This is a genomic window from Agrobacterium salinitolerans (genome assembly GCF_002008225.1).
In the GTDB taxonomy this organism is placed as follows: domain Bacteria; phylum Pseudomonadota; class Alphaproteobacteria; order Rhizobiales; family Rhizobiaceae; genus Agrobacterium; species Agrobacterium salinitolerans.
This window is the reverse complement of record NZ_MRDH01000021.1, coordinates 57672-115342: the sequence shown is the minus strand read 5'-3', so window position 1 is coordinate 115342 and position 57671 is coordinate 57672. Positions and strand designations below refer to the sequence as shown.

General features: G+C 59.3%; 51 protein-coding genes (2 of these 51 cut by a window edge). 42 read left to right on the top strand and 9 right to left on the bottom strand.

The features are described 5' to 3' along the window. The 10 genes from BS627_RS14730 to BS627_RS14685 all read left to right on the top strand — a co-directional run. Positions 1-82: the end of an ABC transporter substrate-binding protein gene (locus BS627_RS14730; RefSeq protein WP_077983928.1), read on the top strand. The gene continues 2006 nt to the left of window position 1, outside the view; the window shows 82 of its 2088 coding nt (coding positions 2007-2088); its start codon lies off the left edge, out of view; it ends in the stop codon at positions 80-82. A 145-nt stretch (positions 83-227) separates the two neighbouring features. Further along, positions 228-1235 (top strand): ABC transporter permease, encoded by a 1008-nt coding sequence (locus BS627_RS14725; RefSeq protein WP_077983927.1) that lies wholly within the window; start codon positions 228-230, stop codon positions 1233-1235. Position 1236: 1 nt separating this feature from the next. Continuing rightward, on the top strand, positions 1237-2373 hold the full coding sequence (locus tag BS627_RS14720) for an ABC transporter permease (protein ID WP_077983926.1): 1137 nt from the start codon (positions 1237-1239) through the stop codon (positions 2371-2373). A 12-nt stretch (positions 2374-2385) separates the two neighbouring features. Beyond that, positions 2386-4053, top strand: a complete 1668-nt coding sequence (locus tag BS627_RS14715; RefSeq protein ID WP_077983925.1) for an ABC transporter ATP-binding protein — start codon at positions 2386-2388, stop codon at positions 4051-4053. Between the two features lie 22 nt (positions 4054-4075). Next, the gene (melA, locus tag BS627_RS14710; RefSeq protein ID WP_077983924.1) at positions 4076-5449 is read left to right on the top strand and encodes an alpha-glucosidase/alpha-galactosidase; all 1374 of its coding nucleotides are present in this window, start codon (positions 4076-4078) and stop codon (positions 5447-5449) included. Between the two features lie 311 nt (positions 5450-5760). Then, the gene (locus BS627_RS14705) at positions 5761-6825 is read left to right on the top strand and encodes an HlyD family secretion protein (protein ID WP_077983923.1); all 1065 of its coding nucleotides are present in this window, start codon (positions 5761-5763) and stop codon (positions 6823-6825) included. 10 nt (positions 6826-6835) lie between these two features. Continuing rightward, on the top strand, positions 6836-9604 hold the full coding sequence (gene rbbA, locus BS627_RS14700; RefSeq protein WP_077983922.1) for a ribosome-associated ATPase/putative transporter RbbA: 2769 nt from the start codon (positions 6836-6838) through the stop codon (positions 9602-9604). Then, on the top strand, positions 9601-10719 hold the full coding sequence (locus tag BS627_RS14695; RefSeq protein ID WP_077983921.1) for an ABC transporter permease: 1119 nt from the start codon (positions 9601-9603) through the stop codon (positions 10717-10719). Before rbbA ends, BS627_RS14695 begins: the two co-directional genes overlap by 4 nt. 137 nt (positions 10720-10856) lie before the next feature. Further along, positions 10857-11459 (top strand): hypothetical protein, encoded by a 603-nt coding sequence (locus BS627_RS14690; RefSeq protein ID WP_165691259.1) that lies wholly within the window; start codon positions 10857-10859, stop codon positions 11457-11459. Between the two features lie 215 nt (positions 11460-11674). Next, positions 11675-11821 carry a DUF1127 domain-containing protein gene (locus BS627_RS14685; RefSeq protein ID WP_077983920.1) on the top strand — a complete coding sequence of 49 codons (147 nt, stop codon included), beginning with the start codon at positions 11675-11677 and terminating at the stop codon, positions 11819-11821. A 404-nt stretch (positions 11822-12225) separates the two neighbouring features. Here the strand turns inward: BS627_RS14685 and BS627_RS14680 are convergent, their stop codons facing one another. Continuing rightward, positions 12226-12666, bottom strand: coding sequence for a response regulator (locus tag BS627_RS14680; RefSeq protein WP_077983919.1), 441 nt, complete (start codon positions 12664-12666; stop codon positions 12226-12228). A gap of 380 nt (positions 12667-13046) precedes the next feature. Here BS627_RS14680 and ftsZ point away from each other — a divergent pair, with 380 nt between their 5' ends. From ftsZ to BS627_RS14665, 3 genes are all read left to right on the top strand, one after another. Beyond that, positions 13047-14009, top strand: a complete 963-nt coding sequence (gene ftsZ / locus BS627_RS14675; RefSeq protein WP_003521714.1) for a cell division protein FtsZ — start codon at positions 13047-13049, stop codon at positions 14007-14009. 277 nt (positions 14010-14286) lie between these two features. Beyond that, positions 14287-14985: a GntR family transcriptional regulator gene (locus tag BS627_RS14670; protein WP_077983918.1), complete on the top strand. Its 699-nt coding sequence runs from the start codon at positions 14287-14289 to the stop codon at positions 14983-14985. 108 nt (positions 14986-15093) lie between these two features. Beyond that, positions 15094-16059, top strand: a complete 966-nt coding sequence (locus tag BS627_RS14665; RefSeq protein WP_077983917.1) for a dihydrodipicolinate synthase family protein — start codon at positions 15094-15096, stop codon at positions 16057-16059. A gap of 240 nt (positions 16060-16299) precedes the next feature. Here BS627_RS14665 and BS627_RS14660 read toward each other — a convergent pair whose 3' ends face one another. Then, complete coding sequence (locus tag BS627_RS14660; RefSeq protein WP_077983973.1) at positions 16300-17337, bottom strand: Ldh family oxidoreductase; 1038 nt, start codon at positions 17335-17337, stop codon at positions 16300-16302. A gap of 387 nt (positions 17338-17724) precedes the next feature. On the opposite strand from BS627_RS14660, the gene BS627_RS14655 reads away from it, so the two are divergent. The 7 genes from BS627_RS14655 (at position 17725) to BS627_RS14625 (ending at position 24752) form a co-directional block, all read left to right on the top strand. Continuing rightward, positions 17725-18531 (top strand): ABC transporter substrate-binding protein, encoded by an 807-nt coding sequence (locus BS627_RS14655; RefSeq protein ID WP_077983916.1) that lies wholly within the window; start codon positions 17725-17727, stop codon positions 18529-18531. Positions 18532-18603: 72 nt separating this feature from the next. Further along, positions 18604-19269 carry an amino acid ABC transporter permease gene (locus BS627_RS14650; RefSeq protein ID WP_077983972.1) on the top strand — a complete coding sequence of 222 codons (666 nt, stop codon included), beginning with the start codon at positions 18604-18606 and terminating at the stop codon, positions 19267-19269. A 12-nt stretch (positions 19270-19281) separates the two neighbouring features. After that, complete coding sequence (locus tag BS627_RS14645; RefSeq protein WP_077983915.1) at positions 19282-19935, top strand: amino acid ABC transporter permease; 654 nt, start codon at positions 19282-19284, stop codon at positions 19933-19935. Then, positions 19928-20650, top strand: coding sequence for an amino acid ABC transporter ATP-binding protein (locus BS627_RS14640; RefSeq protein ID WP_077983914.1), 723 nt, complete (start codon positions 19928-19930; stop codon positions 20648-20650). Before BS627_RS14645 ends, BS627_RS14640 begins: the two co-directional genes overlap by 8 nt. After that, on the top strand, positions 20650-21891 hold the full coding sequence (locus BS627_RS14635; RefSeq protein ID WP_077983913.1) for an NAD(P)/FAD-dependent oxidoreductase: 1242 nt from the start codon (positions 20650-20652) through the stop codon (positions 21889-21891). Before BS627_RS14640 ends, BS627_RS14635 begins: the two co-directional genes overlap by 1 nt. A 112-nt stretch (positions 21892-22003) precedes the next feature. Further along, complete coding sequence (lhpI, locus tag BS627_RS14630) at positions 22004-23713, top strand: cis-3-hydroxy-L-proline dehydratase (RefSeq protein WP_077983912.1); 1710 nt, start codon at positions 22004-22006, stop codon at positions 23711-23713. A gap of 10 nt (positions 23714-23723) precedes the next feature. Then, entirely contained in the window at positions 23724-24752 is a 1029-nt protein-coding gene (locus BS627_RS14625; RefSeq protein WP_077983911.1) for a trans-3-hydroxy-L-proline dehydratase, read from the top strand. Between the two features lie 204 nt (positions 24753-24956). On the opposite strand, the gene BS627_RS14620 is transcribed toward BS627_RS14625, so the two are convergent. Next, entirely contained in the window at positions 24957-25979 is a 1023-nt protein-coding gene (locus BS627_RS14620; protein ID WP_077983910.1) for a LacI family DNA-binding transcriptional regulator, read from the bottom strand. A gap of 157 nt (positions 25980-26136) precedes the next feature. Next, complete coding sequence (locus tag BS627_RS14615) at positions 26137-26457, bottom strand: hypothetical protein (RefSeq protein WP_077983909.1); 321 nt, start codon at positions 26455-26457, stop codon at positions 26137-26139. Positions 26458-26752: 295 nt separating this feature from the next. Between BS627_RS14615 and BS627_RS14610 the strand changes: the two genes are divergently transcribed. The 7 genes from BS627_RS14610 (at position 26753) to BS627_RS14580 (ending at position 34677) form a co-directional block, all read left to right on the top strand. Continuing rightward, positions 26753-27556 (top strand): transporter substrate-binding domain-containing protein, encoded by an 804-nt coding sequence (locus tag BS627_RS14610; RefSeq protein WP_077983908.1) that lies wholly within the window; start codon positions 26753-26755, stop codon positions 27554-27556. Between the two features lie 66 nt (positions 27557-27622). Continuing rightward, entirely contained in the window at positions 27623-28327 is a 705-nt protein-coding gene (locus BS627_RS14605; RefSeq protein WP_077983907.1) for an amino acid ABC transporter permease, read from the top strand. Continuing rightward, positions 28324-28983, top strand: a complete 660-nt coding sequence (locus BS627_RS14600; protein WP_003521700.1) for an amino acid ABC transporter permease — start codon at positions 28324-28326, stop codon at positions 28981-28983. The genes BS627_RS14605 and BS627_RS14600 overlap by 4 nt, the downstream gene beginning before the upstream one ends. Further along, entirely contained in the window at positions 28964-29695 is a 732-nt protein-coding gene (locus tag BS627_RS14595; protein WP_089153256.1) for an amino acid ABC transporter ATP-binding protein, read from the top strand. The genes BS627_RS14600 and BS627_RS14595 overlap by 20 nt, the downstream gene beginning before the upstream one ends. A gap of 23 nt (positions 29696-29718) precedes the next feature. Further along, positions 29719-30654 carry a 2-hydroxyacid dehydrogenase gene (locus tag BS627_RS14590; protein ID WP_077983906.1) on the top strand — a complete coding sequence of 312 codons (936 nt, stop codon included), beginning with the start codon at positions 29719-29721 and terminating at the stop codon, positions 30652-30654. A 231-nt stretch (positions 30655-30885) separates the two neighbouring features. Then, positions 30886-33060: a putative bifunctional diguanylate cyclase/phosphodiesterase gene (locus BS627_RS14585; RefSeq protein WP_077983970.1), complete on the top strand. Its 2175-nt coding sequence runs from the start codon at positions 30886-30888 to the stop codon at positions 33058-33060. Between the two features lie 468 nt (positions 33061-33528). After that, entirely contained in the window at positions 33529-34677 is a 1149-nt protein-coding gene (locus tag BS627_RS14580; protein WP_077983905.1) for a porin, read from the top strand. 190 nt (positions 34678-34867) lie between these two features. Here BS627_RS14580 and BS627_RS14575 read toward each other — a convergent pair whose 3' ends face one another. Further along, a complete protein-coding gene (locus tag BS627_RS14575; protein WP_077983904.1) occupies positions 34868-36385 on the bottom strand; it encodes an amidohydrolase family protein in 1518 nt (505 codons plus the stop codon). 162 nt (positions 36386-36547) lie between these two features. Here BS627_RS14575 and BS627_RS14570 point away from each other — a divergent pair, with 162 nt between their 5' ends. The 7 genes from BS627_RS14570 (at position 36548) to BS627_RS14540 (ending at position 44977) form a co-directional block, all read left to right on the top strand. Continuing rightward, positions 36548-38113, top strand: a complete 1566-nt coding sequence (locus tag BS627_RS14570; protein ID WP_077983903.1) for an ABC transporter substrate-binding protein — start codon at positions 36548-36550, stop codon at positions 38111-38113. A 242-nt stretch (positions 38114-38355) separates the two neighbouring features. Next, positions 38356-39324 carry an ABC transporter permease gene (locus tag BS627_RS14565; RefSeq protein WP_077983902.1) on the top strand — a complete coding sequence of 323 codons (969 nt, stop codon included), beginning with the start codon at positions 38356-38358 and terminating at the stop codon, positions 39322-39324. Positions 39325-39342: 18 nt separating this feature from the next. Then, positions 39343-40290, top strand: coding sequence for an ABC transporter permease (locus BS627_RS14560; RefSeq protein WP_077983901.1), 948 nt, complete (start codon positions 39343-39345; stop codon positions 40288-40290). A 5-nt stretch (positions 40291-40295) separates the two neighbouring features. Next, on the top strand, positions 40296-41489 hold the full coding sequence (locus tag BS627_RS14555; RefSeq protein ID WP_077983900.1) for an amidohydrolase family protein: 1194 nt from the start codon (positions 40296-40298) through the stop codon (positions 41487-41489). Next, positions 41489-42982 carry an amidohydrolase family protein gene (locus tag BS627_RS14550; protein WP_077983899.1) on the top strand — a complete coding sequence of 498 codons (1494 nt, stop codon included), beginning with the start codon at positions 41489-41491 and terminating at the stop codon, positions 42980-42982. Before BS627_RS14555 ends, BS627_RS14550 begins: the two co-directional genes overlap by 1 nt. Next, entirely contained in the window at positions 42975-43958 is a 984-nt protein-coding gene (locus BS627_RS14545; RefSeq protein WP_089153255.1) for an ABC transporter ATP-binding protein, read from the top strand. The genes BS627_RS14550 and BS627_RS14545 overlap by 8 nt, the downstream gene beginning before the upstream one ends. Further along, positions 43955-44977, top strand: coding sequence for an ABC transporter ATP-binding protein (locus BS627_RS14540; protein ID WP_077983898.1), 1023 nt, complete (start codon positions 43955-43957; stop codon positions 44975-44977). The genes BS627_RS14545 and BS627_RS14540 overlap by 4 nt, the downstream gene beginning before the upstream one ends. Before the next feature lie 8 nt (positions 44978-44985). Here the strand turns inward: BS627_RS14540 and BS627_RS14535 are convergent, their stop codons facing one another. Beyond that, positions 44986-45663 carry a GntR family transcriptional regulator gene (locus BS627_RS14535; RefSeq protein ID WP_044458905.1) on the bottom strand — a complete coding sequence of 226 codons (678 nt, stop codon included), beginning with the start codon at positions 45661-45663 and terminating at the stop codon, positions 44986-44988. Between the two features lie 129 nt (positions 45664-45792). Between BS627_RS14535 and BS627_RS14530 the strand changes: the two genes are divergently transcribed. The 8 genes from BS627_RS14530 to BS627_RS14495 all read left to right on the top strand — a co-directional run bounded on the left by BS627_RS14530 (position 45793) and on the right by BS627_RS14495 (position 55410). After that, positions 45793-46422: a flavin reductase family protein gene (locus BS627_RS14530; protein WP_077983968.1), complete on the top strand. Its 630-nt coding sequence runs from the start codon at positions 45793-45795 to the stop codon at positions 46420-46422. A 21-nt stretch (positions 46423-46443) separates the two neighbouring features. Then, positions 46444-47166, top strand: coding sequence for an aspartate/glutamate racemase family protein (locus BS627_RS14525; RefSeq protein WP_077983967.1), 723 nt, complete (start codon positions 46444-46446; stop codon positions 47164-47166). Between the two features lie 100 nt (positions 47167-47266). Beyond that, positions 47267-48202: a LysR family transcriptional regulator gene (locus tag BS627_RS14520; RefSeq protein ID WP_077983897.1), complete on the top strand. Its 936-nt coding sequence runs from the start codon at positions 47267-47269 to the stop codon at positions 48200-48202. Between the two features lie 104 nt (positions 48203-48306). Beyond that, positions 48307-48786, top strand: a complete 480-nt coding sequence (locus BS627_RS14515) for a formate dehydrogenase subunit gamma (protein ID WP_077983896.1) — start codon at positions 48307-48309, stop codon at positions 48784-48786. Next, positions 48783-50339: a formate dehydrogenase beta subunit gene (locus BS627_RS14510; protein WP_077983895.1), complete on the top strand. Its 1557-nt coding sequence runs from the start codon at positions 48783-48785 to the stop codon at positions 50337-50339. The genes BS627_RS14515 and BS627_RS14510 overlap by 4 nt, the downstream gene beginning before the upstream one ends. A 4-nt stretch (positions 50340-50343) precedes the next feature. Further along, positions 50344-53226, top strand: coding sequence for a formate dehydrogenase subunit alpha (gene fdhF / locus BS627_RS14505; protein WP_077983894.1), 2883 nt, complete (start codon positions 50344-50346; stop codon positions 53224-53226). Between the two features lie 71 nt (positions 53227-53297). Further along, positions 53298-53642 (top strand): formate dehydrogenase subunit delta, encoded by a 345-nt coding sequence (locus BS627_RS14500; protein WP_077983893.1) that lies wholly within the window; start codon positions 53298-53300, stop codon positions 53640-53642. Between the two features lie 115 nt (positions 53643-53757). Next, the gene (locus BS627_RS14495) at positions 53758-55410 is read left to right on the top strand and encodes an OFA family MFS transporter (RefSeq protein ID WP_077983892.1); all 1653 of its coding nucleotides are present in this window, start codon (positions 53758-53760) and stop codon (positions 55408-55410) included. Between the two features lie 116 nt (positions 55411-55526). Here BS627_RS14495 and BS627_RS14490 read toward each other — a convergent pair whose 3' ends face one another. The 3 genes in view from BS627_RS14490 to BS627_RS14480 are tightly spaced (at most 58 nt apart) and all read right to left on the bottom strand, a layout consistent with a single transcriptional unit that may run on beyond the window. After that, positions 55527-56423 carry a dihydrodipicolinate synthase family protein gene (locus tag BS627_RS14490; RefSeq protein WP_077983891.1) on the bottom strand — a complete coding sequence of 299 codons (897 nt, stop codon included), beginning with the start codon at positions 56421-56423 and terminating at the stop codon, positions 55527-55529. Positions 56424-56454: 31 nt separating this feature from the next. Next, positions 56455-57336 carry an SMP-30/gluconolactonase/LRE family protein gene (locus tag BS627_RS14485; protein ID WP_077983890.1) on the bottom strand — a complete coding sequence of 294 codons (882 nt, stop codon included), beginning with the start codon at positions 57334-57336 and terminating at the stop codon, positions 56455-56457. Positions 57337-57394: 58 nt separating this feature from the next. Beyond that, positions 57395-57671, bottom strand: partial view of a FadR/GntR family transcriptional regulator gene (locus BS627_RS14480; RefSeq protein ID WP_077983889.1) — the end only. It continues 443 nt past the right edge of the window; the window shows 277 of its 720 coding nt (coding positions 444-720); the start codon falls outside the window, past its right edge — the gene reads right to left on this strand; it ends in the stop codon at positions 57395-57397.

The window sequence follows — 57671 nt, the reverse complement described above, 5'->3', positions numbered from 1 at the left end:
CGCAGCCGACAAGCAGGGCAAATACGAACTTTTCCCGCAGCAGCTTCCCGGCAAGCCGGGAGAGGGCGGGCCGATCAACTAAAGCATTTCCAGGAAGAGCGGACACTGCTTTTTCGTCTGAAAATGCCAAGACCCTGAAGAACTCCTCCCGGAGCACACCCGGTACCGGTCGCGCGTAAAGCGCGGCCGGCAACACACGGCCCATCCAAACCGAGGAAGACCGTTCGATGCTGAGATTTCTAACGATACGCGTTGCATCCGCCATTCCGGTGCTGCTGATCCTGAGCGTGGTGACCTTCGCCATCATCCAGGCGCCGCCCGGCGATTATGCCGACTACATCCGCTCGCAGCTGATGAACCAGGGTGGGGCATCCTTCGAGCAGGCGGAAGCGCAGGCGCAGGCTTACCGTATAGAACATGGCCTCGATAAGCCGCTCGTCATTCAATATTTCAACTGGATCGGGGGCATCGTCACCCGCGGCGATTTCGGCTACAGCTTCTATTACAACAAGCCGGTTGCCGATGTGGTTGGCGAACGCCTGCCGCGCACCATTGCGCTGGCGCTGGTCTGCCACATCTTTGCGTCCATTCTCGGCATCGCTTTCGGCATCTGGGCGGCCACACGGCAATATTCCTGGGTCGACAACCTTCTCTCCACCATCGCCTTCCTCGGCATGACGATCCCGCGTTTCCTGATGGCGCTGATCCTTGTTTATCTCATGGTGTTTCATTTCGACGTGTCGGAGATCGGCAGTTTCTTTTCGCCGCAATATGGCGGGGCGCCCTGGTCGTGGGCAAAATTCGTCGATCTCGTCAGCCATGTCTGGCCGGTGGTCGCCATCGCCGTCTTCGGTGGCCTTGCCTACAATATGCGGGTCATGCGCGGCAATCTGCTCGATACGCTGAATGCGCAATATGTCGAGACAGCCCGCGCCAAGGGGCTTTCAGAAGGCGCCGTCATCATGCGCCATGCGGTGCCGAATGCCGTGCACCCGCTCGTCATGTATCAGGGCGTGGTGCTGCCCTATATGTTGAGCGGTGAAATCGAGACCGCGATCATCTTCGCGCTGCCGACCGTCGGCCCGGCCATTGTCGGCTCCATGGCGGTGGGCGATGTTTATGTCACCGCCACCTTCATGATGGTGCTGGCTGCAACGCTGATCGTCGGCAACATCATCGCCGACATGCTGCTCGCCATGCTCGACCCGCGCGTCCGCGAATTCGGGAGGGCCTGAGATGATGGCGTTTGACGACGTGAAAACCGAAACTGCTACCGCGGCAAAACCCGACCGCTCCACCCATGGCAACGAGACCTATCTCGCACTGGTCTGGCGGCGTCTCCGGCGCTCGTTTACCGGCATAGTCGGGCTGGTGCTGGTAGCGCTGTTGATCCTGATTGCCGTCTTTGCGGATTTCTTCGCGCCGATGAACCCGCTTGAAACCAATGCTAGCTTCTCGCCGCCGCAGGTGGTCAGTTTCTTCGACAAAGACGGGAATTTAAGCCTTGCACCGCGCGTCTATGCCATCGCCGAGACGGAAGAACTCGATCCCGTCACCTTCCAGCCCATCGTCGGGCCGGATTACGACAATCCCATCTATCTTGGCTTCTTCGTCAAAGGTGCGGAATACAGGCTGTTGGGTTTTATCCCGATGAGCCGGCATTTCTTCGGCTCGACCGATGGCCAGCCTGTCCATTTTCTCGGCACCGACAAGTTCGGGCGCGACGTGCTGTCGCGCGCCATTTACGGCTCGCGCATCTCGCTTGCCATCGCCTTAAGCGTCGTCGCCATCGTCACCGTCATCGGCACCAGTGTCGGTCTGATATCAGGATATTTCGGCGGGCCGCTGGATGCCTGGGTGCAGCGTTTTGTGGAAGTGATGCTGGCCTTTCCCCAATTGCCGCTTTATTTCGCGCTAACCTCGCTCATTCCGGTCACCGCACCGACGACCGTGTTCCTTGTCTTTGTGGTCGGCGTTATGTCGGCGCTTGGCTGGGCGCAGATGTCGCGCGAGGTGCGCGGCAAGACGCTGGCGCTCGCGCGTATCGATTATGTGCGCGCGGCGATTGCCGTTGGCGCGACCGACCGGCGCATCATCTTCCAGCACATCCTGCCGAATGTGATGAGCCATGTGATCGTTGCCGTGACCTTGCATATTCCAAGCGTCGTTCTGCTCGAATCCTTCCTGGGGTTCCTTGGCTTTGCGGTCAAACCACCGCTGATCTCCTGGGGCCTGATGCTGCAGGATACGGCGACCTATTCCGTCATCGGCTCCTATCCGTGGATCCTTGCCCCGGTCGGCTTCGTGCTGGTCACCGTCTTTGCTTTCAACGCGCTCGGCGACGGCCTGCGCGATGCCGTCGATCCCTATTGAGAGGTGCGTGAAATGGAAGCTGCCCAGAACAAGGCCTACGCCCCCGCCATCCGCTTCGATGCCGTTGACCGTCACGACGACGCCATCATCGACGCCCGCAACATTGCCGTGACCTTCAAGGTGGAGCACGGCACGGTGGAGGCGGTGAAGGACATCTCCTTTCAGCTTTACCGGGGCGAGACGATTGCCATCGTCGGCGAGTCCGGTTCGGGAAAATCCGTCACGGCCCGCACGATCATGGGGCTTCTGACGAAGCGGGCTTCGGTTTCGAAATCCGCGACCGTGCGGTTCAACGGTGACGACATATTGAAATTCTCCAGCAGCAAACGCCGGGCGCTGCGCGGAAACCGCATCTCGATGATCTTTCAGGAGCCGATGAGTTCATTGAACCCGATCTATACGATCGGCAGTCAGATCGTCGAGGCGATCCGCGTCCATTCGAAGCTCAGTCGCAAGGAAGCCGAGGCGAGGGCGCTCGATCTGCTGCGGCAGGTGCAGATACCGGAGCCGGAAGCGCGGCTGAAACAATATCCGCACCAGCTTTCCGGCGGCCAGCGGCAGCGTGTGATGATCGCCATGGCGCTTTCCAACGATCCGGATGTGCTGATTGCAGATGAGCCAACCACTGCGCTCGATGTGACGGTGCAGGCGCAAATCCTCAACCTCATACGCGATCTGCAGAAGAAGCGCGGCATGGCCGTGGTTCTCATCACCCATGACCTGACGATCGTGAAGCAGTTTTCCGATTACGTCTATGTCATGCAGCATGGTGAGATGCGCGAGCACAACACAACGGAAAAGCTCTTCGAAGCGCCGCAACACCCCTATACGAAAAAGCTGCTTGCCTCCGAACCGCATGGCACGGCAAAGCCGCTGCCGGAAAAGTCCGGCGTGCTGCTGACGGCAAGCGGCGTGCGCGTCTCTTTCATGATGCGTTACGGCGGGCTGTTCAAACCGGAACTGAAGGAACTGATCGCCGTCGATGGTCTGGGGCTCACCCTCAGGCGGCACGAGACATTGGGCCTCGTCGGTGAATCCGGTTCCGGCAAGACGACCTTCGGACAATCCCTGCTTCGGCTGAACGAGCCGGCGGGCGGCGAAGTGGTCTTTGACGGCGAAAGGGTCGATGGCCGCTCCCGCGCCGAAATGCGGCCTTTGCGTTCGCGCATGCAGATCGTCTTTCAGGACCCATTCGCCTCGCTCAATCCGCGCATGACAATCGGTCAGATCATCGAGGAAGGTCTTGTCGTCAATGGCCTTGGCCGGACGAAAGCCGAAAGGCTGGACCGGGTGCGCGACGCCCTTGAGGCGGCCGGCATGCCCGGCAACATCCTCTCCCGTTTCCCGCATGAGTTCTCCGGCGGCCAGCGCCAGCGCATCGCCATTGCCCGTGCGGTGGCGCTGGAGCCGGAATTCATCCTGCTCGATGAGCCGACCTCGGCGCTCGATCTTTCCGTTCAGGCACAGATTATCGACCTTCTGCGCAAGCTGCAGGATGAGCGGGGCTTAAGCTACCTGTTCATTTCGCACGACCTGAAAGTGGTCCGCGCGCTCTGCCACCGCGTCATCGTCATGCAGCGCGGGCAGATCGTTGAGCAAGGCCCTGTCGAGGATGTGCTGAGCAACCCTAAAACCGAATATACTCAGCGGCTTGTACGGGCCGCCTTTGAAATCGCTTGAATTCACAATGCCGGAGGTAGACATGGCAAGAGATCCCAAGATCACATTCATCGGTGCAGGCTCCACGGTGTTCATGAAGAACATCATCGGCGACGTGCTCCAGCGTCCGGCCCTTTCGGGCGCCACCATCGCGCTGATGGATATCAATCGTGAAAGGCTGGAAGAAAGCGCCGTCGTCGTCAACAAGCTGATTTCGACGCTGGGGGCAAAGGCGAAAGCCGAGACCTACACTGACCAGAAAAAGGCGCTTGCCGGTGCTGATTTCGTTGTCGTCGCCTTCCAGATCGGCGGGTACGAACCCTGCACGGTCACCGATTTCGAGGTGCCACGCAAATACGGCCTGCGCCAGACCATCGCCGATACGCTCGGCGTCGGCGGCATCATGCGCGGCCTGCGCACCGTGCCGCATCTGTGGAAAATCTGCGAGGACATGCTGGCGGTCTGCCCCAACGCCATCATGCTGCAATATGTGAACCCCATGGCGATCAACACCTGGGCGATTGCGGAGAAATATCCGACGATCCGGCAGGTCGGCCTTTGTCATTCCGTGCAAGGCACGGCCATGGAACTCGCCCACGATCTCGATATTCCTTACGAGGAAATTCGCTACCGTTCGGCCGGCATCAACCACATGGCGTTTTTCCTCGAATTCGAACACCGCCAGCCCGATGGCAGCTACAAGAACCTCTATCCGGACCTCGTGCGAGGCTACCGCGAAGGCCGGGCGCCGAAGCCTGGTTGGAACCCGCGTTGCCCCAACAAGGTGCGTTACGAGATGCTGACGCGGCTTGGTTATTTCGTCACAGAAAGTTCCGAACATTTCGCCGAATATACGCCCTATTTCATCAAGGAAGGGCGCGAGGATTTGATCGAAAAATTCGGCATCCCGCTCGATGAATATCCCAAGCGCTGCATCGAGCAGATCGAGCGCTGGAAGGACCAGGCGGCTGCCTATCGTTCGGCCGACACGATCGAGGTCAAGCCATCGAAGGAATATGCCTCCTCCATCATCAACTCGGTCTGGACCGGCGAGCCCTCCGTCATCTATGGCAATCAGCGCAATAATGGCTGCATCACCTCGCTGCCATCGGATTGCGCGGCGGAAGTGCCCTGCCTTGTCGACCATAACGGCGTGCAGCCCACCTTCATCGGCGAATTGCCGCCGCAGCTCGCCGCGCTGATGCGCACCAACATCAATGTGCAGGAACTGACGGTGCGGGCGCTGATGAGCGAAAACCGCGAGCACATCTTCCATGCGGCGATGATGGACCCGCACACGGCGGCGGAACTGGATCTCGACCAGATCTGGTCGCTGGTGGACGATCTGCTGCTCGCCCATCGCGACTGGCTGCCGGAATGGACGCAGGTGGAGGTGAAGCGGGCGCGCGCGGTGTAAGGCGCGGTTGCTGCGGCCAATGAGAGGTGGCGAGTTTCCGTCTGTGGTTGAGTTCACCGATACGCCTCTTTCGATATTCGATGTCATCCTCGGGACGAGTTGTCTCGAGGATCCAACCACCTAGCGAAACCTCCCTTGCACTTGACTTGTGTCAAAGCCGCAAAACACACCCTCACGTAAACAGCCCTTAACCCGGCCCGTTCTCCTCAAACAGGAGAAATGTCGGGTGCGAATACTAAACGCAAAGGTGGCTGGCTTCTTCGGTTTCATCGTATTAGGGTTGAAATTCGAAGGGTTCATGGGGAAGACGGATGTCTAAAAAAGGCTTGCTCGTTGGTCTGGTGGTTCTGGTTATTGCTGGTATTGCCTATTTCTCCTGGTCAAAGCTGAAGGGTGAGGGGCTTCCTGCCGGATTTGTGGCCAGCAACGGCCGGATCGAAGCAGTCGAAATCGACATTTCCACCAAGACCGCAGGCCGCCTTCAGGACATCATGGTGCGTGAAGGCGATTTCGTGAAGGCGGGGCAGGTGCTGGCGCAGATGGACACCGCCCAGCTGGAGGCGCGGAAGCGTCAGGCCGAAGCACAGTTTCGCCGTGCGAAAATAGCAATCGATACGGCCCACAGCCTTGTCGCCCAGCGGGAAGCCGAAAAAACCTCGGCGCTGGCGGTGGTCGAACAGCGCAAGGCTCAGCTCGATTCTGCCTCCAAGACCTATGCACGCTCGAAACAGCTGCTGACCGGCAACGCCGTTTCGCAGCAGATCGTCGATGACAGTGAAGCCGCCGAGCAGTCCGCCCGCGCCACGCTTGCCTCCGCCCAGGCCTCGCTTGCCGCCTCCGATGCCGCAATCAACGCGGCCAAGGCGCAGATCGTCGATGCCGAGGCGGCGGTGGACGCCGCGCAGGCCGATATTGAAAGCATCGAGACTGATATCGCCGATGCGACGCTGAAATCACCCCGCGACGGCCGCGTGCAATATCGGATCGCCCAGCCCGGTGAGGTGCTGTCCGCCGGTGGACGGGTTCTGAACCTCGTCGATCTCGGCGATGTCTATATGACGTTCTTCCTGCCGACAGCCGAGGCCGGTCGCACGTCCATGGGCTCGGATGTGCGCCTGATACTGGACGCGGCCCCGCAATATACCATTCCGGCGAAAGTTTCCTTCGTTGCCGATGTCGCGCAGTTCACACCGAAGACGGTTGAAACCGAAGAGGAACGCCAGAAGCTCACCTTCCGGGTGCGGGCGCAAATCCCGCAGGAACTGCTGCAGAAATATATCCAATATGTCAAAACCGGGCTGCCCGGCATGGCCTATGTCCGGCTTGATCCACAGGCCGCCTGGCCGGAAAACCTCGAACGCAATCTTGTCAAGTGAGGGGCGCGCGATGGTCACGCCCTCCGCAACGAATGACAGAAATGCACCGGTCGCGCGGCTGACCGATGTGCGGCTGACCTTCGGAAGCACCATCGCGCTGGCCGATATATCGGTCGAGATCCCCGCCGGGCGGATGATAGGGCTTATCGGGCCGGACGGTGTCGGCAAATCGAGCATGTTGTCGCTCGTCTCTGGCGCGCGCGCCATCCAGAAGGGCAAGGTGGAGGTTCTGGGTGGTGATATGTCCGATCCGCGTCACCGCGAGGATACCTGCCCGAGTATTGCCTACATGCCGCAGGGTCTTGGCAAGAACCTTTATCCCACCCTGTCCGTCTTCGAGAATATCGACTTTTTCGGCAGGCTGTTCGGGCAGGGCAGTAGGGAGCGGCAGGCGCGCATTGCCGAGCTACTGAAGAGCACTGGCCTCGAGCCCTTCGCCGACCGCCCCGCGATGAAGCTTTCCGGCGGCATGAAGCAGAAGCTCGGGCTCTGCTGCGCGCTGATCCACGATCCTGACCTGCTCATTCTCGATGAGCCGACCACCGGCGTCGACCCGCTGTCACGCCGGCAATTCTGGGAGCTGATCAGCTCCATCCGGGCCGGGCGTCCGGGTATGAGCGTCATCGTTGCCACGGCCTATATGGAAGAGGCCGCAGGTTTCGACTGGCTGGTCGCCATGGACGGCGGCAAAATACTCGCCACCGGCTCACCCGCCGAACTTCTCGAGCGCACCTCCGCACCCAATCTCGACGCCGCCTTCATCGCGCTTCTTCCCGAAGAAAAGCGCAAGGGTTACCACGAGGTGCATATCGCGCCGCGCAAGGTGGCGGGTGAGGCCGATTATGCCATCGAGGCGTCGCATCTCAGCATGCGCTTCGGCGATTTTACCGCCGTCGACAATGTCAGCTTCAAGATTCCGCGCGGCGAGATTTTCGGCTTTCTCGGCTCCAATGGCTGCGGAAAATCCACGACCATGAAGATGCTGACCGGGCTTCTGGCGGCTAGCGAAGGCGAAGCCAAGCTCTTCGGGCACAAGGTGGATGCCAGCGACATGGCAATCCGCCACCGCGTCGGTTACATGAGCCAGGCCTTCTCGCTTTATTCAGAACTGACCGTGCGGCAGAACCTCGATCTTCACGCCCGCCTGTTCAAGCTGCCGGAAGACACCATTCAGCCGCGTATCGCCGAAATGGCCGAGCGTTTCGATCTCGGCGCTGTCATGGAAACACTGCCGGACGACCTGCCGCTCGGCATCCGGCAGAGGCTGTCGCTTGCGGTGGCGATGATCCATTCGCCTGATATTCTCATCCTCGACGAGCCGACCTCCGGCGTCGACCCGGTGGCGCGCGACGGGTTCTGGCAAATCCTTGCCGATCTCTCGCGCAACGACAATGTCACCATCTTCATCTCCACCCATTTCATGAACGAGGCGGAGCGTTGCGACCGCATTTCGCTGATGCATGCCGGTAAGGTGCTGATCAGCGATACGCCTGACGCGATTACCAGGAGCCGCAATGCCGCAACGCTCGAAGAGGCTTTCGTCGCTTATCTCGAGGATGCCTCGGGTGTGAAGAAGGGAAAGCCCGCGACACAGCCCACACCGGCAGCTGAGGTGCCAGTGACGCAACATGCCGCACCCACGCGCAAGAGGTTTTTCGATTTCCGGCGCATGTTCAGCTATACCCGCCGCGAGGCGCTGGAGCTGCAGCGGGACCCCATTCGCGGAACGCTGGCGGTGCTCGGCAGCGTCATCCTGATGTTTGTCATCGGATACGGCATCAATCTCGATGTCGAGGACCTGACCTTCGCGGTGCTGGACCGCGACGATTCCACCATCAGCCGTGACTACGTGCTCGATATTGCCGGCTCCCGTTACTTCATCGAAAAGGAACCGATCCGCGATTATGCCGATATGGATCGGCGGATGCGTGACGGGGAACTCAGCCTCGCCATCGAAATTCCCTCCGGTTTCGGCCGGGATGTCTTGCGCGGCAAAACCGTGGAGGTGGGCGCGTGGATCGATGGCGCCATGCCGCAGCGGGCGGAAACCGTTCGCGGATACGTGCAGGGCATGCACCAGACATGGCTGGCGCGCAAGGCCGTCGAGATTTACGGCAGCGCGGCGACGCAGAGCAGTTTCAGCATCGAAACGCGCTATCGTTACAATCCTGACGTCAAAAGCCTCGTCGCCATGGTGCCGGCGGTCATTCCGCTGCTGCTGATGCTCATTCCCGCCATGCTTTCGGCACTCAGCGTCGTCAGGGAAAAGGAGCTCGGCTCCATCGTCAATCTTTACGTGACGCCGACCACGCGGCTGGAATTCCTGATCGGCAAGCAGCTTCCGTATGTGGCTCTTGGCATGCTTAATTTCCTGCTTCTGACGGCTTTCGCCATCTTCATCTTCCAGGTCCCTTTCACCGGAAGTTATCTCGCCTATGCGACGGGAGCGCTGCTCTATGTCATCATTGCCACCTCCATCGGCCTACTCATGTCGTCCTTCATGAAAAGCCAGATTGCGGCAATCTTCGGCACGGCCCTGCTGACGCTTATTCCTGCAACGCAATATTCGGGCATGATCGATCCCGTTTCATCGCTACAGGGGGCGGGCGCCTTTATCGGCAACATCTATCCCGCTACCTATTTCATGACCATTTCGCGCGGCACCTTTTCGAAGGGGCTGGATTTCGCCGGGCTCTCCGGCTCTTTCCTGCCGCTTCTCATCGCCATTCCGCTGCTTCTCATTGCCGGCGCCGCACTTTTGAGGAAACAGGCGTCATGAAGCTGTTTTCGTCCAACATCTTCCAGCTCGGCATCAAGGAACTGCGCGGCCTTGCGCGCGACGGCATGCTGCTGCTGCTCATTGTCTACGCCTTCACGCTGCAAATCTACACCGGCTCCAGCGCGCTGCCGGAAACGCTGAACAATGCCGCCATCGCCATTGTCGACGAGGATCAGTCGCCGCTTTCCGGCCGCATCAGTACGGCGTTTTATCCACCCTATTTCGCACCGCCGAAGCAGATTTCCATTGCGGAAATGGACAAGCGCATGGATGCGGGTCTCGATACTTTCGCGCTCAACATCCCGCCGGATTTCCAGCGCCGGCTGATGGCCGGGCAGCAGCCGGCCATCCAGCTCAATATCGACGCCACCCGCATGAGCCAGGCCTTCAGCGGCGGCGGTTATGTGCAGAACATCGTAACCAGCGAAGTTCAGGAATATGTCAACCGCTCTCGCGGAGCAACCTCGGCGCCTGTGGACCTGACATTGCGATCCCGTTTCAACCCGGAGCTGGACAAGTCGTGGTTCGGGTCGATCAACAACATCATTACCGCCATCACCATGCTGTCGATCGTGCTGACGGGGGCGGCGCTCATTCGCGAGCGTGAGCATGGCACGGTCGAGCATCTGCTGGTCATGCCGGTCACGCCGCTGGAAATCATGCTCAGCAAGGTCTGGTCTATGGGCCTTGTCGTGCTGGTGGCCTCGGCATTTTCCCTGTTCGTGGTCGTCAGGGGGCTGCTCGCCATTCCGATCGAAGGCTCGCTTTCACTTTTCCTGCTTGGAACGGCATTGCAACTCTTCGCCATGACGTCGATGGGCATCTTCCTTGCGACCGTCGCAGGTTCCATGCCGCAATTCGGCATGTTGCTGATCCTGTTCCTGCTGCCTTTGCAGGTGCTCTCCGGCGCCATGACGCCACGTGAAAGCATGCCTGATATCATCCAGTACATCATGCTTCTCGCACCCAACACCCATTTCGTCATTCTGGCGCAATCGGTGCTCTTCAGGGGGGCGGGGCTGGATGTGGTCTGGCCGCAACTGCTGGCGTTGCTCACCATCGGCTTTGCGCTTTTTGTTTTCGCGCTTCGCCGTTTCAGGCGGTTCCTGCGCTGACCCCAGCGCGATCATGCGCCTGTTTCACCCGTTTCCGCGCGCGTTGAATTTATTGTGTTCGGTAACGGTATGTTCGCCTTCCGTGAATATGCCTATGAGGACGACTGGGTAAGCGGGCTTTGTTCAGGAGTAGCAAAATGAATATTGCAGCACGTCTGCCACTGGCAGCCATGATCGCACTGGTGGCAACGCCATCCCTCGCGTCGGAAGATATGACGTTGCAGACGAGCGAAGCGATATTCGGCTTTGGTGGCGTCCTGACGAAAGAAGACATGCTGAAAAGTGCAGCCCTCATTCCGGTGGAATATGAGCGCAACGCCATTCTGGGCGGCGGCTATCAGTTCTACCCTTACCATATCGGCAATGTGAAACTCGGCGGCGAAATCGGCGTTGCCGCCAGGTTCGGCAAAGGCTTTACGGGTGAAGTCTGGGCGGGTCCCGTCGCGCGTTACGAGCAGATCAGGCTCGGAGAGCGTCTGTTCATCACGCCAAGCTTTACCGCCGGGCTCAGCCTTGTCACGGATGCGCAGCGGGGCCGCGAGCGTGAACAGGAAATCAAGGACGACGGCAACGCCAATGTCCTGTTTTATCTGGGGCCGGAAATCAACGTGTCCTTCAGCGAGGATTCCCCGACGGAATTCTTCTGGCGGCTGCACCACCGCTCCGGCGGCGGCAAGACGCTGGGCAATATGAAGGGTGCGACGAACGCCAATGTCTTCGGCGTCCGCTATAAATTCTAGGCTGCTCGACGGGGTCCGGGTCTGCAGGCGGCCAAAACTTCAGCCGCCTTTCTCATTTTCGCACGCCACAGGTCGGAACCCGTGCATGCAGCGCATGGGTGGATTGCCTTATTCTGCCTGTTAATTCGTCATCGGAAAGCGCATATAGAGCGCATCAGAAGACGCCGGGACGAAAATGTTACTGACGTCACCTTAACCTCAGAAAGGGTAATGTCATGAACGTAGCACGCAGCTTCAATAACTGGCGCAAATATCGTCAGACCATCAACGAACTCGGCCGTATGAGCACCCGTGAACTGCACGATCTCGGTATCGATCGCAGCCAGATCACCAGTGTGGCCCGCGCCGCCGTTGGCAAATAATCAAGGCCATATCGCCTCATTTGAATATACGAACGCCCGCTCAGCGGGCGTTTTTTGTTTCGGGGATATCGAAAGCTTCGCGGTGAATGTCCGCCAGATACTCAGGCGGCGATGAAATCGGATGCGAAGGGCGATGATAGTCGCCATGCGTTCAATGCATATCTGCGCTGCAAGCTTATGCCTATCAAATGCGCAGAAAAATGCTATCTTCCAATCATCGAAAGCGATGTACCTCCTCCCACATCCTTTTGGTAATGCGGGTAATCCTACTCCTCCTCCCAATGGATTGCCCCGGGGACAGCGGTTTTCCTCCTCCCATATCGCTGTTCATCTTTTCAGAAAGCCTGCCGCACCTCCTCCCGCGGCAGGCTTTTTTGTTTTACCGGGAGTTTCCAGCGTCAATCTCAATCGAATGGCAGCATCCCGATGGGGGTGACGGCATGTGTGCCGGCCCGTTTGGCTATGGCATAGGAGAGGCACTGCTCCACCGCATCTTGCGGTACAGGCTTGGAAATAACGCCAGCGCCGACACCAAGGTTGACAACGACTTCTGGATTGGCCGTCATGAAAATGACGACGACGCCGTTTTCCGACAGTCTGCGTCCGATTTCCGGTCCGGTCTGCCCGTCCGCAAGGTTGACGTCGACAAAGGCGACGTCAGCGCTCCTGCCGAGCGCGATCGCGTCATCCAGACGGTTGGCAATCCCGATGACGTCGGCTTCATCTTCGGCCTGCATGATGGAATCTTCTATATCCATGGCAATCAGGAATTCGTCTTCAACGATCAGCACGCGCGGCTGCTGCGTGCTGTAACCCGTTTCTCGTTGTAAGACGTCTGCCAACATTTGCCTGCCTCCGTTTTGCGCGCCGCCGGGCGCTGTTGGCTAGCAAACACCCTGAGCGACAACTCGTTCCAAAGTGAGATAAACATAGTGAATAGAGTGTAAACGGCGTGCCTTTTCGGCTATCACGAAGCAATGGCGAAGCATTTGATTCGGTTTGGTTTTCATCTGGGGAAGGGGTGGAGGAACGCGGCCGTAGCGTATCTTTCGCCGCTGGAGCGCAAGTCTTTTGGCCGCAATTTGTCCTTAAGGCCCGCATGGAATTCAAGATGTTACGGCGTCATTCCTTTGCCTGGAGTGGAACGCCGAGACGCCGCCGATCATTCGCGTGCCCCGTTCAGAAACGGTGCCGGACCCGATGAGTTTAGAAAGAGAATAAGACGATGACCCAGTCTCCGCGCGCCACCATTGCCCGCAACACACCCAACATCGCCGTCGTCGGCGTCGGTGGCGGTGGCGGTAACGCGATCAATAACATGATTGCCGAGGGCATTGGCGGCGTCGATTTCATCGCTGCCAATACGGATGCGCAGGCGCTGAAGAAAACCAATGCGCCGCGGTTGGTGCAACTCAGCTCCGAACTGACCGGCGGGCTTGGAGCGGGCGCCGATCCCGAGGTGGGCCGACAGGCGGCGATCGATTCCCTTGACGAGATCATGGATCACCTGAGCGGCTACGACATGTGCTTCATCACCGCCGGCATGGGCGGCGGCACCGGCACGGGTGCTGCCCCCGTTATTGCCGAAGCCTGCCGGGCAAAGAACATCCTGACCGTCGGTGTCGTCACGCTTCCCTTCAGCTTCGAGGGCGCACGCCGCATGAGGGCTGCCGAATATGGCTTCGCCAACCTACTCAACACGGCCGATACCGTTATCGTCATTCCAAACCAGAACCTGCTGCGCATTGCCGATGCCGGCACGACCTTCGAAAATGCGCTGAAGACGGCCGACAAGGTCCTGTCGCTTGGCGTGCGCTGCATTACCGATCTCATCCTGCGCGAAGGTCTGGTCAATCTCGATTTTGCCGATGTGCGCTACGTCATGAAAAATGGCGGCCGGGCTTTGATGGGCACGGCACAGGCCAAGGGTGAAAAACGCGCCTCGGAAGCAGCGGCGGCAGCCATCGCCAACCCGCTTCTCGGTGAACCGTCTCTGAAGGAAGCGCGGGGTGCGCTGGTTTCCATCTCCGGCGGCAACGATCTGACGCTTTACGAGATCGATGAGGCAATGACGCTGGTGCGTGAGGCGGTCAGCGAAGAAACCGATGTGGTGATGGGCGCTTCCTTCGACCCGACGCTGGACGGCGCTTTCAAGATTTCCGTCGTCGCCACTGGCCTGCGCAACTGATGATGCTGGCTTGAGACGGGACACTGCTGGGCGTTTCTTCTCCCTGGCGGGGGAAGAGGCACGCGGCGTGCTCCTCGCTTCCCAAGATCAATCGTCGTTCGTTTAAGCACCCGCGCCACAAACTGAACGATCAAAAGCCGTCGTGTGGAATTTTCGCGACGGCTTTTTGTTGTTTTCGAACGATTATTCCGTCATTCAAAAAAAGCGGCGGTGCTGCGCGGCGTTGATCGGGGAAAAATATAATAGTACTCTTTATGTCGACAAGAGGGATTTGATAATGTCTGATATTATTGCTTCTGCCGAGCGTAAGCGCGGCTCTGGCGTGAAGATGGTCTATGACCTGCTGCGCGACGAGATTCTCGATCTGGTTCTGCCGCCGGGCAGCCCCATTGATGAGGTGCAGCTTGCCGAACGGTTCAAGATGTCGCGCACGCCGATCCGCGAGGCGCTGGTGCGGCTTTCGGGCGAGGGGCTGATCGATACGCTGCCGAACCGATCGACCATGGTGTCGAATATCGACTTCCTCAACATGCACACTTATTTCGACGCGCTGGTGCTGATGTATCGGGTAACGACGCAGCTTGCCGCGCAATATCACCGTCCGGAGGATCTGGCCGGCATCCGCGCCCATAATGTGGAATTTGCCATTGCAGTCGAGAAGCAGGATGCGTTGGCGATGATTTCCACCAATGCCGCCCTCCACCTTTCCATCGCCGAAGCCGGGCGCAATCCTTATTTCACCAGCCTGTTCAAGCGGCTCCTGGATGAGGGACGGCGCATTCTCAGGCTTTATTACCAGTCCTATGATGATCGTTTGCCCAAGCGCTTCGTCGATGATCATGAAGAGATGATTGCGGCGATTGCCGCTCGCGATATCGCTCTTTCCGAACGGCTGGCGCGGGAGCACGCCGAACAAATCGTGCGGCAGGTGCAGAAACTTCTGGTGCGAAACGAACGGCTGGAAATAAATCTGTAGCTTGTCGATTTCTTGTCGACAAATAAAATACAAGATAGTAATGTCCTTGTCGAAAGGGTGGCGCGGAGGTGCGTCCATTCCCGAAAAACTGTCCCTTAGGAGCTATTAATGACGGCCAGCATTTTTTCCGGCGTGATTCCCGCCTTGATGACCCCTTGCAAGGATGACCGCAGCCCTGATTTCGATGCGCTTGTCCGCAAGGGCAAGGAACTGATCGCCGATGGCATGTCGGCGGTCGTTTATTGCGGCTCCATGGGCGACTGGCCGCTCCTGACGGATGAGCAGCGCATGGAAGGCGTGGAGCGTCTGGTGAAGGCCGGTATTCCTGTTATCGTCGGTACCGGCGCGGTCAACACGGCATCCGCCGTTGCCCATGCCGCCCACGCCCAGAAGGTTGGCGCCAAGGGTCTGATGGTCATTCCGCGTGTTCTGTCGCGCGGTTCGGTCATCGCTGCTCAGAAGGCTCATTTCAAGGCCATTCTTTCGGCTGCACCGGAAATCCCGGCCGTCATCTACAACAGCCCCTATTACGGTTTCGCCACCCGCGCCGACCTCTTCTTCGCGCTGCGCGCCGAACACAAGAACCTCGTCGGCTTCAAGGAATTCGGCGGCCCGGCGGATATGCGTTATGCGGCCGAGAACATCACCAGCCGCGATGACGACGTGACCCTGATGATCGGCGTTGATACGGCAGTCTTCCACGGTTTCGTCAATTGCGGCGCCACCGGCGCCATCACCGGCATCGGCAATGTCCTGCCGAAGGAAGTCATTCACCTCTGCAAGCTGTCGCAGGCCGCCGCCAAGGGCGATGCCGATGCCCGCGCCCGCGCGCTGGAACTGGAACAGGCGCTGGCCGTTCTCTCGTCCTTCGATGAAGGCCCGGATCTGGTTCTCTATTTCAAGCACATGATGGTTTTGAAGGGCGACAAGGAATACACGCTGCACTTCAACGAAACCGACGCCCTGACCGACAGTCAGCGCGGTTATGTCGAGGCGCAGTTCAAGCTTTTCAACAGCTGGTATGCCGATTGGAGCAAGCTTCCGGGCGCGGTGCAGGCCTGCAAGGCTACCTAAAGCAGCCGCTGATGTGAAAACAAGAGGCCCGCAAATTGCGGGCCTTTATTTCATTTATGAGGTTTGAGCGTTTCTTGGCTTCGACGTCACCCCGGACTTGTCCCACGGCTGTCCGTTTAAATTTTTTTGCCAGCTACAATCCCCACGAAGCTGGTGATGAAGAGTGGATATTCTCTCGGCGTCGTCAACTCTGCACCGGGCCGCGGGCCTTATATATATATATATTGTTCTCTGACACAGTCAGGAGACCGCCGCCAGACCATTCTCCAGCAACCGCTCGAGGCCGGCCATTTCTTCTGCGGTCAATGTAACGCCTTCATTTTCGGATTTGGCGCGGGCAGTGAAGCGGCGGCCGGAGGGCAGGCGGGCGCCTTGGCCGATGATGGCGTCGAACAGTGCTTCCGCGCGCTGGAAGGGATCCCCCGGGCGCCCCTTGGCGAAGGCTTCCGGCGAGAAGGCGACGATCAACTCACCATGGAAGGGCGCAAGCGTGGTGGTGCCGAGATAGTCCAGCACTTCGGGGCTGGTGAGGTCGCCGATCATGATGCCGGCGAGAAGCTCGATCATCGTGCCGATGGCAGAACCCTTGTGGCCGCCAAAGGGCAACATGGCACCGGCAAGGGCCGCCTCGGGGTCCGTCGTCGGATTGCCATCGGCGTCGACCGCCCAGCCTTCGGGTAGGGATTTCCCCGCGCGTCGATGCAGTTCTATCTCTCCGCGGGCGGCAACGGATGTCGCAAAATCGAAGACATAAGGCGAAGTGCCTTTGCGCGGCCAGCCGAAAGCGAAGGGGTTGGTGCCGAGCAGCGGCTTGGTTCCTCCCGTCGGCGCGACGGTGGAATAGCTCGGGCACATTACCAGACCGGCGAGCCCGTTCGAGGTCAGCCCCTCCACTTCAGGCCAGAGCGCCGAAAAATGGGTGCAGTCATTGATGACGAGCGCGGCAACGCCCAGGCGCTTTGCGCGTTCCGCCAGAACCGGCAGGCCGAGTTCGAAGGCAGGGTTGGCGAAGCCGCCATTGGCATTAACCTTCACGATGGCCGTGCCATCGTCTTCAGCCACCTCAGGTATCGCATCGGGCTTTACCTTGCCGGCTTTGACGGTGCGGAGCGCGCCTTCGATACGGTAGATTCCGTGGGACTTGCAGGCGTCCCGCTCACCGGCTGTAATGACGCGCGCCAGCGCTCCCGACTGCACGGCGTTGAGGCCGGCCCTCAAGAAAATCGACTCGACCCGCTGGAAAAGCGCCTCAATGGTCAAGGTGGTCGTGTCGCTCATCATAGTCCTCCGATAGGGTTTGCACATTTTGAATACATAAAGTATACAAAGGTGTGAGTATTGCAATGGGTCTTTTCTGTGAAGCTCGGTCAGAGCAAAAGGCCAGCCCGTCAGACATGAAGATACCCTAACCATCATTCTGGTGCTTGTCGCAAGAAACCGGCCGGCGCGCGTCTGTGTGTTGGAAAGAGTGTTTCAGTCCAAGGACTTGGGCTGTTGTTCCCTCCATGCGCAAGCTTACTTGGGCAATCCGTGACACCTCACTCGTTCGCATATGCAAAAATTCTTTTTGTATACTCATTGTATTTTTGTGTTGATTTATCGCCTTCATGGGGAAATAGTGACCGCGCCTTCAAAGGCAGACCAATTGATGGGAGCAAATCAACAATGAAAAAATCGGTCATCATCGCCGGCCTTCTGGCCGCCACTTTCGCTATTACGCCGGCCAAGGCCGACAAACTCGACGACATTATTTCCTCCGGCACGCTGCGTTGCGCTGTTGTGCTCGATTTCCCGCCCATGGGCGCGCGTGATGATGCCAATAACCCTGTTGGTTTTGACGTCGATTATTGCAACGATCTGGCCAAGGTGCTTGGCGTCACGGCTGAAATCGTCGAGACCCCGTTCCCCGAGCGTATTCCGGCGCTGATGTCCGGACGCGTCGACGTCGGCGTTGCCTCTACGTCTGATACGCTGGAACGCGCCAAGACGGTCGGCATGACCGTGCCTTACTTTGCCTTTGAAATGGCTGTCACCGCCAACGACAAGTCCGGCATCAAGTCCTTCGAAGACATGAAGGGCAAGACGGTTGGTGCAACCGCCGGCACTTTCGAAGCCATCGCGCTCGAAAAGACAGTCAAGGAATGGGGCGTGGGCGAGTTCCGTCCTTACCAGACGCAGGCTGACGTGTTCCTTGCGCTTAGCCAGGGCCAGATCGACGCCACCGTCTCCACCTCCACCGTTGCGCAGTCGACCGTCAAGAGCGGCAAGTTCGCAGGCGTCTCTGTCGTCGGCAAGGCGCCTTATGACATCGACTACGTGTCGCTGTTCACCAACCGCGATGAATATGGCTTCATCAACTATCTGAACCTTTTCATCAACCAGCAGGTTCGCACCGGCCGTTACGCCGAACTCTATGAAAAATGGGTTGGCGGCGAAGTTCCCTCGCTCACCGTCAACGGCGTTTATCGCTGATCAGGACTTTTCGTAAACGGCGCGGTCAAAATGATCGCGCCGTTGATCGTTTATGAAAAGGCGGGACGCTTCATGTTCAACTATACATTCCACTGGAATCAGGCGCTGAAGGCTTTGCCGCAGCTTCTGGACGGTGCGGTGGTGACGCTGCAGATCGCCATTCTGTCGATGGTGATCGGTCTTTCCTGCGCCATCGTGCTGACGTTGTGCCGGCTCTCCGGCAACCGCATTCTCGGCGCTTTCGCCGCCGTCTGGGTGGAAATCGCCCGCAACACGCCGGCGCTGTTCCAGATTTACATGGCCCATTTCGGTCTTGGCAATTTCGGCATTCACCTCAGCCCCTATACGGCGCTTCTGGTCGGCATCGCCTTCAACAATGCCGGTTACCTTGCGGAGAATTTCCGTGGCGCGCTGAAAGCCATTCCCGATACGCAGACGCGGTCGGGCCGTTCGCTCGGCATGACCTCGATGCAGACCTTCCGGCTGATCATCCTGCCGCAAATGCTGCGCGTTGCGTTTCTACCTGCCACCAACCAGATGATCTGGGCGATCCTCATGACCTCGCTCGGTGTCACCGTCGGCATGAATACGGATCTCGCCGGTGTCACGCAGGCCTTGAACGCCCGTTCGTTCCGCACTTTCGAATTTTTCGCGCTCGCCGCGGTCATCTATTACGTGATCGCCAAGATCGTCACGCTCGCCGCCAGATTGCTGGCCGCGCGTCTGTTCCGTTATTGAGAGAGGTGAGCCATGTTTGAAACCGCTCTCACCTGGAGTGATCTCGCTTTTCTGGCCAAGGGTGCCGGCATGACGCTTGCCGTCACCGCCGTTGCCGTCACGGCCGGCACTATTCTGGGTATCATCTTCGGCGTCATCCGTTTCCAGTTCGGACCCTATTGGTCGCTGCCGCTGACCTTCGTTCTGGATATTTTCCGTTCCGTACCGCTGCTGATCCAGCTTGTTCTCGGCAACGCCTTCCAGTCGATCGCAAAGCTCGGCTGGCCGCCGTTCACAACGTCCTGCGTGGTTCTGTCGCTTTATACCGCTGCCTATTGCACCGAAATCGTGCGTGGCGGCATCGAAGCAGTACCGTCGAACACCCGCCGCGCCTGCCGGTCGCTCGGCATGACCTGGTCCCAGGACATGCGCTACATTGTGCTGCCGCTCGCCACGCGCGTGTCATTGCCGGCGTGGATCGGGCTCACGCTCGGTGTCATGAAGGATTCGGCGCTCGTTCTTTGGCTCGGCCTCATCGAACTTCTGCGTGCCTCGCAGATCCTTGTCACCCGCCTGCAGGAGCCGCTGACGATCTTGATGATCTGCGGCGCCATCTACTTCCTTATCAGTTTCCCCATCGCCCGTTTCGGCGGGTATCTCGAAAGACGGTGGTCCCCCAATGATTGAGATCGAAAACGTCCGCAAATCCTTCGGCCCGCTGGAGGTTCTGAAAGGGATCAACCTCACCGTCAACAAGGGCGAGGTTGTCACCATCATCGGCGGCTCCGGTTCCGGCAAATCGACCCTGCTGACCTGCATCAACGGCCTTGAGCCGATCGACAGCGGCAAGATCGTCATCGACGGCACCGAGGTGCACGCCAAATCGACAGACCTCAACACGCTGCGCCGCAAGGTCGGCATCGTCTTCCAGCAATGGAACGCCTTTCCGCATTTGACGGTGCTGGAAAACGTCATGCTCGCGCCGCGCAAGGTGCTCGGTATCTCGAAGGAGCAGGCCGAAGAGATTGCGGTCAAACAACTGACCCATGTGGGTCTTGCCGAAAAGCTGAAGGTCTATCCGAACCGCATGTCGGGCGGTCAGCAGCAGCGAATGGCGATTGCCCGTGCGCTTGCCATGTCGCCGGAATATATGCTGTTCGATGAAGTCACGTCTGCGCTCGACCCGATGCTGGTGGGCGAAGTGCTTGATACGCTTAAGATGCTGGCGGATGAGGGCATGACGATGATCTGCGTCACGCACGAAATGGCCTTCGCCCGCGATGTCTCGAACCGCGTCGCCTTCTTCCATCAGGGCGTCATGGCGGAAATCGGCACGCCGGATCAGCTCTTCGGCGCACCGCAGCATCCTGAAACGCAGAAGTTTCTGGCGAGCGTGCGGTAATGCCAGCCAATGATGTCATCGTCATCGGGGCCGGCGTTGTCGGCCTCTCGGCGGCAATCGCGGCGCAGGGCCGCGGCCTGTCGGTCACGGTCATCGACCGTGAAGGACCGGCGGCGGGCGCGTCCGCCGGCAATGCCGGCGCCTTCGCTTTCACCGATATTCTCCCGCTGGCATCGCCAGGCATTCTCTGGAAAGCGCCGAAGTGGCTTCTCGATCCGCTCGGGCCGCTCAGCGTGCCGCCGGCCTATGCGCTGAAGATCGCGCCGTGGATGTTCCGGTTCTGGCGGGCCTGCGCCGCTTCGAAGGTGGAACATTCCACCGCCGCCCAGACGGCGCTGATGGACCTTTCCAAGGCAGAGCTGGAGCCGTTCCTCAAAAAGACGGACACGATTGCGATGCTGCGCAAGGAGGGGAACCTTCAGGTCTATGAAAGCGAGGCGGAATTCGAAGCCTCGCTTGCCGGCTGGAAGGCGCGCGAACGTCACGGCATCGAGTTCCGGCATCTCAATGCCGAACAGATGGCCGAGATACAGCCCGGCATCGCGCCGCGTTTTACCTGCGGCACCTTTACGCCCGGCTGGTATTCCATCGCCGACCCCAAGCTTTATACGCTGGCGCTGGCCGATCATTTCCGCACCATCGGCGGGCGTATCGAATGCCTCGATATCGCTTCGCTTCGACCCCTGGAAGACGGTGTCGAGGTGGTAAGCCATGATGGGCGCACCCGCAAGGCCGCCAAGGTGGTGCTGGCGGCCGGCGCCTTTTCGCATCGTATCGCCCGTTCGCTCGGGGAAAAAATTCCGCTGGAAACCGAACGGGGGTATAATACAACCCTGCCGTCTGGCGCATTCGATCTGCGCACGCAGGTGACTTTTGGCGGCCATGGTTTTGTTGTTACCCGCCTTTCCTCCGGTATCCGTGTTGGCGGTGCCGTGGAACTGGGCGGGCTCGAGCTTCCGGCGAATTTCGCCCGTTCCGAGGCGCTGCTAACCAAGGCGAAAGTCTTCCTGCCGGGCCTGAAAACCGAAGGCGGCAAGCAGTGGATGGGCTTTCGCCCCTCGCTGCCGGACAGCTTGCCGGCCATCGGGCAAGCACGGCACACGGCGCGGGTGGTCTATGCATTCGGCCACGGGCATCTGGGGTTGACGCAATCGGCGGGCACGGCCCGCATCGTCGCCGATCTGCTGACGGGGCAAAAACCCGCTATCGATACACGGGCATTTTCGCCGCAACGGTTCTAGAGAATTTTGGCTTTTCTCCGAAACGCAAAAATTCTCGAGTTCTTTTTTTCACGCATTTTCCGGGCGTAGAACCGCTACGACTTTTACTGGAAATGCTTTAGGGAGATTTTCGATGTCTTCTTCCCTCTCGACAACAGCCGTTCCTGAAGCCCGCAGCATTTTGGCCGGTTCGGCCGAAGGTCCCGTGATTGCGACGACCGAAGCGCTGAGTTTCTGGGGTGGGGTCGATCCCGCCACCGGCAGGGTAATCGACGTGCACCACCCGTTGCATGGTGTCTGTCTTACCGGCGGCGTGCTGTTCATGCCAACCAGCCGCGGTTCGTGCACCGGTTCGGGCGTGCTGCTCGATCTTATCCTGACGGGCCGTGCTCCCTCGGCGCTGGTCTTCTACGAGGCCGAGGACGTGCTGACGCTTGGCGCGCTGATCGCCGCTGAAATGTTCGGCAAGCCTTTGCCGGTGCTGCGGCTTGACGCGGAAAATTTCGCCCTGTTCTCAAAGGCAGCTCATGTCCGTATCGATGAGACTGCCATCGAAGCCGATGGCGTTTCCCTTGGCATTGCGCCGCCGGCGACGGCGCATCTCGATCTTGGGGATGACGACCGGGCCATGCTCGAAGGGCGCGATGGCGTCGCCGTGCAGCAGTCCATGCGTATCACCGTCGCCATGGCCGCCCAGCAGGGGGCGTCGGCGCTTGTCGATGTCACGCAGGGCCATATTGACGGTTGTATCTACGCCAGCCCCGCCAATCTCACCTTCGCGGAAAAAATGGCGGAGATGGGCGCGAAGGTTCGGGTGCCGACGACCATGAACGCCATTTCCGTGGACAAGGCGCATTGGCGTTCACAGGGCATGGCGGAGGATTTCGGCGACCCGGCCGCAAGGCTGGCAGATGCCTATGTGCGCATGGGCTGTCGCCCGACTTTCACCTGTTCGCCTTACCTGCTCGATAGCGCGCCGCAGGCCGGCGACATGATCGCCTGGGCCGAGTCGAACGCTGTGATCTTCGCCAATACGGTTCTTGGCGCGCGTACGGCGAAACATCCGGATTTTCTCGATCTCTGCATCGCACTGACGGGCAGGGCGCCGCTGGCCGGCGTCTATCTGGAGGAAAATCGCCGTCCTCAGCGCATCGTCAATGTGGCGTTGCCGCAGGGCGTGGATGATGCCTTCTGGCCGCTCGTCGGTTATTTGGCGGGCAAGGCGGCGCCCGATTGCATTCCCCTGTTGCGCGGCCTTGGCCCCGCAAAGCCGTCGCGGGATGATCTAAAGGCGCTTTGCGCCGCTTTCGGCACCACCTCCGCTGCGCCTATGCTGCATATAGAGGGCGCAACGCCGGAAGCCGGTCTTGCCCCTCTCGAAACTGCCGACACCGTCTCCATTTCGCTGGCTGACATGGCCGCCGGCTGGTCGCTGCTCAACGAAGGGCCGGAAGAGGTGCAACTTGTCGCCATCGGCAGTCCGCATGCCTCGCTGGAGGAGTGCCACGCGCTTGCGGCTGAATTTGCCGGCCGCCGGCGTCACGCGGATGTCGCCGTCATCGTCACCGCCGGTCAGCATGTCATCGATGCTGCTGTGCAGGACGGCACGCTGCAGAGATTGAAGGACAGCGGCGTACAGGTGCTGCCTGATCTCTGCTGGTGCTCCATTTCCGAGCCGGTTTTCCCGACGAAGACCCGTGCGCTCATGACCAATTCAGGCAAATACGCCCATTACGGCCCCGGCCTCAGTGGTCGCGCGGTGCGCTTCGGCAGCCTTGCCGATTGCGTCGGCAGCGCGCTGACCGGCCATGCTGTTTCCCGTCTTCCTTCCTGGCTTTCGTGAGGATAAATGAATGCGCAGTATCAAGACAGTTCATGTGATTTCCGCCCATGCGGAAGGCGAGGTGGGAGATGTGATCGTTGGCGGGGTGAAGCCGCCGCCGGGTGAGACGATCTGGGAGCAGAGCCGCTTCATCGCCCGTGATGAAACCCTGCGCAACTTCGTGCTCAATGAGCCGCGCGGCGGCGTGTTCCGCCACGTCAACCTGCTGGTGCCGCCGAAACATCCTGACGCGGATGCCGCCTTCATCATCATGGAGCCGGAAGATACGCCGCCCATGTCTGGTTCCAACTCCATCTGCGTTTCCACCGTGCTTCTGGATGGCGGCATCGTGCCGATGCAGGAGCCGGAAACCCATATGCTGCTGGAGGCTCCCGGCGGATTGGTAAAGGTGCGCGCCGAATGCCGCAACGGCAAGGCCGAGCGCATTTTCGTGCAGAACCTGCCGAGCTTTGCCGCACAACTCAATGTGGAACTCGAAGTCGAAGGTCTGGGTAAGCTCAAGGTGGATACCGCTTATGGCGGCGACAGCTTCGTCATCGTCGATGCGGAAGCGATGGGCTTCAGCCTGAAGCCGGAAGAGGCGCATGAGATCGCCCGCCTTGGCGTGCGCATCACCAATGCCGCCAACAAGGCTTTGGGCTTCGACCATCCCGAGAACCCGGACTGGCGGCATTTTTCCTTCTGCCTGTTCGCCGGTAACGTGGAGCGCACGGCTGAAGGCTTGCGGGCAGGGGCAGCGGTGGCCATCCAGCCGGGCAAGGTGGATCGCTCGCCGACAGGCACAGCGCTTTCAGCCCGCATGGCCGTGCTGCATGCACGAGGCGAAATGAAGGAGGGCGAAACGCTGACGGCGGTTTCGCTGATTGGCTCTACCTTTACTGGCCGCATTCTCGGGACCACCAAGGTTGGCGACCGTCTGGCCATCCTGCCGGAAATTTCCGGCCGCGGCTGGATCACCGGCATTCACCAGCACATGCTCGATCCGTCCGACCCTTGGCCGGAGGGGTATCGGCTGACGGATACGTGGGGCGCGCGGTAGGGGCTTTACGGGTCACTCAGGGGAAATGTTGAGACCACGGCGGTGCCGCGTCTTTCTTCTCCCCGCCGGGGAGAAGGTGGCCCGAAGGGTCGGATGAGGGGGCACCGTTGCCGGATTTCGGAGAGCTTGCCCCCTCATCCCGCTGCCGCGGACTTCTCCCCCTCGGGGAGAAGAAACAAGCGGCTCCCGCTCCCTCCAATAGGATTAGACGTTCAACCGCCTCGTCGTTTCCCGCACGATCAGTTCGAAACCGACATCCACCCGTGCCCCTTCGGGAACAGCGGCATCCTTTTCCGCTTCCAGTATCGAAAGCAGCAATTCGCCCGCCTTGCGGCCGATCATCTGGGCGTCGACCCGGATAGTCGAAATCGCCGGATAACATTGCCGGCCGATATCGAAATCTCCGAAGCCGAGGATGGAAATGCGGTCTGGGACACTGATTCCCCTTCGATGACATTCCATCAGTGCGCCAACGGCGGAAATATCCGACACGGCGAAGATGGCCTCGACATCAGGCGCCTTGGCCAGCAGTGAGCCGAGGGTCTTTGCCCCGTGGTCATAGGAGACCGGGGCGCTGCCTTCGCGGATGATGAGATCGTCGGCAATGCCCGCTTCACGCAGGGCCGCACCGAAACCGAGCAGGCGGCTTTCGCCGCGCCAGTCCTTCACATCGCCATCGGCCCTGGAGCCGAGCGCGCCGATTCTTTTGAAACCGAGCGATATCAGATGTTTGGCGGCGGTTCTTCCCACTTCGTAATTGGAAAAGCCGACCGCATGGTCGATGGGATGTTCGGGAACATCCCAGATTTCCACGATCGGGATACCGGCGCGCATCAACACTTCGCTTGCCATCTTGGTATGCACCGTGCCGGCAACGACAATGGCGTCGGGACGGCGCTCCATCATGGTGCGTATGACGCGTTCTTCTTCCTGTAGATCGTACATGGTGTAGCCGATCAACAATTGGTAATCGGCGGCGCGCAGCGCATTGGCGAGCCCCTGCGCGCTGTCGGCGAAGTTGGAGTTGGTGAGCGTCGGCAGGATGGCGGTGATGAAATTGGTGCGCCGGGATGAGAGTGATCCGGCAATTCGATCCGGCACATAGCCAAGCTTCTCGATCGCCTTCATCACCTTCTGGCGCGTGTCTTCAGACACCACCGCCGGGTCGGCCAGCACCCGCGAAACGGTCATCTTGGAGACGCCCGCGAGTTTCGAGACGTCGCTCATGGTTGCTTTTTTCGACGTGACTAACGCTGCGGCCAAGGGCGTGCGCTCCACCAAAGCATGTCTCCCTAAATTCGAACCGGTTCAGGACAAGACATACACGAAGATATCAAGGGAAAGCACGCCGCATGATTGCATATCGCTGCGGCGTGCACCGGATTTATGCGATGCGGCTATAAACCAGATGGTAAAAACGTCCGTCGCACATGCTCATCATCTCATCCGTCAGCACCCGGCCTTCCAGCCGGACCGGTGAAACCAGTGCTTCCTCCACAGCTTCCATCGAAGGATAGTCGATTTCCTGCACCATGATGATCGATGCCGCGTCCGGATCCGTGCGCTCGGTACGCATCACCCGCACGGCCTGCGCATTCGGCATGCGTTTCCAGACCGGAAGCAGTTTTTCCTCGACGATGCGGAAAAATTCCTCCTCCCGACCGGGGTGGATCCTGCCTTCGAAAATTGCCGAGCGTGTGTACATGTGTCCTCCCGAATGATTGCCGATCGAAACAGTTCTGTAGATCGGACTTGCAATGATACCGATAACATGCATTATTGATCCTGCCAAGAACGTGAGATGGTGTCGACCAGAGGAAAATCGACAACCGGCGGAAATTATTGAATTTCAAAGTAAATTCATCAGGTTTTTTGCTTTCGCGATTTCTTGGGAGGAGTTTTTTGTCTGTCGCGGTAGAATGTTATCGAGAACATTTTTCGCGTGGCGCAAGATCGCTGTTCCGCTTTGGGCAGCCACTTAAAAGGTTGGAGGAGAGACCATGAGCATATCCAGATTTCTGAAGAACATGACCGTTGCCGTTGGTGTTGCCGCAGCTTCACTTGCTGCCACCACGTCTGCCCATGCCGTCTCGCTCAGCGAGATCACGGCGCGCGGCAAGGTCAAGATCGGTGTTCTGACCGGCGCGCCGCCGATGGGCATGGTGGATGAGAAGGGCAATCCTTCCGGTTACGACGTCGATGTCGCCAATCTCATCGGCTCTTACCTGTCGCTGCCGGTGGAACTGGTGCCGCTGACACCGCCCGCGCGTATTCCGGCCCTTCAGACCGGCAAGGTCGATTTCCTTGTTGCGACGCTCGCTCCGACCGGTGAGCGCGCCAAGACCGTGATGTTCACGCAGCCCTACAGCGCGTTCAACATGGACATCATCTCGGGCAAGGATCAGAAGTTCGAAAACCTCGAAAGCCTCAAGGGCAAGCGAGTTTCGGTCAATCGCGGCTCCTCGCAGGAAACCGCGCTGCGCAAGGCCAATGTCGAAGGTCTCGAAATCGTCGTTTACGAAGACGATTCCACCAGCGCACAGGCATTGCTTGCCGGTCAGGTGGATGCTGTCGCCCTGCCGTCCACGGTTGGCGAAGCGATCATCAAGCAGCGCCCGGAAGCCGGTCTGCAGGTTGGTTTCACCTTCTTCCAGCAGGGCAATTCGATGGCGACCAAGCTTGAGGATTTCGAGCTGCGCCAGTGGCTGAACACGTCAATCTACCTCATGAAGATGTCGGGTGATCTCGACCGCATCTCGGTCAAGTGGACCGGCCGTCCGCTGCCGCAACTGCCAAGCTTCTGATTGAGCCTTTCAACGCGCCCGCCGGGAAACTTCCGGCGGGCCCGGGAAATGTCAACGGAGTGACGCATGTCCTATACATTCCAATTCGGCGCGCTCGCCCAATATCAGAATGAAATTCTGAACGGCATATGGCTGACGATCAAGCTGTCGGTCCTCTCCATTGTGCTCGGCTGCGCTTTCGGCATTCTATTGGCCTCGCTGCGGTCCATCAATGGCGGCATCGTCCGCATCATCGTGGACGGTTATGTGGAAGTCATCCGCAATACGCCGTTTCTCGTGCAGCTTTTCATCGTCTATTTCGGCCTGCCGGGCCTCGGTTTCAGGGTAGGGGCAGATACGGCGGCGCTGATCGGCATGACGATCAACCTTGCGGCCTATTCGACGGAGATCATCCGCGCCGGCATCGAAGCTGTTCACAAGTCGCAGATTGAGGCGGGCGAGGCGCTCGGCTTCACTAAATATCAGATCTATCGCCACGTCATCATCGTGCCGGCTATTGCGAAGGTCTATCCCTCGCTATGCAGCCAGTTCGTGCTGATGATGCTGGCGTCGAGCATATGTTCGGCTATTTCCACCCATGAACTTGCGGCCGCCGCAGCCTTCGTGGAATCGCAGACCTATCGCTCCTTCGAGGTCTATATCGTCGTCACGCTTATCTATCTGGCACTGGCGCTTTCCCTGCGGCTTATTCTTGCCCTCTTCGGCATGTGGCTGTTCGGTCGCCGCGTGGCGCGCAAGACGATGACCGCTTTGCCGGAGGTGCAGTCATGACTCTTCGAACTTTCGGCTGGAACGAATTCGGCTTCCTCTTGACCGCCCTGCAATGGACCGTGCTTCTGACGATCATTGCGCTGATCGGCGGCGGCATCGTCGGCTTCTTCGTGGCGCTCGCCCGTACCTCGAATTTCAAGGCGCTGCGCATTGCCGCCGGCACCTATATTCAGGTGATCCAGGGTATTCCGGTGCTGATGATCCTGTTTCTGTCCTATTACGGCCTCAGCCTTGCCGGACTGGAATTGCCGCCGCTCTTCGCCGCCGGCGCCTCGATGACGATCTATACGTCGGGTTATCTCGCGGAAATCTGGCGCGGCTGCATCCAGGCGGTGCCGAAGCAGCAGTGGGAAGCATCGGAATCGCTCGCTCTCACCCGCGCCCAGCAATATCGTTACGTCATCCTGCCGCAGGCGATCCGCATTTCGCTGCCGCCGACCGTCGGTTTTGCCGTTCAGGTCGTCAAGAATACGTCCATCGCATCGATCATCGGTTTCGTCGAACTGGCAAGAGCGGGGCAGCTCATCAACAATGCCACGTTCCAGCCGTTCCGCGTCTTCGTTGCCGTGGCCGTGCTTTATTTCATCGTCTGCTACCCGTTGTCCCAGCTGTCGCGTTGGCTGGAAAGGAGGCTTCATGCCGGAAGTAATCGTTGAAAACGTTCACAAGAGCTTTGGCGCTCTGGAAGTCTTGAAAGGCGTGTCGCTTTCGGTCGGCCGTGGTGAAGTCTTCGCCCTCATCGGCCGCTCGGGTTCGGGCAAGAGCACGCTGCTGCGCTGCATGAACGGGTTGGAGAAGATCAATTCGGGCCGCATCGAAATCGCCGGTCATGCGATTGGCGAAGATGCCAAGGCGCTGCGCAAGCTGCGCACCGATGTCGGCATTGTGTTTCAAAGCTACAATCTTTTCCCGCACCTGACGGTCGGCGAAAACATCATGCTCGCGCCGCGCATCGTCAAGGATGTGGCAAAATCGGAAACGAGAGATATTGCCCGCGAGGTTCTGCAGCTCGTCGGCCTGTCGGAGAAATTCGATTCCTATCCGGATCAGCTTTCCGGCGGCCAGCAGCAGCGCGTGGCGATTGCCCGCTCGCTCGCCATGCGGCCGAAGGTGATGCTGTTCGATGAGGTGACCTCGGCGCTCGACCCTGAATTGACTGAGGAAGTGCTGACCGTCATGGAAAACCTCGCCAAAGACGGCATGACCATGATCCTTGTCACCCATGAAATGGCTTTCGCGCGCCGCGTGGCGACTGAAACCATCTTCATGCACAAGGGTAAAATTTGGGAGCAGGGCCGTTCTTCCGAGCTCTTCGCCAATCCGCAAACGCCGGAACTCCGGCAATTCGTCAAGGCCGATGTGAAGTAGTTCACCGGCGCAAAGGAAACTCCATGACCACTGAAATCGTGCAACTGTGCCCGCTCATCCCGGCACTGGAAGACGAACTTGCGCAGCGCTTCACCGTGCATCGCCTGTTCGAAGCTTCGGACAAGGCGGCCTTGCTTGCTGAAAAGGGCGCGGCGATCCGCGGCGTCGTCACCGGCGGCCATATCGGCCTGCCGGCGGATATCGGCGCGGCACTTCCCAACCTTGAAATCGTCGCCATCAACGGCGTCGGTTTCGACAAGGTCGATCTGACCGACGCGAAACGGCGCGGCTTCCGCGTCTCCAATACACCTGACGTGCTGACAGCCGATGTCGCCGACCTCGCGCTCGGTCTCGTTCTGGCGCAGGCGCGTAAGCTGCCGCAGGCGGACCAGCATGTGCGCACCGGCCAATGGCTGAAGGGTGATATGGGGCTTTCCACCCGTGTGGCCGGCCGCCGTTACGGCATTTTTGGTCTCGGGCGCATCGGCCAGGCAATCGCAAAGCGCCTCGAGGGTTTCGATGCCCGCATTTCCTACACCGCAAGAAGCCGCCGCGATGTCGCTTATGATTATTACGACAGCATCGAAGCACTGGCTGCCAATTGCGATGTGCTGATCATTGCCGCCGCCGCCACGGCCGAAACCCGCCATATCGTCAATGCGGATGTGCTGAAGGCCCTCGGTCCCCAGGGCGTGCTCGTCAATGTGGCGCGCGGGTCGCTCGTGGATGAGACGGCGCTTGTCGAGGCGCTTTCGAAAGGCGCAATCGGCGGCGCGGCGCTCGATGTCTTCGAGGACGAACCGCGCGTGCCGGAAGCGCTTTTCGCTTTCGATAACGTCACGCTCGCCCCGCATGTCGGCAGCGGCACGCACCAGACGCGACGCGCCATGGCCGATCTGGTTCTCGCCAATCTCGATGCGCATTTCGCCGGCAAAGAATTGCCAACGCCGGTGGTGTGACGGGCAACGAATTGTCACCTGTATAAAGTGACGGCGCAGCTTCTGTTGCGCTGTTTGGTTTCAGGCGGGCAGGGCTTCGGGGAAGCTGCTGCAAAAGACGGAATTCCCGGCGATCTTTGCCCTGTCATTCATACTTATATAATATGTATAATCCTACTATTCTGCCTGATTATGAAGTAATGAGGCGGAGAGGTGCGTTCCAAAGGCCCGAAGACACCCGAAGAGAACCGGATGTCGCGAAAAAAGCGCGATGTCACGCCATCCGCCATTCCTGACATGGGCGAAAATGCCAATCCTTCCGACCGGCACGCGCTTCTGGAAGCGATGATCGACCACGTACCGGATTTTATCTATGCCAAGGATCTGGAAGGGCGCTTTCTTTTCGCCAATCGCGCCATAGTGACCGAAAACGGCTTTGATACGGTCGAGCAACTGATAGGGCTCACTGACTACGATATTCATGGTGAAGCGGCGCAGCGCGCCGGCATTCCCGAGACCGAAGCGCGGGTAATGCGCACCGGCGAACCGGATCTCGGTTATGAAGAACGTGCCATGCGCGGCGATATCGACCGCTGGCTCATGATGTCGCGTGTGCCGCTGAAGGACAAGGCTGGCAACATCATCGGCGTGGTCGGCGCTTCGCGCGATATTACCCAGAAAAAGGCCTCCGAGCGATTGCTTCAGGCGCAGGCGCGTATTCTGCAAATGATTGTGGCGGCGGCGCGGATCGAGGATTTTCTCGAGGAATTCGTCAAGGCCATCGAAAATCTCGCCACCGGCCTTGCCTGCGCGGTGCGGGTATTCGAGGCGGCGGAAGGGGAGCCTTCCGTCTACGCCTCGCCGGCGCTCGCGCAGCAGGAGGGGCTGGCTGCACTTTTCGCCAGTGTCAGTGATCCTGAGCGCCTCACCCATCCGGCAGAACACGTCGCCTTCAGTTTCGATATTCCGGCCAGCGAAGGGAAGGCGCATGGTTTCGTCTGGTGCATGCTGGCCGGCCGCGAGCCGGACGCGGCGCTGGTGGAGTTTATCGGCGCTGCGGCGCGCATGGCGGGCCTGGCAATCGACCGCAAAAGGGCGGCGGAACATATCGCCTTTTTGGCGGATCACGACATGCTGACCCGGCTGCCGAACCGCCGTTTCCTCGATACGAGACTGCCGGAAATACTGGCGGCGGCGGCAAAGGCGAACCGAAGGGTCGGTATCGGGTTTCTCGATCTCGATAATTTTAAGCACATCAACGATACGCTTGGCCACAGCATCGGCGATGCCCTGCTGTCGAAAACCGCCGAGCGCATTGCGAAAAGCCTGCGGAAAAACGATCTCGTTCTCAGGGTCGGCGGCGACGAGTTCGTCATTATTCTCGAAGAGCGCAAGAACGATGTCGAAAACCGCCTGCAGCGCATCCGGGCCGCAGTCTCGCAGCCCTTGCGCATCGGCAATTACGATATCAAGGTCACCTGCAGCATCGGCATGGCCTTTTTTCCGGAACACGGGGAAACCACGGCGGAAATCGTCGCGGCGGCCGATCTCGCCATGTATGAAGCCAAACATGCCGGGCGTGACAGCATCGCCACCTTCACCCCGAATATGGCGGATGATCTGAGGAAGAAATTCACCCGGATCGAGGAGTTGCGCAAGGCCGTGCAAAGGGACGAATTCGTCCTGCATTTCCAACCGCAGGTCGATCTTGCGAGCGGCCGGATCAGCGGCGTGGAGGCGCTCGTGCGTTGGCAGCACCCGACGGAAGGTCTGCTCGGCCCCGCGGAATTCATCGGGCTTGCCGAAGAAACCGGACTGATCGTGGAACTCGGGGCAAACATCCTCAGAAAGGCCTGTCACCAGGCGCAGGCTTGGGTTGCCGCCGGCCTCTCGCCGGTCAAGATCGCGGTCAATATCTCGCCACGGCAGTTTCAGGGCGGGTTGGTGCAGCAGATAAGGTCGGTGCTGAAGGAAACCGGGCTAGCGCCCTCCCTTCTGGAAATCGAGATAACCGAGACGCTGATCATTCAGGATGTTGAGGCATCGGTGCGGATCATGCGCGCCATAAAACAGATGGGTGTCAGCCTGGCGCTGGACGATTTCGGCATTGGTTATTCTTGCCTTGGTATGCTCAAGACATTTCCGCTGTCCTGCATGAAGATAGACCGCTCGTTCCTGACCCATCTGCCGGAAAAAACCAAGGATAGCGCCATCGTCACGATCATGATCCAGCTTGCGGGATCGCTGGACATCGATGTCATTGCCGAAGGCGTGGAAACCGCCGAGCAGGCCGCGTTCCTGCGCATGGCGGGCTGTCCTTACGGCCAGGGCTATTATTTCAGCCGACCTCTGCCCGCGGACGCGATCGCGGCAATGTTGCGGAACACGACGACATTCCCCGCCGGCCTTTCCAGCGACAGGCCATAAGCTCCCCCATTTGACGGTTTTGCCGGAGAGACGGGCAAGCCGCCCGTCCACCCCAATGTGCCGTTTATTGCCGCGCACATCTCCCCTTCACTCTGGGCTTCGCAAGGCAAGTCTTGTCCGCCTTATCGCGCAGACGAGTGCGCTCTCGGCCTTTGCAGGATTGGGGGAGGGCGTCTCTACGTTTCTAGATATAATAATATAATCACTTTGTAAGATTTAATCTTAGTAAGTTATAGAATTATTTTGAAATAAATGACAAAATTACTATATTTTAAACTGATTATTTGTTGTAATTTTACTACTTAATCCGAATGTGCACTTATATTGTATTTTGGTTTGTTCGATTTTAATTGCGACTCCATGGTGGTTTCTGTCATTTGCTCAATCAGCGCAGGGAAGCGGGCGGCAGGGAAAAGACCAGCCCTCAAATTTGCGCATTCGTTGAAAAATTTTGACTGGAGATTAAAAATGAACATTAAGAGCCTTCTGATCGGCTCCGCTGCCGCTCTCGCAGCAGTATCCGGCGCACAGGCCGCTGACGCTATCGTCGCTGCCGAACCCGAGCCCATGGAATATGTCCGCGTCTGCGACGCCTTCGGTAAGGGCTTCTTCTATATGCCCGGCACCGAAACCTGCCTCAAGTTCGACGGTTACGTCCGTTTCCAGACGGACTTCGGTCGCCGCAAGGCTGGCGACTCGGATTGGGACAGCTTCACGCGCGCTCAGTTTAATATCGATACTCGCAACGACACCGAACTCGGCGCTCTACGCGGTTACATCGGTTTCCGTGGTGATGCCGATCAGGACAGCAGCCGCGGCGTTGTCGTCGATCAGGCTTTCATCGAACTCAGCGGCCTGAAGGTCGGTTTCTACTATAACTGGTGGGATGATGGTCTCGCTGGCGAGTATGACCAGCTTAGCTCGAACAAGACCCGCCTGAACGCCGTCCGTTATACCTACGACGCCGGCTCGTTCTATGCTGGTGTTGCAGTTGAAGAACTCGAAGGCGTTATCGCTGGCAACGATGCTGATATTGCGGCTACAGTAACGTCTGGAAGGGTCAGCGGTGGTTACACCGCCATCAATAAGAAGAACAATCTCGGTGTAGCCCAAGGCAACTGGACCACCGCCAACGGAAAAAGCGCCACCGACAACAACGTCGGTATAAGCGCTATCATCGGCGGAAAGTTCGGCGCTGTTAAGGCAAACATTCTCGGCGGTTACGACACAAATGCTGAAAATGGCGCAATCCGCGCAATCTTGACGGCTGACCTCGGTCCGGGCACGTTTGGTCTGGCTGGCGCGTGGGCTTCCGGTGCAAACGCCTACTACGAAGAGTCCGAGTGGACTGTTGCCGCGGAATATTCCATCAAGGCGACCGACAAGCTGACCATCACTCCCGGCTTCCAGTATTTCGGTACATTGGATATCGGTACGGACGGCAAGTTCACGGGCAACCGCGATGCATGGCGCGCTGGTGTTGCTGCCGGTTACAAGATCGCTTCTGGTTTCTCTACCAAAGTTGCGGTCACCTATCAGGACGTGGATGGCAAGAAGGACGTAAACGGCGGCGGCGACAGCTGGACCGGTTTCGTTCGTCTCGAGCGTTCGTTCTAATTGTCTGCATAAAAAGCATAAACCGGGTTAGACAACTCAGATCCACCCCGTTTTTGAACGGGTGAGTCACTAGCTCCAGTCAAAGTGCCTGACATGATGTCAGGTTTGCTCCCCGGACCACTCCAGGCCGGGGAGTTTTTGTCGTGATGCTGGCGGGGTTGTGAATGAGGATTTGCCGTAGCCTTTTGATTTATCGATCCTGATCGAGCCCATGCGCGCTCGCGCGGTAGCTTGCGTCTTCCGGTGGACGGGGAGGGTGCACCGGCTCGTCGAATGTGCGCAGCAAGCGACCCCAGCCGGGATCATGCATATGTTCCTTCAGGCCGGCCCGCTCCGCCAGCGCCATCGCTTCCTGTTGGCCAAAGTCAATGGCGGCGTCGACAGCTGCTGTCAGCACCCGCCCGTTTTCCATCAGCATTTTACCGTCCACAAAAACGGTATCGACATCGCTGCCAAGGACCTGATGCACCAGACGGTGCACCGGCATCCACATGGGCATCAGATGGGGCTTGCGCATATCGATGATGACGACGTCGGCCTTCTTGCCGATTTCGAGCGAACCGATCTCGTCTTCCATACCAATGGCGTGAGCAGCGTCGATTGTGATCATCTCGAAAATCTTGCCAGGCGGCAACAGGTAGCGGTCGTGATTGTGCAGGAGATGCTGGGTGAACTGCGCCAGGCGCGCAGTCTGCAACATGTCGAAATGGCGGCTTGGCGCCGCACCATCAGTGGTGATGGCGACGCGAATCCCTTTCGACATCATTTCCATGATCGGGGTCGCGCGGCCCGGTGGTGCGTGGGTCACGCGGGTGCCGGTCTCGGCCAATATGTCGATCTCGTCATGGGAGATGCCCCAGCAGTGCTGAAGGTGAATGTCAGGGCCGAGCAGGGCATTTTCCTTGTCCTGAAACGCCATGCGGATTTGCCCGGCAAAGGCGTCGGAATGAAGCCTGATGCCTCTCTTGCGTGCCATCTCGCGTATCCGGCGGGCCTGCATCCTGTCGCCATCGGTCAGTTTCACAGCCTGATCGGGTGTGGATGCGCTGGAGGGTTCGACGGAAGGTACGATGGTGAAAGGTGTCAGGAAAACGTTGATGCGGCCATCGGCGCTTCCATGCAATGCCTCGATCACCGCTTCACTGCCCTCCATCATCTCATCGAAGCTCACGTTGCGGCGTTCGGGCAGGCCGCTCTCCCATCGCGTGACAGGATGGGGCCAGGGCAGGCCCGAGGGCCCGACGCAGATGATTTCCCGAAGGCCGAGTTCGCTATAGGCGCGGGCATGGTTGATGGCGAAGACGGGGTCATCTGCGCGCGGCATCGAGGTGATGATGCTGGCCCCGGTCGTCACCCCGGCGCGCAATCGTTCAATGCCGGAAATCAGCCCATCGGCATACCAGTAGTCGCGGGTCACGTAGTGATAGTATGTCGGGGTGATGATTTTCATCCACATCGCATTGGTATCCGCCGCAACGCTGCGAAGAAGCGCGTGGCCTGCATGGCCATGGGCATCGATCAGGCCAGGGGTGATCAGTTTTCCCCTGCAGTCGATAACCTCCTTGTCTCCATGGCGGGGTTCCAGTTCATCCGCAGTGCCGATGTCGACAATCCTGTCGCACTCGATGGCCAATGCGCCGTCTTCGATAATGCGCCGCTCCGTGTCGACCGTGACGATCGTGCCGTGTATCAGCAGAAAGCCTGTCATATTCCGTCCTCCCTCTCTTTAACTCGTATCCAAAAACTTACAATTTTGAGTACGATAATTGTCAACAATATTATTGACAATAAGCCCGGGCGAAACAATACTCCCTTTGCCCGAGCGGACCGCCCAGCGGTCTTCCAACGATTTATAAAAAGGGGGGATCAAATGTCCCGTATCAGAAGTTTCGTCCTGGCGGCTATGGCTGCCGCCGCCATTGCCGTTCCCGCCAATGCCGAGACCCTTCGCTGGGCCGGTCGCGCCGATCTTTATTCGCTAGACCCATATTCGGTCCCGTCTACGTCCAACCTTGCTTTTCTGAATCATATTTATGAGGGTCTCGTTCGTTACGGGCCGGACTTCAAGATCGAGCCGGCGCTTGCCACCGAATGGAAGCTGATTGATGGAAAGACCTGGCGCTTTACCCTGCGCAAGGGTGTGAAATTCCATGACGGCGCAGACTTCACCGCTGATGATGTCGTCGCATCCTTTACCCGCGCTTCGGACGCGACCTCGCCGCTGCGGGGTAATATCCCGATTTATGCTGGCGTCAAAAAGGTTGACGATTTTACGGTTGACCTCGATGTCAATGCGCCCACCTCGCTCTTCCTGAACGATATCACCAACATCTTCATCTTCAATGCCAAGTGGTTGAAGGATAACAATAGCGAGAAGCCCACCGACTTCGCGTCGAAGGTCGATGGCTACACCACCATGCACACCAACGGTACCGGCCCGTTCAAGCTCGAAAGCCGCGTTCCCGATAGCAAGACTGTTCTCGTTGCGAATGAAGGCTGGTGGGACCAGAAAAAGCACAATCTCGACCGCATCGAATTTGTGCCGATCGCATCGGCGGCAACCCGCGTCGCGGCACTGCTGTCAGGTGAAATCGACCTGATCGATTCCGCCCCGATCCAGGATTTGCCGCGCCTCGAATCCTCGCCCGATATCACGGTCAAGAAGCGCACCGAGCTTCGCACGCTTTTCATCGGCTTCAACCGCCGCGAAAAACTGGAAAACGGCAAGCCGAACCCCTTCAATGATTTGCGTGTCCGCCAGGCCTTCGAAGCCTCCATCGATCGTGACCTCATTAACAAGAAAGTCATGCGTGGTCTCGCAAGACCGTCTGGCTCGCTGATCGCACCGGAGATTGCGGGCTATGCCAAGTCGCTCGACACGTTCGAGCCGGCCGATCCGGCCAAGGCGCAGAAGCTGCTTGCCGATGCGGGCATGAAGAACCTTGCTTTCACCTATACCTGCATGAATGATGAGAGCGTCAACGAAGAGGATATCTGCTCGGGCGTTGCGAATATGTTGAAGCGCGGCGGTTTCCAGCCGACCATCGATATCGCGCCACGTTCGGTGCAGTCACCCAAGCGCAATGGCGGCAAGGCTGACGTCTTCAACCTCAGCTGGGCGAACGAGCCGACGCTTGATGCCTTCTCCATGCTGTCGCAGATCCTCTCCACCCGCAAGGGTGCGATGGGCGTCTCCAATTACGGCGGCTGGTCCAATCCCGAGATCGACAAGCTTGTTGCGCAGGCGGCGCAGGAGCAGGACAATACGAAGCGTCTGGCGCTCGAAGAAGCCGCGCTGAAGATCGCCAAGGACGAGACCATGCTCGTGCCGTTGCATCAGCAGCCGATTGCCTGGGCGATGCTGGCCAAGGTCAAAAGTGTCGACTTCCGCGCCGACAACAAGCCACGCCATTGGCTGACTCAGCTCGACAAATAAGACGGAGAGCAAGCGAGGCGCCGGTCACTGGACCAAGCGCCTTGCCTGTTTCAGCAGACATTCGAGTACGCGCCAGTTCATTCGACTGGGTGTGAAGCCGAACGAAACCGTGTCAAAAATTGTCGACAAAGTTGCACCGTGGTCGTGGTTCTTGCACGCCGCGTAACCTTTGCCCCATCTCAGGAAGAGAATAATCGAACCTGAATGCCCGCCTGGCTCAGGCTCGTGTCCGAGAGGTAACAATGCTGGTTTTCATTATCAAGCGTTTGGGAAATGCCGTGCTGGTCATGCTTTCCGTTGCGCTTATCGCCTTTATGATCTTTCGGCTGGCGGGAGATCCTGTCGAGCTGATGGTTGGCGAACAGACCTCGCAGGAGGATCGCGCCGCTCTACGTGAGAGGCTCGGCCTCAATGACAGCCTGCCGACCCAATATCTGCGATTTGTCAAAGATGCGGCGGAGGGCAATTTCGGTGTTTCCTACCGCAACGGCCAGCAGGTGCTGCCGCTGATCGCCGAAAGGTTTCCCGCAACGCTCGAACTGGTGCTGGTTGCCACCATCATATCGCTTGTCGTCGGCCTGCCTCTCGGCGTTCTGACGGCAATCCGGCGCGGGAAATGGTATACGGAGGGCCTGCAATTCCTGTCGATTGTCGGCGTCTCCCTGCCAAGCTTCGTTGTCGGCATCCTTCTCATTCTGGTATTTTCGGTGTCGCTAGGCTGGGCGCCTGCATTTGGTCGCGGCGATGTCGTCCAGCTCGGGTGGTGGTCGACGGGGCTTTTGACGTCTTCCGGACGAGCGGCCCTCATTCTCCCTGCCATTGCACTTTCTCTCTACCAGATCACGCTCGTCATGCGTCTGGTGCGGGCGGAAATGCTTGAAGTCTTGCGCTCCGATTTCGTGAAATTCGCGCGAGCGCGCGGCATACCGCGTTGGCGGATCTATTTCCGCCATGCGCTGCGCAACTGTCTCATGCCTGTTGTGACGCTGACGACGATGAATGTCGGCTCGCTCATCGCCTTCGCACTCATCACGGAAACCGTGTTTCAGTGGCCGGGCATGGGCATGCTGTTTATTCAGGCTGTCACCTTTCTCGATATTCCCGTCATGGCGGCCTATCTCTGCATCATCTCCTTCATCTTCGTTGTCCTCAACACGTTCGTCGATATCGCCTATGCGGTCATCGATCCGCGTCTGCGCACCGCGCGCTAACCGAAGGGAGCCGGTTTCATGACAGACCTTTCGCAAACGGAAAAACCCGCCCGTCGGTCGCTTTTCAGCCGCATGCGTGACAGCGACCTCTACTGGTCCTTTAGCCGCAGCAAATCGGCGAAGATCAGCGCGCTCATCCTTGCGATATTGATCCTTGCCGCCATCTTCGCGCCGTGGATTGCGCCCCAGAACCCATATGACGGCGCATCGCTCGACATGTGGAAGGCCGAGCTGCCGCCGATCTGGCAGGAAGGCGGCGAATGGCCGTTCTTGCTTGGAACGGATACGCAGGGACGCGACATGCTGTCCGCCATTCTCTATGGCACGCGCATCTCCATCGTCATCGGTGTTGCCTCCGTGGTGCTCTCGCTCATCATCGGCATGACGGCGGGTCTGGTGGCGGGTTATTTCGGCGGTTTTACCGATGGTTTGCTGATGCGCATCGGGGATATCACGCTCTCCATCCCGACCCTTCTCGTCGCCATCCTCGTGTCGACCGTCGTGCGGCAGATGCTGCCGGACAGTCTGCGTGAAGTCGGTGCATCCGCCGTGCTCATTCTCGCCATCGCGCTTTCCGCCTGGGTGCAATATGCGCGAACGGTGCGCGCTCAAGCCATTGTGGAAACCGGCAAGGACTATGTTCAGGCCGCCAAGCTGATCGGCGTGCCCGCCCGTCGCATCATGGCGGCACATATCCTGCCCAATACGCTGACGCCGATCATGGTCGCCGCGACGCTTAATTTCGGCATGGCCATCCTCACGGAAGCGACACTGTCCTTCCTTGGCATCGGCATGCCGCCGAGCCAGCCGTCGCTCGGCACATTGATCCGCATCGGCAACCAGTTCCTGTTTTCCGGCTCCTGGTGGATTGTGCTGTTTCCGGTCTTCCAACTCTGCCTGCTCGTCGTCACCGTCAACCTTCTGGGTGACTGGCTGCGCGACGCGCTCAATCCGAAACTGAGGTGAGTTCCATGCACGATCTTCTTTTGCGCAACGTACGGCCCATGGCGGGCGAAGCCTGCGATATTTTGATCAGGGACGGCAAGATTTCAGGTTTCGGAACTTTTGAAGCCGAACCCGAAATGCCGGTCGAGGATGGTAAGGGAGCAATCGCCATCCCCGGTCTCATCGATGCCCATACGCATCTGGATAAGACCACGTGGGGCATGCCCTGGCACGTCAACAATCGTGCCGCCATCCTTCGCGAGCGGATCGATTTCGAGCGGGAGAACCGCGTTCAGATCGGCATCGATCCGCATCGCCAGTCCATGCGCCATGCCATCGGGCTCGCAGCCAATGGCGGCACCCATATTCGCAGCCATGTCGATATCGACCCCACCCACGGGCTAAAGCTGGTCGAGGGCATCTGGGAAACCCGGGAAAAGCTTGATGGTATCATCGATATCGAGATCGTCGCCTTCCCGCAATCCGGTGTCATGGTCATGCCCGGCACGGTGGAGCTTCTCGATGAAGCCTTGAAGCAGGGCTGCGAAGTGCTTGGCGGCATTGACCCTTGCGGCATCGACCGCGATCCGAAGGGCCAACTGGACATTCTTTTCCAACTGGCAACAAAACACGGCGTCCCGATCGATATCCACCTGCATGAAGCCGCCGACCTCGGCGCCTTCACCATGGAGCTTATTTTCGAGCGCATCCGGGCAAACGGCATGCAGGGCAATGTCGCCATCAGCCATGCCTTTGCACTCGGCATGAATGACTATCTGCGCGTCGGCAGGCTGATCGACGAGATCGCGCGGCTCGACGTTGCCATCCTGACCACGGGTGCGCCATCGGCAAGCGTGCCGTCGATCATGCGCCTCAAGGAAGCGGGTGTGCGTGTTGGTGGCGGCTGTGACGGTATCCGCGATACATGGGGTCCGTGGGGACAGCCGGACATGCTGGATCGCGCCAAGATCATCGGCATGAAAAACGGACTGCGCTCGGATATCGAACTAGCCCACGTGCTGCACGTCGTTTCCAAGGGCGGCGCCGATGTAATGGGTCTCGAAGACTATGGCATGGAGATCGGATGTCATGCCGACTTCACCCTCTTGACCGGGGAAACACTGGCGCAAGCCGTTGTCGATATCGCGCCGCGGCCGCTGGTCGTCAAAGGCGGCCGTGTCACTGCGAGAAACGGCAAAGCCATCGTGGAGGCGCCGTGATGAGCGATGTTCTTAACTCGTTGCAACTCGGCGAAAGGCCGGAAGGACGGACGTTGCTGACAGCCAGCTGGGTTGTCGGACACAAGGATGGATCGCACCGCCTTCTCAAAAACGGCGAGGTTGTCTTCGAAAATGGTGAAATCGTCTTTGTCGGGCATGAATTTCCCGGAGAGGTCGCCCGGCGTATCGATTTCGGAAATGCTCTCGTCAGCCCCGGCCTGATCGATCTCGATGCGCTTTCCGATCTCGATACGACGATCCTCGGCATCGATCATCATCCGGGCTGGGCGAAGGGCCGTGTCTGGCCGCGCTCCTATGTCGAGGCCGGTCCTTACGAGATGTACTCGCAGGAAGAACTCGCCTTCCAGAAGCGTTTCGCGTTTGGACAACTGCTTCTCAACGGCATCACCACCGTAGCGCCAATTGCATCGCTGTTTTATCGCGCGTGGGGGGAGACTGTAACTGAGTTCGAGGCCGCGGCCGATGCTGCTGGTGAACTTGGCCTTCGCGTTTATCTCAGCCCGGCCTTCCGCTCCGGCGGCATGGTGCTCGAAGAGCCGGGCCGCATGGTGCCGGTCTTTGATGAGGAGCGCGGTTTTCAGGGTCTCGCCGACGCGGTCGATTTCATTGAAAAGCAGAGTGGGCGGCATGGCGATCTGGTGCGCGGCATGCTCGCACCGGATCGGGTCGAAACCTCCACTCTGGGCCTGATCGAGCGTACAGACGCTGCCGCGCGCGAACTCGGCTGCAAGTTCCGTCTCCATATGGCGCAGGGCATCATGGAGGTCGAAACGGTCCGCAAGCTTCACGGCTCGACCGCACCCGTCTGGCTCGCCAAAGCCGGGCTTCTCAGCGAAAGGTTGATCGCGCCGCACGCCACCAATGCGACGGAAGAAGACCTGGCGCTTTATGCGGAGAACGGCGTGTCGATCGTCCACTGTCCGCTGGTATCGAGCCGCGGCGGCAGCACGCTCTCGTCCTTCTCTTCCTGCCGCAAACGCGGCATCAACATTGCGATGGGAACGGATACGGCGCCGGCGGACATGTTGATGAACCTGCTCGTTGGTCTGATCACCTGTCGTATCAATGACGGCGTTCCAGACCAGATCCACTGTGCCGATCTTTTCGATGCGGCGACACTTGGCGGCGCGCGCGCGCTTGGACGATCTGACCTTGGCCATCTTTCGCCGGGTGCAAGGGCAGACATTGCCGTATTCGACCTCGACGATATCGTCATGGCGCCGAGCATCGATCCCATCACCACGCTGGTGACCGGCGGCTCTGGCAAGGTCACGCGGGCCGTTTTTGTCGATGGCCGTCTTTCCATGCGTGAGAGACAGGTCGCTCATATCGACATGCGGTGTGCCCGCGAACAGGCGCAGGCGCAGTTTGATCGTCTGATTGCCAAATATCCCGAACGGAGCTGGGCAAATCCGCCTGTCTCCGAAATTTTCCCTCCGAGCTATCCGGTGGAGGTCGCACAACATGGTTGAAATGAACCAATCGGTCATCGATGTCCGCAATCTCAAGGTCGAGTTTCCCGGTCGGCGCGGCACCGTTACTGCGCTTTCCGATATCAGCCTTTCGATCAGGCCCGGCGAAGTTCTGGGTGTCGTCGGTGAATCCGGTGCCGGGAAATCGATGACGGGTCTCGCCATACAAGGCCTGCTCGAAAAACCCGGCCACATTGCCGGCGGTGAGATATGGCTCGGGTCGCGCCGTATCGATCAGCTGGATGACCGGGCGATGGAAAGCATTCGCGGTCGGGAGATCGGAGCGATCTTTCAGGACCCGCTGACCTCGCTCAATCCACTGTTTACGGTCGGTGCACAGCTTGTCGAAACGATCCGACAGCATCTGCCACTGTCGAAAGCGGATGCACGCGCTCGGGCCGTTCAACTGCTGAAAGATGTCGGCATTCCATCACCTGCGGATCGTGTCGATCATTATCCGCACCAGTTTTCCGGTGGCATGCGCCAGCGAGTCGTTATTGCGCTGGCGCTCGCCGCTTCACCGAAACTCATCATTGCCGATGAGCCGACGACGGCGCTCGATGTCTCGATCCAGGCGCAGATCATTTCGCTGCTGCGGCGACTGTGCAAAGAAAAGCAGACCGCGGTCATGCTCGTCACCCACGATATGGGTGTGATTGCCGAGGCTGCCGACCGCGTGGCGGTGCTTTATGCCGGCCGGCTGATAGAGGTGGGACCGGTTGAACAGGTGCTGCACGAACCGCGCCACCCCTATACGCAGGGCCTGATGGCCTCCATTCCGTCGCTTGGCGCTAGGGTAGAGCGGCTCAACCAGATTGACGGGGCGATGCCGCGTCTCGATGCGATCCCGCCGGGATGTGCGTTTAATCCTCGCTGTGGTTTTGCCGGGCCGCGCTGTCTGCGGGAACGGCCTGAACTCGAAACAGTCGGCAACGGCGCCAGTGCATGCTGGCTAAACGCAGGAGGCACAGCATGACACAATCCGCAGCTCAAAAAGCAGCACTCAGCAAGCCGGCTTTGACGGTGAAGGGCCTGACGAAAACCTTCGATGTTTCGGCCCCGCTTCTCAATCGCATCATCGAGCGCAAACCCCGGCAGTTCGTCCAGGCCGTCAACGATATCGATTTCGCCGTTCCGGCCGGTGGCTGTCTCAGCATCGTCGGTGAAAGCGGCTGCGGCAAATCGACAGTCGCCCGTCTGATAACAGGGCTTTTCCGGCCAAGCGCCGGTGAGTTTCAATTTGCGGCGGGCGGCAGGGGCAGCCCCCTGTCGGCGCAGATGATCTTTCAGGATCCCTATGCCTCGCTAAATCCACGTTGGCGCGTGAAGAACATCATCGCAGAGCCAATCCGCGAGCTGAAGCTGCGCGCGACAAAGGCCCAAACGATGGAGCGCGTGGAAGAGCTTCTCAAAACCGTGGGGCTGTCGGCCTCGGACGGCGAAAAGTTTCCGCATGAATTTTCCGGCGGCCAGCGCCAGCGTATCTCCATTGCCCGCGCATTGGCCAGCGAACCGGAATTCCTCGTCTGTGACGAGCCGACATCGGCGCTCGACGTTTCGGTGCAAGCGCAAGTGCTGAACCTCATGCGCCGCTTGCAGGATGAACTCGGCCTTACCTATCTCTTCATCAGCCACGACATGAGTGTTGTTCGTCACATGTCAGACCGTATCGCCGTTATGTATCTCGGGCGGATTGTGGAGGAGGGGGATACGGAAGAGCTTTTCGCCAATCCGCGCCATCCCTATACGCGGCTGCTTCTCCAGACGATCCCCAATATCAAGACGCCGCAGCGGGATCGGGAGATTGTGGCAGGCGAAGTACCGAGTCCTCTAAAGCCACCTTCGGGTTGCGCTTTTCACCCCCGTTGCCCGCTGGCGACGGCGCAATGTTCTGCAGAGGTGCCAAAAGTGAAAAACCTCGCCAACGGCACGCGGGTCGCCTGTCATCTGGTCGAAGATGATGTGGAGTGGACGGGCCAGCGACAGCGCGCCTGAGAGGGGGATCAGCCGAGTGCTGCGCGCAGGTCGTGGGAAAGGTCGCGGATTTCGCTGAGATCGAGTTCCGCTTCCACATGCTCAAGGTGGTGGGTCATCAGGTGGATGGCCCGCGACGGATCGTTGTTGGCGATCGCATCGACGATTTCCGCATGTTCGTCCGGGCCGCAGTTGAAGCGATCCGTGTTACGGTAGACGGCGGTTATCAGCGACGAGCGGGAGATGAGGTCGCGCATGGTGGTAAAGAGGAAATCGGAACCGAGCGTTTCCGCAAGCAGCAGGTGGAAACCGCCGGAAAGCTTGATGATGTCGGTCGTGACGTTTTTGGTATTGGCCACGCGCTCTTTCGCCACATGGTCGCGCAGTTTTTTGAGATCGGTTTTGGTAGCGGATTTGCACAGTCTTTCGACGACGCATTGCTCGACGGTACGGCGCACAAAGAATACGTCGCGGGCTTCCTCGACCGATGGTTTGGATACAAATGCGCCGCGATTGGGAACAATCGTCACCAGCCCGTCACGCTCAAGAACGGACAAGGCCTGGCGGATTCTTGCACGACTGACGCCGAAGATTGTCGCCAGTTGCTCTTCCTTCAACTGCACGCCCGGACGCAGCCGGCGTTCGGCAATCGAAAGCCATACTTTCTCGACAATCTGCTGCGTGGACGGGCCGGCCTGCTCGCTCATTCGACATACTCCCCAATCGCGGTAGAGAAGCGCGATGTGAATGAAAAAGTCAACTGTATCAACGGGATTTTGGTTGCAACATTGTCAACAATATGAAAGATAATTGTCGACTAAATTAGGATGCCGATCATGGAATTCGATTTCAGCGCGCTTGAGCCCCAGAGCCGCTACCGCCTTTTGACGAATTTTATCGGTCCGCGACCGATCGCGCTTGTGACGACCCGTTCGCAAGCGGGCCATAACAATGCAGCGCCGATGAGCTTCTTCAACGTCTTTTCTCATGATCCGCCCATCGTCGTCCTCGGCATTCAGCCGAAGGTCAGCGGGGAGGAAAAGGACACGATGGCGAATATTCGCCGCACCGGCGAGTTCGTCGTCAATATGGTGGACATGGCGCTGTCTGAACAGATGCTGATCTGTGGTCTCGGCTTTGACAATGAAGTTGACGAGATGTCGATGGCAAAGCTCACGCCCGCGCCATGCACCAAGATCGACGTAAGTTATGCTGCGCAATCGCCCTGCGCTTTCGAGTGCCGGGTGGAGCGACTGATCGATTACCCCCGCCGAACGCTGGTGTTGGGCGAAGTGGTGCATATGCATGTCCATAACGAGTGCCTCGATGAAGAGGGGCGTTATGTCGATCCCGATCGCTACCAGCCGATCGCCCGGCTTCACGCCGACAACTACATCACCTCGGACCGCCAGTTCGTTTTAAAGGCGCCACCTATCACCGATTTCACCGCGCCTGACGGCAAGTGACAGCTTTTCAGGATGTGTGCGATGCATATTCGTTTGATCAATCCCAATTCCACCGCTTCCATGACCGCGCAGGCACTCGATAGCGCGCTGCGGGTCAAGCAGAAGGAAACCCACGTCTCCGCGGCAAATCCGGTCGACACCCCCGTCAGCATTGAAGGGCAGGCGGATGAGGCCATGGCCGTTCCGGGGCTTCTGGCGGAAATCCGCAAAGGAGAGGGGCAGAATGTGGACGCCTACGTGATCGCCTGTTTCGACGATCCGGGACTTCACGCCGCGCGCGAAGTGGCGCGGGGGCCGGTTATCGGCATCTGCCAGGCGGCGGTTCAGGTGGCGATGACGATCAGCCGCCGTTTCTCGATCATCACCACGCTTCCTCGGTCCATTCCGATCATCGAAGATCTGGTGGAGGATTATGGCGCTCAAAGGCATTGCCGAAATGTTCGCGCGATCGACCTGCCGGTTCTTGGTCTTGAGGAGGATCCGGAGGTCGCGGAAGCACTGCTCCGCCGCGAAATCGAGGCTGCCAAGCGTGAGAATGCGGCGGAGGCTATTATCCTTGGCTGCGCCGGCATGTCATCTCTCTGCGACCGCCTGCGGGAGGCCACCGGTGTGCCCGTCATCGATGGTGTCACGGCTGCGATCAAGCTTGCCGAAGCTCTGGTGGGCGCGGGTTACAACACCTCGAAGGTCAACGCCTACGATTATCCGCGCTTGAAGGGGCCGGCGCTCGTCGCCTGCGCTTAGCCGCAAGGAAAATGCCTGCAGCTATTTGCGGGCGCCGCCGCCGCGTTCTAGTGTTCTTCCGCGTGCACCGGTCTAAGGATTGCGCGCCGGGGGAGAGCATATGATCGACAAGCTGGAATTTTTCATTGCATTGGCGCGGGCAGAACATTTCGGCCGGGCGGCGGAGGAATGTGGTGTCTCCCAGCCCAGCCTGTCGGCGGCAATCCGGCAATTGGAGGATCAGCTGGGTGTCGTTCTCGTCGTGCGTTCGGCGCGGTACCAGGGGCTGACCCCGGAAGGCCAGCGTGTGCTCGAATGGGCGCGTCGCATCGTTGGCGATGCGCGCACCATGCGCGAGGAAATGCGCGCTGCCCGCAAGGGTCTTGCCGGACACATTCGCCTTGCCGTCATTCCGACTGCGCTGGCGATGGTACCGCGATTGACGGAATCTTTTCAGGCGCGCCATCCCGATGTGACGTTTTCGGTGACTTCACGAACCTCGTTGCAGGTCTTGAGCCAGATCGAAAACCTCGAGATCGATGCCGGAATCAGTTACCTCGACAACGAACCACTCGGGCGTGTGACGACTGTGCCGCTTTATTCGGAGCGATATCACCTCATTGCCGCGGCCGGAACGCCGCTCGCTGATCAGGAAAGCGTTACCTGGAAGCAAGTTTCCGGTCTTAGGTTATGCCTATTAACCCCGGACATGCAGAACCGGCGCATCATCAACAGGCACATGGCCGAAGCTGGAGTGGAGGCCAAACCGACACTTGAATCCAACTCCATGATCGTGCTGTTTTCCCATATCCGCACCGGACAATGGGCTTCAATAATGCCGCGTAACCTAGCTGAATCGTTCGGTTTTCCAAAGCAGATCAGGATTATCCCGATCACCGATCCTGACCCGGAACATCTCGTCGGCCTGATTGCCACACACCGGGAACCGCACACGCCTCTAGTTTCGGCGCTTCTGCATGAGGCGCGTCTCAGAGCCGCAGAAAAATCATTTGATAGGAATTTCCTATCACACGACGGAAACGACTTATTGACCTGACGAGCCGCACTTCGCCATTCTCAATGACATGAGGGGCGTGGCGATGAGCTTGATGCAAGTTTTGGTTGCCATTCCTGCCCCTGTCGGTTTGGGAGGACTGGCTTATGAATATCAGAGCGGTTGCCGCAGATGAGGCGGCCCGTATTTCCGCTGTCATTGGCGAACTTCTTCATCTGGAAGGGCCTCTGCTGCCCATCCTGCACGCCGTGCAGGATGAATTCGGCTATATCCCGGAAAGCGCCAAGCAGATCATCGCATCCGCGCTGAATATCTCGCGCGCCGAGGTCCATGGCGTCGTCACCTTCTATCCCGATTTTCGTGATCATCCCCACGGGCGTCATGTCCTGAAGCTCTGTCGCGCCGAGGCTTGCCAGTCGATGGGTGGCGAGCCTCTTTCAGAAACCGTCAAGAACCGCCTCGGTCTCGACTGGCATGAAACGTCAGCCGATGGTTCCGTGACGCTGGAGCCGGTCTTTTGTCTCGGGCTTTGCGCGCAGGCGCCAGCGCTGATGCTGGATGGCGAAGTCCATGCCCGTCTTGATGAGGACTGTCTTAGCGACATTCTGACGGAGGCGCGCCGATGAGTGTCACCGTCTTTGTTCCCGGCGATTCTGCCGCCCTTGCCGTTGGTGCAAACCGCGTCGCCGATGCCATCGCCCGCGAGGCCGCTGGCCGCAACCTTGACGTCCGGATTGTCCGCAACGGCTCGCGCGGCATGCTCTGGCTTGAAGTGCTGGTGGAAGTGCGCACCGAGCATGGCCGTATCGCCTATGGTCCCGTCAAGGCAAGCGATGTGGCCTCGCTTTTTGATGCCAATTTCCTGACCGGCGGCGAGCATCGCCTCTGTCTCGGGCCGACGAAGGACATTCCCTTCCTGAAAGGCCAGACGCGTCTCACATTTGCCCGGTGCGGCGTGACCGATCCATTGTCTCTGGAGGATTATCGGGCCTATCACGGCATGAAGGGCCTTGAAAAAGCTGTTGGGATGGCGCCGTCCGATATCGTTGCCGAGGTGACCCAGAGTGGCCTGCGTGGACGTGGCGGGGCTGGTTTCCCGACGGGTATCAAATGGAAGACCGTCGCTGATGCGGTGGCCGACCAGAAATATATCGTGTGCAATGCGGATGAGGGCGACAGCGGCACCTTCGCCGACCGTATGATCATGGAGGGCGACCCCTTTGTGCTGATCGAAGGCATGGCCATTGCCGGCCTCGCCGTCGGTGCGACCAAGGGGTTCATCTATACTCGCTCGGAATATCCCTACGCGATCAAGGTCATGGAAAAGGCAATCGAGATCGCAAGGCGTGAGGGTATTCTTGGGCCTTCCGTCCTCGGCTCCGGTCGCGCGTTCGACATGGAAGTGCGCATGGGCGCCGGTGCCTATGTGTGCGGCGAGGAAACGTCGCTGCTCAACAGCCTTGAAGGCAAACGAGGCACGGTGCGCGCCAAGCCGCCGCTGCCCGCGCTTCAGGGCCTGTTCGGCAAGCCGACCGTCGTCAACAATGTCATCTCGCTTGCATCCATTCCCGTCATTATGGATCGTGGCGCAGCGTTTTATCGCGATTTCGGTGTCGGCCGTTCGCATGGCACCATCCCGATCCAGCTTGCCGGAAACATCAAACATGGCGGGCTTTACGAGACCGCCTTCGGCCTGCCACTCGGACAATTCGTCAATGATATCGGCGGCGGCACGATCACTGGCCGTCCGGTCAAGGCGGTGCAGGTGGGCGGTCCGCTCGGGGCCTATTTCCCGGTTTCGCTGTTCGACACGATCTTCGACTACGAGGCGTTCACGGCCGCTGGTGGCCTCATCGGCCATGCGGGCATCGTTGTCTTCGATGACACGGCAGACATGCTGCATCAGGCGCGGTTTGCACTGGAATTCTGCGCGGTCGAAAGCTGCGGCAAGTGCACGCCCTGTCGCATCGGCTCGACGCGTGGCGTCGAGACGGTGGACAAGATCGCGCTCGGCATCGAGCGGGAGAAAAACACGGCATTGCTGGAAGACCTCTGTGAAACCATGAAATTCGGTTCGCTCTGTGCGCTTGGGGGTTTCACGCCCTATCCAGTGATGAGCGCACTGAGGCATTTCCCGGATGATTTTGCCCCCACCCCACATGTTGAAGCGGCGGAGTAAGACCATGGCCCTTGTGACAGAATTCGACTATGGAACCCCCAAGTCCCTCGCCACTGACATGGTGACGCTCACCATCGATGGACGTCAGGTGACTGTTCCCGCGGGAACGTCGATCATGCGCGCCTCGCGCGAAGCAGGTATCGATGTGCCGAAACTCTGCGCCACCGACATGGTGGACGCCTTCGGCTCCTGCCGCCTCTGTCTTATCGAGGTGGAGGGCCGCAACGGCACCCCCGCCTCCTGCACCACGCCGGTTGCTGCCGGTCTTGTCGTGCATACCCAGACGGAGCGGCTGAAGCAGATACGCAAGGGTGTGATGGAGCTTTATATCTCCGACCACCCGCTCGATTGTCTGACCTGCGCCGCCAATGGCGATTGTGAGCTACAGGATATGGCGGGCGCCGTTGGCCTGCGCGATGTGCGTTACGGTTACGAAGGCGACAACCACGTCAAGGCCCGCACCGGGGAGGGCGAACTCAATGCCCGCTGGATGCCGAAGGATGAAAGCAACCCCTATTTCACCTATGATCCTTCCAAATGCATCGTCTGCTCCCGCTGCGTACGCGCCTGCGAGGAAGTGCAGGGCACTTTTGCACTAACGATCGAAGGGCGCGGTTTCGAAAGCCGTGTATCGCCCGGTGCGCATGAGGCGTTCCTCGATTCCGACTGTGTTTCCTGCGGCGCCTGCGTGCAGGCCTGCCCGACGGCGACGCTGACGGAGAAATCGGTGATCGAGATTGGCCAGCCGGAACATTCGCTGGTCACGACTTGCGCCTATTGCGGCGTCGGCTGCTCCTTCAAGGCGGAAATGCGCGGTGAGGAACTGGTGCGGATGGTGCCTTGGAAGGACGGGCAGGCCAATCGCGGCCATTCCTGCGTCAAGGGCCGCTTTGCTTATGGTTATGCCACCCACAGGGACCGCATTCTCAACCCGATGATCCGCGAAAAGATCAGCGACCCGTGGCGGGAAGTGACCTGGGAGGAAGCCTTCTCCCATGTCGCGTCGGAGTTCCGGCGTATTCAGGGCCAATATGGCCGGGAATCCATCGGCGGTATCACCTCGTCCCGCTGCACGAACGAAGAAACCTTCCTCGTCCAGAAACTTATCCGCGCCGGTTTCGGCAACAATAATGTCGATACCTGCGCCCGCGTCTGCCATTCGCCGACAGGTTATGGCCTCGGCCAGGCCTTTGGCACCTCCGCCGGCACACAGAATTTCGACAGTGTCGAGCAATCCGATGTGGTGCTGGTAATCGGCGCAAACCCGACCGACGGCCACCCCGTTTTCGGTTCGCGATTGAAGAAGCGGCTGCGTCAGGGTGCAAAACTGATCGTCATCGATCCGCGCCGTATTGATCTTGTGCGCACACCGCATGTGGAGGCCGCTTTCCATCTGCCGCTGCTGCCGGGTACCAACGTTGCGGTGCTGACGGCGCTGGCGCATGTCATCGTCACGGAAGGCCTGTTCAACGAAGCCTTCATCCGCGAACGCTGCGACTGGTCGGAATTTGAGGATTGGGCGGCGTTCGTTGCAGAACCCCAGCATAGCCCGGAAGAGACGGAACGTTACACGGGCGTTCCTGCAGAAGATCTGCGTGGTGCTGCCCGGCTTTATGCCAAAGGCGGCAACGGCGCGATCTATTACGGCCTCGGGGTCACCGAGCACAGCCAGGGTTCGACGACCGTCATGGCGATCGCCAATCTCGCCATGGTCACGGGCAACATTGGTCGTCCCGGTGTAGGCGTCAATCCTTTGCGCGGCCAGAACAATGTTCAGGGCTCCTGCGACATGGGGTCTTTCCCTCACGAGCTTCCGGGCTATCGGCATATTTCCGACGACGCCACGCGCGACATCTTCGAAAAACTCTGGGGCGTGAAGCTCAACAACGAACCGGGGCTGCGTATTCCCAACATGCTCGATGCGGCCGTGGATGGCAGCTTCAAGGGCATCTATATTCAGGGCGAGGATATTCTCCAGTCCGATCCGGATACGAAGCATGTTTCGGCCGGTCTCGCCGCGATGGAATGTGTCGTGGTGCACGATCTCTTCCTGAACGAGACGGCGAACTACGCCCATGTCTTCTTGCCGGGTTCGACCTTCCTCGAAAAGGACGGCACCTTCACCAATGCCGAGCGCCGCATCAACCGCGTTCGCAAGGTCATGTCGCCGAAAAACGGTTATGCCGACTGGGAAGTGACGCAGAAGCTGGCACAGGCCATGGGACTTGCGTGGAATTACATGCATCCGTCCGAGATCATGGACGAGATCGCGGCGACGACACCGAGCTTTGCCGGTGTTTCCTATGACTATCTGGAAGAAAAGGGCTCGGTGCAGTGGCCCTGCAATGAGAAATTCCCGGATGGTTCGCCAATCATGCATGTGGACGGTTTCGTGCGCGGCAAGGGCAAGTTCATCCGCACCGAATATGTGGCGACGGACGAACGCACCGGTCCGCGTTTCCCGCTGCTTCTCACCACCGGCCGCATCCTGTCGCAATACAATGTCGGCGCGCAGACGCGGCGCACCGAAAACGTCGTCTGGCATGAGGAGGATCGTCTTGAAATCCACCCGCACGATGCCGAACAGCGCGGCGTAAAGGACGGCGACTGGATCAAGCTTGCCAGCCGGTCAGGAGACACGACGCTGCGAGCGCTGATTACCGACCGTGTGGCGCCGGGCGTGGTCTATACGACCTTCCACCATCCCGGCACGCAGGCGAATGTCATTACGACTGACTTCTCCGACTGGGCGACCAACTGCCCCGAATACAAGGTGACCGCCGTGCAGGTATCGCCGTCCAACGGTCCGACGGAATGGCAGGAGGAATATGATGCGCTTGGTCGCCGTTCGCGGCGGATCAGCGGCAAGCTCGAAGCGGCGGAATAAGGAGGGCCGGGTGCGCCCGGCCTTGTCACACAAAGAGGCGTCGGCCGGCAGCCGACGCGGGGGAAGAGGTCATGTTGCTCAACCACACCGATGAAAAGCTGGTGAGAATGGCGAACCAGATCGCGACGTTCTTTCTGTCGCAGCCGGAAGATATTCGCATCGAGGGTGTCGCCACCCACATCAACAAGTTCTGGGAACCGCGCATGCGACGCCGGTTCTTCGAGATGGCGGATGCCGGGGCAGGTGATTTTCTGCCGCTTGTGCTTGCCGCGTCGAAGGAGATCAAGCGGCCCGACGATCCGGCGCCCGATGCTGTGGGGCTCGGCGACGATGCCAAGGGTGCGCCGGGTGGCAAAGGACCGGTTGCGGGAGAGTCCCTTTCAGAGCCGAGCGTCCCGGAAAGCACACAGGCTTGAGCGGCGTGACCGCATAATCACACTTTCGACCGGACGGGGGACGTTCGGCGATATCGGTGTTCGCCTGGCGGGGCGAACGTGACATGTCCAGACATCCACGAGGGAGGTAATGTCAATGGCAGTAGCAGGTGCAACAGCGGGAGAAGCGGCGCAAGCCGGCTTTTTGGACCGCGAACGAATAATCGCAAGACCGGGTTTCAATCGCTGGCTGGTGCCTCCGGCTGCCCTTGCCATCCATCTATGCATCGGCATGGCCTATGGTTTCAGCGTGTTCTGGCTGCCGCTGTCCAAGGCGCTGCCGGTCACGGACCCCAGTTGCTCCAGCCTCACCCTGCTGGGTGCGCTGTTCACCACTGAGTGCAACTGGCGCGTGGCCGATCTCGGCTGGATCTATACGCTTTTCTTCGTTCTTCTGGGCTGCTCGGCGGCCATCTGGGGCGGCTGGCTGGAAAGAGTGGGGCCGCGCAAGGCCGGCTTCGTTTCCGCCTGCTGCTGGTGCGGCGGTATTCTGGTGGCGGCAGTCGGCGTCATCACGCACCAACTCTGGCTGATGTGGCTGGGCGCTGGCGTCATTGGCGGCATCGGGCTCGGCCTTGGCTATATTTCGCCGGTGTCGACGCTGATCAAATGGTTCCCGGACCGTCGTGGCATGGCGACGGGCATGGCTATCATGGGATTCGGCGGTGGTGCGATGATTGGTGCGCCGCTCGCCAATCTCCTGATGAACAACTTCAAGACGGATGTCTCTGTCGGCGTCTGGCAGACTTTCGTCGTCATGGCGCTGATCTATTTCGCCTTCATGATGGCGGGCGCCTTCGGTTACCGCATTCCGCCATCGGGCTGGCGTCCCGAAGGTTGGACGGCGCCGGCTGCCAAAAGCGCCATGATAACCCATCGTCATGTACATCTGCGCGATGCGCACAAGACGCCGCAGTTCTGGCTCATCTGGGCGGTGTTGTGCCTGAATGTTTCGGCGGGTATCGGCGTCATCGGTATGGCCTCGCCCATGCTGCAGGAAATCTTCGCTGGCTCGCTGATCGGCTTGCCGGGCGTGGGCTTTGCAGATCTCGATGCCGGACAGAAGGCGCAGATCGCGGCGATTGCTGCCGGTTTCACCGGGCTTCTTTCGCTCTTCAACATTGGTGGCCGCTTCTTCTGGGCGTCGATGTCTGACAAGATCGGCCGCAAGAACACTTATTTCTGCTTCTTTATTCTCGGCATCATTCTTTATGCGCTGGCGCCGACGCTTGCGACGATGGGCAACAAGGCGCTGTTCGTTCTGGCCTTTGGTATCATCCTGTCCATGTATGGCGGCGGTTTCGCCACCATCCCGGCCTATCTCGCGGATATTTTCGGCACGCAGTTCGTCGGCGCAATCCATGGCCGCCTGCTGACGGCGTGGGCGACTGCTGGCATTGCCGGTCCGGTCGTCGTCAACTACATCCGAGAGGCACAGATTGCGGCGGGTGTGGCGCCAGGACCCGCGCTCTACACCAGCACCATGTACATTCTGGCAGGCATGCTGGCGATCGGCCTTGTGGCCAATGCCTTCGTGCGGCCGCTCTCGGACAAGTGGTTCATGCCGGATGCGGAAGTTGCAGCCCTGCAGGCAAAGACCGCTGCCGCCAATGCCGGCCCGACAGGCTCCTTCGGCATCGGACGGGGCGGATTGGACACCAAGGCGGCGCTTGCCTGGGTCGCCGTCGGTATTCCGCTTCTGTGGGGTGTGTGGGTTACCGTGAAAAGCAGCCTTGCCCTGTTCGGCTGACGTCCATCGGCCTCGGTCGTGCAGGATTGATGCACGGCCGAAAAACATATGCCGGCTCATGGCCGGCATATAAACTGATAAAAGCGAAAACGTGCAGCTTGCCGGCAAGGCTTCCATCAACGCCAGCTGGCAAGCAGTCCTTCAAGCGTTGCACGATCTTCCTTGTCCAGACGGGCAAGCCCAGGCGCGCGAACGGGGCCAACTTCGAACCCCAGGATTTCCATGGCTTCCTTCACCACGGTCACGTTTGCGCCGTTGCGGTATCGTGTCCGTAGCCGTTCGAACAGCTCGATCTTTTCAATGATCTTCCGTGCCGCCGGGAAATCGCCGGCCGTCAGGGCGTCATGAACCTGCAGGGAAAATTGCGGTGCGACATTGACGAGACCGGAGGTGAAGCCGCGTGCGCCAGCCGCCGAAAAGGCCGGCGCCCAGCTTTCAGCCAGTCCGCAGACGTATAGAGCGCCGTTCGGATCGGAAGCGGCAATCGCGCGCGACAGAAGCATGATGTCAGTCGTCGCAAACTTTATACCTGCGACATTCGGGTGGCCGGAAAGCCTTACCATGTCATTGACCGAGAAGCCGTCCGCCCGGACATACGCGACCAGCGGTAATTCGCTGCCCTCCGCAAGGCCGATAAAATAGTCGATCTGCGATTGCGGGGCTGCAAAAGGGTCGACCGGCTGATGCGACATGACGGCGGATGCGCCCATTTCTTTTGCCTGACGCGCCATGGAAAGCGCCTCGCGCTGCGAGCGTCCAATAGCCGCCGTGACCGGGGCTTTGCCGCTGACGCCATTTATCGCAGCCTCATAAACCTTCAGAATTTCTGCGGGCGTCAAGGCGTAGAATTCGCCGGTATTGCCTGCCGCGACGATATTGTGGATGCCTGCCTTTGCGACGCGGGCGTAAACCGCGGCGGTAACGCCGGTCTCCACTTCGCCGCCTGCATCGTAAGCTGTTACCGGAACGCCGGAGATGCCCTGCAGGGCCTGGCGAAAATCGAATGTCGTCATCAACTGGGTTCCTTAAGATCAAAAGTCATCTTCAGATGGAAAATTTGTGAACAGGCGCGCCGGAGACCGGGGCGTCGAATGCGACGAGCGTTCCAGCGGTGGTTATTCCGCCCGTCTCGGTCACGAGACTTGTGACGTAGATCGTCTTGAGGTCGGGACCACCGAAACACGGCATGGTCGGCCCCTTGAACGGCAGCCTGTAGACCTCGAGCAATTCGCCGTCCGGCGAAAAGCGGTTGAGGCGCCCCGCCTGAACGCCGGCGCTCCAGTAACAGCCTTCGCAATCGGTCGCTGCACCATCCGGCCTGCCTTCATCCGGCGCGAAATCGTGGAGCCGTTCCGCTGGGCCGATCCTGCCGGTCGCGGCGTCGAAATCGAATGCCTGATACATGAGGCCGCTGCTGTCGGAATGATACATGCGTGTGCCGTCCGGGCTCCAGGCAAGCCCGTTCGATGTGAACATATCGCCATCGATGACGCGTTCGATGCCGCCATCCGGGGCGACGCGATAGAGGCGTGCATTGCCTGTCTGTATCGCGGCCTCGTCGCGGGTCCCCACCCAGAAATGGCCGTCCGGACCAACCTTTCCGTCGTTGAGGCGGCTGTCAGGCCGCCCGTCGTCCGGGTCGCAGAGAAGATCGAGCTTGCCGCTCGCGGGATCGAGAAGATGCACGCCGGTCTTGAGGCCCGCCACGATCAAGCCATTGTCGCAGAGGCCGAGACAGCCGACCTGGGCGGGCATATCGTATCGGTCGAGTTTTCCGTCGGGGAAGAGACGGAAAATGGCGGGTGCGAGAATATCGACAAACCACAGATCGCCGGTTCGCTCATCCCAGGCCGGCGATTCGCCAACCTTCAACGGGGTATCGATCAGGGAACGAAGCTTCGGTTCAACGATATGCGGCTGGCTCACTGGTTCCTCTCCCTCATCCGCGCTTTATGATTCTATTTTCGACATTGCAGGGTGCGGCCTAACTGCCGACGCCCTGAAACATGCGGGCGCGCGCCTTCAATATGTGGTCTTTCATCGCGTCATGCGCGGCCTGCTCGCGCCGCGCAAAAATCGCCTCCACAATCGCTGTGTGCTCGTCCTGTACCTCGCGCACATGCTGCGGGGTCCGCTTGAGGCTGAGGCTGCGTGTCACCGACTGGCCGATGGCGAAATGAGGCTTGAACCAGATCCGCACCGTAATGTGGAACTGGTTATGGCTCGCTTTCGCAATTGCTTCGTGCAGGGCGAAGTCTTCC

What these genes read in the sequence shown, in the direction of transcription:
- BS627_RS14725 (WP_077983927.1), top strand. Translation starts at nt 228, where the DNA reads ATGCTGAGATTTCTAACGATACGCGTTGCATCCGCCATTCCGGTGCTG.
- BS627_RS14720 (WP_077983926.1), top strand. Translation starts at nt 1,237, where the DNA reads ATGATGGCGTTTGACGACGTGAAAACCGAAACTGCTACCGCGGCAAAA.
- BS627_RS14715 (WP_077983925.1), top strand. Translation starts at nt 2,386, where the DNA reads ATGGAAGCTGCCCAGAACAAGGCCTACGCCCCCGCCATCCGCTTCGAT.
- melA (WP_077983924.1), top strand. Translation starts at nt 4,076, where the DNA reads ATGGCAAGAGATCCCAAGATCACATTCATCGGTGCAGGCTCCACGGTG.
- BS627_RS14705 (WP_077983923.1), top strand. Translation starts at nt 5,761, where the DNA reads ATGTCTAAAAAAGGCTTGCTCGTTGGTCTGGTGGTTCTGGTTATTGCT.
- rbbA (WP_077983922.1), top strand. Translation starts at nt 6,836, where the DNA reads ATGGTCACGCCCTCCGCAACGAATGACAGAAATGCACCGGTCGCGCGG.
- BS627_RS14695 (WP_077983921.1), top strand. Translation starts at nt 9,601, where the DNA reads ATGAAGCTGTTTTCGTCCAACATCTTCCAGCTCGGCATCAAGGAACTG.
- BS627_RS14690 (WP_165691259.1), top strand. Translation starts at nt 10,857, where the DNA reads ATGAATATTGCAGCACGTCTGCCACTGGCAGCCATGATCGCACTGGTG.
- BS627_RS14685 (WP_077983920.1), top strand. Translation starts at nt 11,675, where the DNA reads ATGAACGTAGCACGCAGCTTCAATAACTGGCGCAAATATCGTCAGACC.
- BS627_RS14680 (WP_077983919.1), bottom strand. Translation starts at nt 12,666, where the DNA reads ATGTTGGCAGACGTCTTACAACGAGAAACGGGTTACAGCACGCAGCAG.
- ftsZ (WP_003521714.1), top strand. Translation starts at nt 13,047, where the DNA reads ATGACCCAGTCTCCGCGCGCCACCATTGCCCGCAACACACCCAACATC.
- BS627_RS14670 (WP_077983918.1), top strand. Translation starts at nt 14,287, where the DNA reads ATGTCTGATATTATTGCTTCTGCCGAGCGTAAGCGCGGCTCTGGCGTG.
- BS627_RS14665 (WP_077983917.1), top strand. Translation starts at nt 15,094, where the DNA reads ATGACGGCCAGCATTTTTTCCGGCGTGATTCCCGCCTTGATGACCCCT.
- BS627_RS14660 (WP_077983973.1), bottom strand. Translation starts at nt 17,337, where the DNA reads ATGAGCGACACGACCACCTTGACCATTGAGGCGCTTTTCCAGCGGGTC.
- BS627_RS14655 (WP_077983916.1), top strand. Translation starts at nt 17,725, where the DNA reads ATGAAAAAATCGGTCATCATCGCCGGCCTTCTGGCCGCCACTTTCGCT.
- BS627_RS14650 (WP_077983972.1), top strand. Translation starts at nt 18,604, where the DNA reads ATGTTCAACTATACATTCCACTGGAATCAGGCGCTGAAGGCTTTGCCG.
- BS627_RS14645 (WP_077983915.1), top strand. Translation starts at nt 19,282, where the DNA reads ATGTTTGAAACCGCTCTCACCTGGAGTGATCTCGCTTTTCTGGCCAAG.
- BS627_RS14640 (WP_077983914.1), top strand. Translation starts at nt 19,928, where the DNA reads ATGATTGAGATCGAAAACGTCCGCAAATCCTTCGGCCCGCTGGAGGTT.
- BS627_RS14635 (WP_077983913.1), top strand. Translation starts at nt 20,650, where the DNA reads ATGCCAGCCAATGATGTCATCGTCATCGGGGCCGGCGTTGTCGGCCTC.
- lhpI (WP_077983912.1), top strand. Translation starts at nt 22,004, where the DNA reads ATGTCTTCTTCCCTCTCGACAACAGCCGTTCCTGAAGCCCGCAGCATT.
- BS627_RS14625 (WP_077983911.1), top strand. Translation starts at nt 23,724, where the DNA reads ATGCGCAGTATCAAGACAGTTCATGTGATTTCCGCCCATGCGGAAGGC.
- BS627_RS14620 (WP_077983910.1), bottom strand. Translation starts at nt 25,979, where the DNA reads ATGAGCGACGTCTCGAAACTCGCGGGCGTCTCCAAGATGACCGTTTCG.
- BS627_RS14615 (WP_077983909.1), bottom strand. Translation starts at nt 26,457, where the DNA reads ATGTACACACGCTCGGCAATTTTCGAAGGCAGGATCCACCCCGGTCGG.
- BS627_RS14610 (WP_077983908.1), top strand. Translation starts at nt 26,753, where the DNA reads ATGAGCATATCCAGATTTCTGAAGAACATGACCGTTGCCGTTGGTGTT.
- BS627_RS14605 (WP_077983907.1), top strand. Translation starts at nt 27,623, where the DNA reads ATGTCCTATACATTCCAATTCGGCGCGCTCGCCCAATATCAGAATGAA.
- BS627_RS14600 (WP_003521700.1), top strand. Translation starts at nt 28,324, where the DNA reads ATGACTCTTCGAACTTTCGGCTGGAACGAATTCGGCTTCCTCTTGACC.
- BS627_RS14595 (WP_089153256.1), top strand. Translation starts at nt 28,964, where the DNA reads ATGCCGGAAGTAATCGTTGAAAACGTTCACAAGAGCTTTGGCGCTCTG.
- BS627_RS14590 (WP_077983906.1), top strand. Translation starts at nt 29,719, where the DNA reads ATGACCACTGAAATCGTGCAACTGTGCCCGCTCATCCCGGCACTGGAA.
- BS627_RS14585 (WP_077983970.1), top strand. Translation starts at nt 30,886, where the DNA reads ATGTCGCGAAAAAAGCGCGATGTCACGCCATCCGCCATTCCTGACATG.
- BS627_RS14580 (WP_077983905.1), top strand. Translation starts at nt 33,529, where the DNA reads ATGAACATTAAGAGCCTTCTGATCGGCTCCGCTGCCGCTCTCGCAGCA.
- BS627_RS14575 (WP_077983904.1), bottom strand. Translation starts at nt 36,385, where the DNA reads ATGACAGGCTTTCTGCTGATACACGGCACGATCGTCACGGTCGACACG.
- BS627_RS14570 (WP_077983903.1), top strand. Translation starts at nt 36,548, where the DNA reads ATGTCCCGTATCAGAAGTTTCGTCCTGGCGGCTATGGCTGCCGCCGCC.
- BS627_RS14565 (WP_077983902.1), top strand. Translation starts at nt 38,356, where the DNA reads ATGCTGGTTTTCATTATCAAGCGTTTGGGAAATGCCGTGCTGGTCATG.
- BS627_RS14560 (WP_077983901.1), top strand. Translation starts at nt 39,343, where the DNA reads ATGACAGACCTTTCGCAAACGGAAAAACCCGCCCGTCGGTCGCTTTTC.
- BS627_RS14555 (WP_077983900.1), top strand. Translation starts at nt 40,296, where the DNA reads ATGCACGATCTTCTTTTGCGCAACGTACGGCCCATGGCGGGCGAAGCC.
- BS627_RS14550 (WP_077983899.1), top strand. Translation starts at nt 41,489, where the DNA reads ATGAGCGATGTTCTTAACTCGTTGCAACTCGGCGAAAGGCCGGAAGGA.
- BS627_RS14545 (WP_089153255.1), top strand. Translation starts at nt 42,975, where the DNA reads ATGGTTGAAATGAACCAATCGGTCATCGATGTCCGCAATCTCAAGGTC.
- BS627_RS14540 (WP_077983898.1), top strand. Translation starts at nt 43,955, where the DNA reads ATGACACAATCCGCAGCTCAAAAAGCAGCACTCAGCAAGCCGGCTTTG.
- BS627_RS14535 (WP_044458905.1), bottom strand. Translation starts at nt 45,663, where the DNA reads ATGAGCGAGCAGGCCGGCCCGTCCACGCAGCAGATTGTCGAGAAAGTA.
- BS627_RS14530 (WP_077983968.1), top strand. Translation starts at nt 45,793, where the DNA reads ATGGAATTCGATTTCAGCGCGCTTGAGCCCCAGAGCCGCTACCGCCTT.
- BS627_RS14525 (WP_077983967.1), top strand. Translation starts at nt 46,444, where the DNA reads ATGCATATTCGTTTGATCAATCCCAATTCCACCGCTTCCATGACCGCG.
- BS627_RS14520 (WP_077983897.1), top strand. Translation starts at nt 47,267, where the DNA reads ATGATCGACAAGCTGGAATTTTTCATTGCATTGGCGCGGGCAGAACAT.
- BS627_RS14515 (WP_077983896.1), top strand. Translation starts at nt 48,307, where the DNA reads ATGAATATCAGAGCGGTTGCCGCAGATGAGGCGGCCCGTATTTCCGCT.
- BS627_RS14510 (WP_077983895.1), top strand. Translation starts at nt 48,783, where the DNA reads ATGAGTGTCACCGTCTTTGTTCCCGGCGATTCTGCCGCCCTTGCCGTT.
- fdhF (WP_077983894.1), top strand. Translation starts at nt 50,344, where the DNA reads ATGGCCCTTGTGACAGAATTCGACTATGGAACCCCCAAGTCCCTCGCC.
- BS627_RS14500 (WP_077983893.1), top strand. Translation starts at nt 53,298, where the DNA reads ATGTTGCTCAACCACACCGATGAAAAGCTGGTGAGAATGGCGAACCAG.
- BS627_RS14495 (WP_077983892.1), top strand. Translation starts at nt 53,758, where the DNA reads ATGGCAGTAGCAGGTGCAACAGCGGGAGAAGCGGCGCAAGCCGGCTTT.
- BS627_RS14490 (WP_077983891.1), bottom strand. Translation starts at nt 56,423, where the DNA reads ATGACGACATTCGATTTTCGCCAGGCCCTGCAGGGCATCTCCGGCGTT.